This is a genomic window from Sphingobacteriaceae bacterium, assembly GCA_016715905.1.
Lineage (GTDB): Bacteria > Bacteroidota > Bacteroidia > B-17B0 > Aurantibacillaceae > Aurantibacillus.
On the sequence record JADJXI010000004.1, the window covers coordinates 634,387 to 692,057 of the forward strand.

The 57,671-nt window shown below is 33.5% G+C and carries 52 protein-coding genes, 1 pseudogene and 1 riboswitch (1 of these 54 running past the window's edge); of the genes and pseudogenes, 18 read left to right on the forward strand and 35 right to left on the reverse strand.

Annotation, left to right across the window (positions count from 1 at the left end; all coding sequences use genetic code 11):
- Nucleotides 1-553: 553 nt before the first annotated feature.
- The 6 genes from IPM51_07090 to IPM51_07115 all read right to left on the reverse strand — a co-directional run bounded on the left by IPM51_07090 (nucleotide 554) and on the right by IPM51_07115 (nucleotide 8,107).
- A complete protein-coding gene (locus IPM51_07090) occupies nucleotides 554-1,810 on the reverse strand; it encodes a T9SS type A sorting domain-containing protein (GenBank protein ID MBK9284072.1) in 1,257 nt (418 codons plus the stop codon).
- A 433-nt stretch (nucleotides 1,811-2,243) separates the two neighbouring features.
- On the reverse strand, nucleotides 2,244-2,663 hold the full coding sequence (locus IPM51_07095; GenBank protein ID MBK9284073.1) for a hypothetical protein: 420 nt from the start codon (nucleotides 2,661-2,663) through the stop codon (nucleotides 2,244-2,246).
- A gap of 12 nt (nucleotides 2,664-2,675) precedes the next feature.
- Nucleotides 2,676-3,965: a T9SS type A sorting domain-containing protein gene (locus IPM51_07100; GenBank protein ID MBK9284074.1), complete on the reverse strand. Its 1,290-nt coding sequence runs from the start codon at nucleotides 3,963-3,965 to the stop codon at nucleotides 2,676-2,678.
- Between the two features lie 157 nt (nucleotides 3,966-4,122).
- On the reverse strand, nucleotides 4,123-5,835 hold the full coding sequence (locus IPM51_07105; protein ID MBK9284075.1) for a tetratricopeptide repeat protein: 1,713 nt from the start codon (nucleotides 5,833-5,835) through the stop codon (nucleotides 4,123-4,125).
- A gap of 83 nt (nucleotides 5,836-5,918) precedes the next feature.
- A complete protein-coding gene (locus tag IPM51_07110; GenBank protein ID MBK9284076.1) occupies nucleotides 5,919-6,608 on the reverse strand; it encodes a response regulator transcription factor in 690 nt (229 codons plus the stop codon).
- A complete protein-coding gene (locus IPM51_07115; GenBank protein ID MBK9284077.1) occupies nucleotides 6,605-8,107 on the reverse strand; it encodes a HAMP domain-containing histidine kinase in 1,503 nt (500 codons plus the stop codon). Before IPM51_07115 ends, IPM51_07110 begins: the two co-directional genes overlap by 4 nt.
- A 192-nt stretch (nucleotides 8,108-8,299) precedes the next feature.
- Here IPM51_07115 and IPM51_07120 point away from each other — a divergent pair, with 192 nt between their 5' ends.
- From IPM51_07120 to IPM51_07130, 3 genes are all read left to right on the forward strand, one after another.
- Nucleotides 8,300-9,073 (forward strand): T9SS type A sorting domain-containing protein, encoded by a 774-nt coding sequence (locus IPM51_07120; GenBank protein ID MBK9284078.1) that lies wholly within the window; start codon nucleotides 8,300-8,302, stop codon nucleotides 9,071-9,073.
- Between the two features lie 232 nt (nucleotides 9,074-9,305).
- Nucleotides 9,306-9,707, forward strand: a complete 402-nt coding sequence (locus IPM51_07125; GenBank protein ID MBK9284079.1) for a TerB family tellurite resistance protein — start codon at nucleotides 9,306-9,308, stop codon at nucleotides 9,705-9,707.
- Between the two features lie 121 nt (nucleotides 9,708-9,828).
- Nucleotides 9,829-10,365 (forward strand): rhodanese-like domain-containing protein, encoded by a 537-nt coding sequence (locus IPM51_07130; GenBank protein ID MBK9284080.1) that lies wholly within the window; start codon nucleotides 9,829-9,831, stop codon nucleotides 10,363-10,365.
- Nucleotides 10,366-10,367: 2 nt separating this feature from the next.
- Here IPM51_07130 and IPM51_07135 read toward each other — a convergent pair whose 3' ends face one another.
- Both IPM51_07135 and cphA read right to left on the reverse strand, forming a co-directional pair.
- Nucleotides 10,368-11,690: a DEAD/DEAH box helicase gene (locus IPM51_07135; protein ID MBK9284081.1), complete on the reverse strand. Its 1,323-nt coding sequence runs from the start codon at nucleotides 11,688-11,690 to the stop codon at nucleotides 10,368-10,370.
- A 15-nt stretch (nucleotides 11,691-11,705) separates the two neighbouring features.
- Nucleotides 11,706-14,325 (reverse strand): annotated as a pseudogene (gene cphA / locus IPM51_07140) (cyanophycin synthetase).
- A gap of 139 nt (nucleotides 14,326-14,464) precedes the next feature.
- Between cphA and IPM51_07145 the strand changes: the two are divergent.
- Nucleotides 14,465-15,340: a cyanophycinase gene (locus IPM51_07145; GenBank protein ID MBK9284082.1), complete on the forward strand. Its 876-nt coding sequence runs from the start codon at nucleotides 14,465-14,467 to the stop codon at nucleotides 15,338-15,340.
- Between the two features lie 2 nt (nucleotides 15,341-15,342).
- Here IPM51_07145 and IPM51_07150 read toward each other — a convergent pair whose 3' ends face one another.
- From IPM51_07150 to IPM51_07185, 8 genes are all read right to left on the reverse strand, one after another.
- Entirely contained in the window at nucleotides 15,343-16,275 is a 933-nt protein-coding gene (locus IPM51_07150; protein ID MBK9284083.1) for an isoaspartyl peptidase/L-asparaginase, read from the reverse strand.
- Between the two features lie 11 nt (nucleotides 16,276-16,286).
- A complete protein-coding gene (locus tag IPM51_07155) occupies nucleotides 16,287-17,024 on the reverse strand; it encodes an RluA family pseudouridine synthase (GenBank protein ID MBK9284084.1) in 738 nt (245 codons plus the stop codon).
- A 21-nt stretch (nucleotides 17,025-17,045) separates the two neighbouring features.
- A complete protein-coding gene (locus IPM51_07160) occupies nucleotides 17,046-18,473 on the reverse strand; it encodes an L-serine ammonia-lyase (protein ID MBK9284085.1) in 1,428 nt (475 codons plus the stop codon).
- Nucleotides 18,474-18,633: 160 nt separating this feature from the next.
- Entirely contained in the window at nucleotides 18,634-20,103 is a 1,470-nt protein-coding gene (locus IPM51_07165; protein ID MBK9284086.1) for a tetratricopeptide repeat protein, read from the reverse strand.
- Between the two features lie 76 nt (nucleotides 20,104-20,179).
- Nucleotides 20,180-21,544 carry a tetratricopeptide repeat protein gene (locus IPM51_07170; protein MBK9284087.1) on the reverse strand — a complete coding sequence of 455 codons (1,365 nt, stop codon included), beginning with the start codon at nucleotides 21,542-21,544 and terminating at the stop codon, nucleotides 20,180-20,182.
- A gap of 17 nt (nucleotides 21,545-21,561) precedes the next feature.
- Nucleotides 21,562-22,401 (reverse strand): prolyl oligopeptidase family serine peptidase, encoded by an 840-nt coding sequence (locus tag IPM51_07175; GenBank protein ID MBK9284088.1) that lies wholly within the window; start codon nucleotides 22,399-22,401, stop codon nucleotides 21,562-21,564.
- Between the two features lie 27 nt (nucleotides 22,402-22,428).
- A complete protein-coding gene (locus IPM51_07180; GenBank protein MBK9284089.1) occupies nucleotides 22,429-23,925 on the reverse strand; it encodes a tetratricopeptide repeat protein in 1,497 nt (498 codons plus the stop codon).
- Between the two features lie 187 nt (nucleotides 23,926-24,112).
- Nucleotides 24,113-25,714 (reverse strand): tetratricopeptide repeat protein, encoded by a 1,602-nt coding sequence (locus IPM51_07185; protein MBK9284090.1) that lies wholly within the window; start codon nucleotides 25,712-25,714, stop codon nucleotides 24,113-24,115.
- A 510-nt stretch (nucleotides 25,715-26,224) separates the two neighbouring features.
- Here IPM51_07185 and IPM51_07190 point away from each other — a divergent pair.
- From IPM51_07190 to IPM51_07220, 7 genes are all read left to right on the forward strand, one after another.
- Nucleotides 26,225-26,590, forward strand: coding sequence for a helix-turn-helix domain-containing protein (locus tag IPM51_07190; protein ID MBK9284091.1), 366 nt, complete (start codon nucleotides 26,225-26,227; stop codon nucleotides 26,588-26,590).
- 95 nt (nucleotides 26,591-26,685) lie between these two features.
- On the forward strand, nucleotides 26,686-29,241 hold the full coding sequence (locus tag IPM51_07195) for a DEAD/DEAH box helicase family protein (protein ID MBK9284092.1): 2,556 nt from the start codon (nucleotides 26,686-26,688) through the stop codon (nucleotides 29,239-29,241).
- 5 nt (nucleotides 29,242-29,246) lie between these two features.
- Entirely contained in the window at nucleotides 29,247-31,700 is a 2,454-nt protein-coding gene (locus IPM51_07200; GenBank protein MBK9284093.1) for an N-6 DNA methylase, read from the forward strand.
- Nucleotides 31,701-31,708: 8 nt separating this feature from the next.
- Nucleotides 31,709-32,194: a hypothetical protein gene (locus tag IPM51_07205; GenBank protein ID MBK9284094.1), complete on the forward strand. Its 486-nt coding sequence runs from the start codon at nucleotides 31,709-31,711 to the stop codon at nucleotides 32,192-32,194.
- A 49-nt stretch (nucleotides 32,195-32,243) separates the two neighbouring features.
- Nucleotides 32,244-32,972, forward strand: a complete 729-nt coding sequence (locus IPM51_07210) for a hypothetical protein (GenBank protein ID MBK9284095.1) — start codon at nucleotides 32,244-32,246, stop codon at nucleotides 32,970-32,972.
- 158 nt (nucleotides 32,973-33,130) lie between these two features.
- Nucleotides 33,131-33,544, forward strand: coding sequence for a hypothetical protein (locus IPM51_07215; protein ID MBK9284096.1), 414 nt, complete (start codon nucleotides 33,131-33,133; stop codon nucleotides 33,542-33,544).
- An 11-nt stretch (nucleotides 33,545-33,555) separates the two neighbouring features.
- The gene (locus tag IPM51_07220) at nucleotides 33,556-34,392 is read left to right on the forward strand and encodes a hypothetical protein (protein ID MBK9284097.1); all 837 of its coding nucleotides are present in this window, start codon (nucleotides 33,556-33,558) and stop codon (nucleotides 34,390-34,392) included.
- Nucleotides 34,393-34,487: 95 nt separating this feature from the next.
- Here IPM51_07220 and IPM51_07225 read toward each other — a convergent pair whose 3' ends face one another.
- The 13 genes from IPM51_07225 to IPM51_07285 all read right to left on the reverse strand — a co-directional run bounded on the left by IPM51_07225 (nucleotide 34,488) and on the right by IPM51_07285 (nucleotide 45,149).
- A complete protein-coding gene (locus tag IPM51_07225; protein ID MBK9284098.1) occupies nucleotides 34,488-35,099 on the reverse strand; it encodes a recombinase family protein in 612 nt (203 codons plus the stop codon).
- Nucleotides 35,100-35,221: 122 nt separating this feature from the next.
- Nucleotides 35,222-35,455, reverse strand: coding sequence for a hypothetical protein (locus IPM51_07230; protein MBK9284099.1), 234 nt, complete (start codon nucleotides 35,453-35,455; stop codon nucleotides 35,222-35,224).
- On the reverse strand, nucleotides 35,448-35,798 hold the full coding sequence (locus tag IPM51_07235; protein MBK9284100.1) for a hypothetical protein: 351 nt from the start codon (nucleotides 35,796-35,798) through the stop codon (nucleotides 35,448-35,450). Before IPM51_07235 ends, IPM51_07230 begins: the two co-directional genes overlap by 8 nt.
- Before the next feature lie 194 nt (nucleotides 35,799-35,992).
- On the reverse strand, nucleotides 35,993-36,886 hold the full coding sequence (locus IPM51_07240; protein MBK9284101.1) for a hypothetical protein: 894 nt from the start codon (nucleotides 36,884-36,886) through the stop codon (nucleotides 35,993-35,995).
- Between the two features lie 113 nt (nucleotides 36,887-36,999).
- Nucleotides 37,000-38,241 (reverse strand): hypothetical protein, encoded by a 1,242-nt coding sequence (locus tag IPM51_07245; GenBank protein MBK9284102.1) that lies wholly within the window; start codon nucleotides 38,239-38,241, stop codon nucleotides 37,000-37,002.
- Complete coding sequence (locus IPM51_07250) at nucleotides 38,241-38,597, reverse strand: helix-turn-helix domain-containing protein (GenBank protein ID MBK9284103.1); 357 nt, start codon at nucleotides 38,595-38,597, stop codon at nucleotides 38,241-38,243. Before IPM51_07250 ends, IPM51_07245 begins: the two co-directional genes overlap by 1 nt.
- A gap of 121 nt (nucleotides 38,598-38,718) precedes the next feature.
- Nucleotides 38,719-39,702, reverse strand: coding sequence for a hypothetical protein (locus tag IPM51_07255; protein MBK9284104.1), 984 nt, complete (start codon nucleotides 39,700-39,702; stop codon nucleotides 38,719-38,721).
- Nucleotides 39,699-40,142: an integrase catalytic domain-containing protein gene (locus IPM51_07260; GenBank protein ID MBK9284105.1), complete on the reverse strand. Its 444-nt coding sequence runs from the start codon at nucleotides 40,140-40,142 to the stop codon at nucleotides 39,699-39,701. Before IPM51_07260 ends, IPM51_07255 begins: the two co-directional genes overlap by 4 nt.
- Nucleotides 40,127-40,816 (reverse strand): phage integrase SAM-like domain-containing protein, encoded by a 690-nt coding sequence (locus tag IPM51_07265; GenBank protein MBK9284106.1) that lies wholly within the window; start codon nucleotides 40,814-40,816, stop codon nucleotides 40,127-40,129. The genes IPM51_07260 and IPM51_07265 overlap by 16 nt, the downstream gene beginning before the upstream one ends.
- A 3-nt stretch (nucleotides 40,817-40,819) precedes the next feature.
- Entirely contained in the window at nucleotides 40,820-41,173 is a 354-nt protein-coding gene (locus tag IPM51_07270) for a helix-turn-helix domain-containing protein (protein MBK9284107.1), read from the reverse strand.
- Nucleotides 41,174-41,407: 234 nt separating this feature from the next.
- Nucleotides 41,408-42,802 carry a tRNA uridine-5-carboxymethylaminomethyl(34) synthesis GTPase MnmE gene (gene mnmE, locus IPM51_07275; protein ID MBK9284108.1) on the reverse strand — a complete coding sequence of 465 codons (1,395 nt, stop codon included), beginning with the start codon at nucleotides 42,800-42,802 and terminating at the stop codon, nucleotides 41,408-41,410.
- 36 nt (nucleotides 42,803-42,838) lie between these two features.
- Nucleotides 42,839-44,350 carry a tetratricopeptide repeat protein gene (locus tag IPM51_07280; GenBank protein ID MBK9284109.1) on the reverse strand — a complete coding sequence of 504 codons (1,512 nt, stop codon included), beginning with the start codon at nucleotides 44,348-44,350 and terminating at the stop codon, nucleotides 42,839-42,841.
- Nucleotides 44,351-44,462: 112 nt separating this feature from the next.
- On the reverse strand, nucleotides 44,463-45,149 hold the full coding sequence (locus IPM51_07285) for an RNA methyltransferase (GenBank protein MBK9284110.1): 687 nt from the start codon (nucleotides 45,147-45,149) through the stop codon (nucleotides 44,463-44,465).
- Between the two features lie 48 nt (nucleotides 45,150-45,197).
- Nucleotides 45,198-45,394: riboswitch (cobalamin riboswitch) on the forward strand.
- Nucleotides 45,395-45,422: 28 nt separating this feature from the next.
- Between IPM51_07285 and IPM51_07290 the strand changes: the two genes are divergently transcribed.
- The 6 genes from IPM51_07290 (at nucleotide 45,423) to IPM51_07315 (ending at nucleotide 52,190) form a co-directional block, all read left to right on the forward strand.
- Nucleotides 45,423-47,366, forward strand: coding sequence for a TonB-dependent receptor (locus tag IPM51_07290; protein ID MBK9284111.1), 1,944 nt, complete (start codon nucleotides 45,423-45,425; stop codon nucleotides 47,364-47,366).
- 4 nt (nucleotides 47,367-47,370) lie between these two features.
- A complete protein-coding gene (locus IPM51_07295) occupies nucleotides 47,371-48,330 on the forward strand; it encodes a DUF4465 domain-containing protein (GenBank protein MBK9284112.1) in 960 nt (319 codons plus the stop codon).
- Complete coding sequence (locus IPM51_07300; protein MBK9284113.1) at nucleotides 48,330-49,361, forward strand: hypothetical protein; 1,032 nt, start codon at nucleotides 48,330-48,332, stop codon at nucleotides 49,359-49,361. Before IPM51_07295 ends, IPM51_07300 begins: the two co-directional genes overlap by 1 nt.
- A 51-nt stretch (nucleotides 49,362-49,412) precedes the next feature.
- Nucleotides 49,413-50,534 carry a glycosyltransferase family 1 protein gene (locus IPM51_07305; GenBank protein MBK9284114.1) on the forward strand — a complete coding sequence of 374 codons (1,122 nt, stop codon included), beginning with the start codon at nucleotides 49,413-49,415 and terminating at the stop codon, nucleotides 50,532-50,534.
- On the forward strand, nucleotides 50,527-51,450 hold the full coding sequence (locus tag IPM51_07310; protein MBK9284115.1) for a pyrroloquinoline quinone biosynthesis protein PqqB: 924 nt from the start codon (nucleotides 50,527-50,529) through the stop codon (nucleotides 51,448-51,450). Before IPM51_07305 ends, IPM51_07310 begins: the two co-directional genes overlap by 8 nt.
- A gap of 164 nt (nucleotides 51,451-51,614) precedes the next feature.
- Entirely contained in the window at nucleotides 51,615-52,190 is a 576-nt protein-coding gene (locus tag IPM51_07315) for a transposase (protein MBK9284116.1), read from the forward strand.
- A gap of 495 nt (nucleotides 52,191-52,685) precedes the next feature.
- Here IPM51_07315 and IPM51_07320 read toward each other — a convergent pair whose 3' ends face one another.
- The 6 genes from IPM51_07320 to IPM51_07345 form a co-directional block, all read right to left on the reverse strand.
- Nucleotides 52,686-53,450 (reverse strand): TatD family hydrolase, encoded by a 765-nt coding sequence (locus tag IPM51_07320; protein MBK9284117.1) that lies wholly within the window; start codon nucleotides 53,448-53,450, stop codon nucleotides 52,686-52,688.
- Nucleotides 53,451-53,456: 6 nt separating this feature from the next.
- A complete protein-coding gene (locus IPM51_07325) occupies nucleotides 53,457-54,038 on the reverse strand; it encodes a TetR/AcrR family transcriptional regulator (GenBank protein MBK9284118.1) in 582 nt (193 codons plus the stop codon).
- A gap of 69 nt (nucleotides 54,039-54,107) precedes the next feature.
- Nucleotides 54,108-54,914, reverse strand: coding sequence for a 3'-5' exonuclease (locus tag IPM51_07330; protein ID MBK9284119.1), 807 nt, complete (start codon nucleotides 54,912-54,914; stop codon nucleotides 54,108-54,110).
- A 3-nt stretch (nucleotides 54,915-54,917) separates the two neighbouring features.
- On the reverse strand, nucleotides 54,918-56,153 hold the full coding sequence (locus tag IPM51_07335; GenBank protein ID MBK9284120.1) for a 4-hydroxy-3-methylbut-2-enyl diphosphate reductase: 1,236 nt from the start codon (nucleotides 56,151-56,153) through the stop codon (nucleotides 54,918-54,920).
- The gene (fbp, locus tag IPM51_07340; GenBank protein MBK9284121.1) at nucleotides 56,153-57,172 is read right to left on the reverse strand and encodes a class 1 fructose-bisphosphatase; all 1,020 of its coding nucleotides are present in this window, start codon (nucleotides 57,170-57,172) and stop codon (nucleotides 56,153-56,155) included. The genes IPM51_07335 and fbp overlap by 1 nt, the downstream gene beginning before the upstream one ends.
- Before the next feature lie 50 nt (nucleotides 57,173-57,222).
- Complete coding sequence (locus IPM51_07345; GenBank protein MBK9284122.1) at nucleotides 57,223-57,483, reverse strand: hypothetical protein; 261 nt, start codon at nucleotides 57,481-57,483, stop codon at nucleotides 57,223-57,225.
- Nucleotides 57,484-57,585: 102 nt separating this feature from the next.
- Between IPM51_07345 and IPM51_07350 the strand changes: the two genes are divergently transcribed.
- Nucleotides 57,586-57,671, forward strand: the start of a protein-coding gene (locus tag IPM51_07350; GenBank protein MBK9284123.1) for a hypothetical protein. The gene runs 514 nt beyond the window's last position; 86 of the gene's 600 nt are visible here — the first part of the coding sequence; the start codon lies at nucleotides 57,586-57,588; its stop codon lies beyond the right edge, outside the window.

A 57,671-nucleotide genomic window follows, 5' to 3' on the forward strand; every position in this document is an offset into this window, starting at 1 on the left:
AGTTTAAATATTACTTAGCATTTGAATTCGCATTTTGTGCCTATTAATTATTGAAAGTAACAAAATTTACAAATTAAAACTACTACTATTTTTTTCGAATGGTTATTGATTTTTTTATGCAGTATTAAAGATTGAAGGCTTGGTCATTTTCATTTATCGGTTGGTATGCACTGAGCCTAAACATATATAAATTCATTTAATTTAAAATCACTTTATTAATTTTAAAATAATTTAAAGTATTAAAATTTCAAATTAAAACAGGTGGAAAAACAGGTGGATATTTAGATCGTTTTTAATCGCTCTTTGTCAAAATAAATACTTTTTTGAAATTCCCTGAAACGCTTGATATCATTGCTTTTCAAGGATTAAAGACGATTGAATAGACACGAGTTATTAACTGCCGTACGGGCTACTTAATCAAAGTAAAAACCCTTGTAAATAATAATTACAAGGGTTTTTTAATATAAAACTTGCTCTCTTTTCTAAAATTTAACCGAATTTTTTATTAGACCGTTTCAAATTAAGAGTTAAGCAGAATATTAGGGCAATAACATTAATCTTTAATTACTTTATACGTGTAACCTTTAACGTTTAAAAAATATAATCCATTTGATAGAGCTTCAAGATTAATACTGTTTTTGACAGTATTAAAATTTCCTTGCAGCACTTTTTTTCCAACAATGTCCATCAAATAGTAGTTCAAAGATTCAGTTGTTAGATCCGGTATAACAATAAATAACTCATGATGTGCAGGATTTGGAAAAATATTAATTAAAGTTTCAACCTTTTGTTCTTTTATTCCTATTGTTGAATTAACGGTAAGCGTAGCGTTATTACTTGTGGCCATGCACGGATTAGTACTGATATTACATCGATAAACAGTAGCGTTGTTAGACAAGGTTAAAGCCGAAACTTGCAAAGTAGGTGTAGTAACCCCGCTGTATTGTCCGGCATTGGACAAATTATTGAATCCCATACCGGAATCTGCTTGCCATTGATAGGTTGCATTAGTGGCAGAAGACACCGCGGTAAATGTTGCATTAAAGCCGGCTGTTAATGTTTGACTCATTGGTTGAGTTTGAAAAGAAGGTGAACCTGCGCAATACAATTGCATAGCTTCAGTGGCATTTAACGGTCTACCCCAAATTCCAATATCATCAATTTTCCCCGGAAACCACCATTGTAAAGATCCAACATCGTATTGATTTCCGATGGTCCATATTGATGCATCATATTGTATTGATCCATTCACTGTTCCTGTACTGCTTAATACACCATTAAGATAAAGTGATTGTATATTATTAACATCATCAAAAACATATACCAAATGCACCCACTGATTGAGGACGTTAGACTGACTAGGAGTTGCAATATAGGGATTTTGTATTCCGATACTACCCGTGTTAGCTGCCCAACCATTGGCCGCATTATACCAAAAAACAAGCATAGATTCGGATCCACCGCTTCCATTACTTGAATTTTTGGAGATAGGAACATAATAACTTGCAGACGGTGTAATAGAAAAACTCACCCATAATGAAACCGACATGTTTTGCGGACGAAAATTAAGTGTATTATCCGGTACAGAAATATACATATTGGTTCCGAAATTATATGCACTGGCAGCATTTCCAAACCGGTCAGTTGTAGGAGTTGCTCCATTCACAGTTCCGTTATGAGAGTTTCCACTAAGATCATTGGCATTACCTGTAAAAGGATACCAAGCCAATAAACTATTAGTAGGTACGTAAGATGGAACTTGCGCCAAACAAATAAAAGGGATAAAAATGAATAGGTATAAGTGTTTCATGATATTTAGTTTTAGTTATTATAAATGTATGAAAAAAACAAATCACTTTCATCAGCTTTTTAATTCAAAATCTAAATTAATTAGATGTTACTGAGATTATTAAATCAAAGCCTGAACTTTCAATTTGAAAAACAGGGCTTTTTGTTTTAATCTTTTAATATATCAGGAAATTGGAAATAAGTATTCTATCGCTTTGACAATTAAAAGAAATATTATGTGAACCCGAAGTGCAGATTTACACACCCTTCGAATCAAATTTTAATAAATTTAGTTTAATTGTTGATACAGCCGATTACCCCTAAGTCAAAGAATAAACACAACAAATTTTGAAAGTTTAGTTGTGACATATTCCTCAGGATTACAAAGCCTATGGAGCATGGAGACAAATACAATAGCCCTTTTAATACATCTACTTAATTATAATAAATAAAACTTAACACCCTTTGTTATATATTAAGTTTACTCGATCTGACTTACTTAGTATATCTTTGGATTCTTTTATAAAAGTTTGTTTTTTGCTTAATTCTACTTCTTTTAAATCAAAACAATAATTCACTTCTCCTTCTCTGCCCCATTTTTTTATTTGTCTACCTTTTAAAATCGGATTTCCTTCTTCCAACTTTAGTAAATAAGCGTCGTATTCTGTTTTAATTTTTCTATCTATACCAGAGCCCGGGCTAAAAAACGAAACGGTAAAACTTTTTAAGGTATCAGCAACATTTGTTTTATTGCCTCTTTTTTCAACGTCTTTGGTTTCATTTTTAGAAGCTGTTTCCCCTGAATCACTTTGCTTGTTTTTAACTTTACAGGAAAGAGCAAGCAAAATTGTAAGTGAGTAAATTAAATATTTCATCTATACAGTAGTTTATTTTATTACAATAACTTTTTTTACTCCAGAATTAATTCCGGATTCGAATTTAATTAAATAGGAACCACTTGAAATATCCGAAAGATTAATATTTAATTCAGATTGAAAGTTAGTGGTTGTTGAATAAACTATTCTTCCAATTTGATCGATTAAACTTACGTGAACATCGTTTTCTAATGATTTATCACTTTTTAAAACAAACATATCCGCTGCAGGATTTGGATATATACTGAAATTATTAAGGAAAGCATTTTCTGCTAGTCCAACAAGCACGCAAGCATTAGAAGTAAGAATGGCAGACCTGGCACCATTTAAAGCAGCTTTCATTCTGGTAGACTGACCAAAAGTGAACATTTTCATGCAATTGTCATCTACATAATCCATATAATTCATATACATTTCACCATTAGAACCTGAACCACAAGTGCTATTTGCATTGTGAGGAAAGGATGGGCAATTATAATTTGCATCTTCCGCTATTTCAGTATCACTAACAAAATCACTGGCACAAGTACCATCTCCCCAAATATGTCTTAAATTTAACCAATGTCCAACTTCATGTGTAGCTGTTCTACCTAAAGCGTTGGCCGAAAAACCACCGGTGCCCGCAGTACCTGTAGTACCAAAAGCCTCATATCTGATTACTACACCATCTTCCGCAGGATAAGTATTTAAATCGCTGGGAAAGGCGGCATATCCCAAAGTTCCGCCGCTATTTCCTAAATTACATACCCATAAGTTTAAATATTTTGTTGGATCCCAATTATTTTTCCCACCACTTGCAGTAAATTTTTCACTACCATTGGCTGAAAAGGCCAAGGAGTCGGTGTAAGTTCTAGTAATTCCGGAGCTGGCATTTCCTTGTGGATCCTTAGTAGCTAAACAAAATTGAATTTCACAATCAGCTGTGTACGTCCAAAACGGATGAGAAGGTTGCAATGAATCTGAATTTAATAGCCGAAAGTCTTCATTTAAAGCGTCAATTTGAGAAATGATTTGTGAAGTAGAAATATTTTCAGTTGTTGTATGATACACTACATGCACAACCACAGGAATAGTGATAACAGCCGCGCCCTTATGCTTTGTATTGTTTTTGGTATTTTGATTTTTTATCCAATCATTAGTGAAAGCTTCCAGTTTATTCATTCTGGATTCAGTTTGTGGATCCATAACTTTTCGCTTTTCATATAATTTCATGGTAGCGCATTTGCTGGATTGAGCAAATAGATTTGAAACGAAAATGTTGCCTGTAAAAAGAACTAAGGTTGCAAGTAAATTTATTTTCATACTAGTTTTTTAATTAAAATTATTCGCGCTCAAAATACTTATATAATGTATTTATTGAAATGATTTATTTAATAAATTATCAACAATAAAGAATTCCGCAGGATTACAAATCCTGCGGAGCATGAGCTCATTTTAAAACGAATATTTTAAAATTCGCCTACTTAGGTAATTTAGATTTACTAATTCTGTTTCGAACTAATTCATTCGAAGGAATTAAGGCCATTTGAATTCTTCTGGCATAATGAATCGAATCTAAAATTTCTTTTTGTTTTTCTTCAACCAATTGTTTTTGGTGCTCAACTAATCTTTTTTGATCTTCAATAATTAATTTTTGTTTTTGTGTAACCTTTAAGCGATTATACATAAAACCGGCAAAAATCATTACCAATCCCAGTCCGCCAAATAAGGCATACTGCTGATTTCTTTTCGCTTTAATTTCAGCCCCTTGTTTAGCCAATTCTGCATTTTTAATTTCCGATTCTTTGGCATGAGCTACAGAATCAGCTGCAGCTTGTTTTTCATACTCATACTTTAATTGAGATTTAATTGAAGCTTTTCGGTTAGATTCATTGTTCAAACTATCCAATACTTTTATTTTTAACTCATACATTTCTAAAGCTTCTTTATAATTTCCGTTTTTTCTGTAAGCTAGATACAAAACATTAGCGGCAAACCAAACCCGACCGGGTATGCCTATCTCTTTTCCTATTTCCAATCCTTTTTTAGCAAAAACTATTGCATTTAAATAGTCTTTAAGATAGATGTAGTTATTCCCAATACTATTATACGAATTGGAAAGTTCAGGCTTATTATCCATCTGTTTTCTAATTTCAAAAGCTTTAAAATAATAATCCTTTGCCTTGCGGTAATCCTTTTTACGCTGATAAACACTGGCTAAATTATTATAACATGCGGCCATACCTTGTTTGCTGCCCATTTTTTCCTGCATAATAAATAACTTAAAATAAATTTCTTCAGCCTTATCCAATTCACCCATTTCGTCATAAAGACCTGCTATATTATTTAGGCTTGATGCTGCTTCCCGTTCATCTCCCGAGGTATTAAATAATTCCAAAGAACGATTTAAATAATTAAGTGCTAATTTAAAATCTCGCTGAATTCTATAAATATATCCCAAACTGTTTAACGTATTTGCAATTGAACGTTTATCTCCTATTTTTTCTGCAATTTTTAAGCTTCGAAATAAATACTCTACTGCCTTATCAATATCTCCTACGTCATAATAGGTAAAACCTAAATTACTTAGTGCATAGGAAAGGTCATTCAATTCATTTGTTTTTTCCAGAATTTCAAGCGCCTCAGTATGATAGCGAATTCCCTTATGAGGGGCTCCCATATACCTATAAATATTTCCTACATATTGAAGAGATACGCCAGTCATTTTATCATTTTTAGCCGCACGGTGCATTTTTAAAGATCGTTCATAATAAGCCAGTGCTTGAGGATAATTTCCTAAGGATTGAAAATTAGACCCTATGTTTCCAAAATTAATAGCCACTGATTCGCTATCGCCATATTGGCGACTTACTTCAACTGCAGATAAAAAATAGTTTGTGGATATATCAACACTTCCTTTTAATTGATGATGATAGCCTAAATTACTTAATGATTCAATTTTTCCCTTAACAAAAACTTTTCTTATTAAATCATGATCAAGTTTTCCCTTTAACTTTAATTCGATTAATTCTAAACATGGGTTTGCAAATTCAGGAATTTGAGCCGGGTTACAAACTGAAGATGCGTACACATAGGTGTTCACAAGAACAGTATCATTTTTAGAAGTTCGTAAAATCTGATTTAAAGAGTCTAAATTTTGTGAAAACAAGAATTGGCTCCAAAATAAACCCATTACAGGTAAAATATATTTACATCTAATAATAGAATAAATATATATAAATTAAGGCAAATAATCGTATTAAAAAATAAATCGAATTATTTCTTTTTCACCAACAAGCTAAATCCGTTTCCGTGTAAATTTACCAGTTCAACTGAAGTATCTTCCATCAAATGTTTTCTTAATTTAACCAAATAAACATCCATGCTTCTACTGGTAAAATAAGTATCGCTTTTCCAAATTTGAAGTAATGCTTTTTCGCGTGGCAATAAATTATTTTTATGTTCACACAATAACTTCAGTAGATCATTTTCTTTGGGTGACAAACGAGTTTCCTGTTCACTGTTTTTTAATAAACGAAGTTTACTGTCGAAAGTGAATTTTCCGATTTCGAAGAAAGTAGGTAATGTTTCCGTTGATAAAGTATTTCTTTTTAAAATTGCATTTAATTTTAATAATAAAAGTTCCGAGTCGAATGGCTTGGTGAGATAATCGTCTGCTCCTAAATGATATCCTTTTTTAATATCTTCTTTAAAAGTGCGGGCAGTTAAATATATGATTGGGGTATTGGGAGCTATTGATTTTATTTCTCTTCCCAAAGTAAATCCATCCATTTCGGGCATCATCACATCCAAAATGCAAATTTTAAAATTTTGTTCTTTAAACATACTTAATGCCAGAGCGCCATTTTCACACCAGGTCGTATCATAACCATTCATGTTTAAGTAATCACGCATAACCGTACCGAAATTTTTCTCATCTTCTGCTAACAATACTTTTACCTTCATGCCTTTAGTAGAATAAATTGAATTCGCGTACCCTTACCAACTTCGCTAAATAGCTTTACTTCTCCTCCATGTAATTGAATAATTGATTTCACATAACTGAGTCCTAATCCAAAACCCTTTACATCATGCAAATCACCTTTGGTAACGCGGAAAAAACTTTCAAATATGTGTAATTGATCTTCCTTTGAAATTCCGATTCCAAAATCTTCCACCTCCAAAATTAGCTGATCATTGCGATTAAAAATCCGTACTTCTATTTTACTTTTTGTGGCGGAATATTTTATTGCATTATCAATTACATTATTCACCGCATTTTCTAAATGATGTTTATCGCCCTGAATATAATAATGCTCATCTTTTACCGCCAATTGGATTTGAATTTCCTTTTTCTCCGCCGCCAACTGACTTGTCACTAAAACCTTTGAAACGATTTGTTTGATATCCAGTTTTTCTTTGTTTAATACCAAAGCGTTTTTCTCTAATACGGCTTGCTGCAAAATTTTCTCTACATGAACCTGCAGTTTTTCATTTTCTTCTTTAATAATAGTTTTATAAAAGTTTATTTTTTCTTCATCTTTTGAAACCTGCTTATTATTCATGGCATCTAAAGCTAAACCAATTGTGGCAATGGGCGTTTTTAATTCGTGCGTCATATTATTTACAAAATTAGTCTTTAACAACATCAATCGATTTTGATTTAAAAGGTGACGTATTAAATAAACAATCAGAAAAATAATTATTAAGGTTAAACTTAACGAAACAAGGGTTAAACCCATCATCTTTTTTAAGATTGCACCAATCAAACTTTGATAGCCTAGCTTAATAAATAGACTATGATCTAATACATTACCCGGAAATAATTCCATTTCTGCTATAAAAACAGATCGCGCATCACTATTGCTAAATAATACAATATTAGTATTACCACGTTTTTCGATGCGAATAACCGGATTAAGCGTTATTCCTTTTTCTGATAATTCTTTAGTAAAAACATTTTGGATATGTTCAAAATTTAAACCTTTAATTAACTTATCTACATCTTCGGCACCTTCTTTTGCTATTTTTACAAATATCGATTCTAATTTCTTTGCTTTATTTTTCACTAAACTATCTAAATCCGAACTATTAAATGATTGCTTGTTTATTCGTATTTTTTTAATTCCTCCTTTTACATTGACCTCCGTTTCCTGAATATAGGTTTTAGCCTGTGTTGAAAAACTATCCGATTTTAATTCTACACTCACTTCATCTTCTTCGTGCACATCGCCAATCCAGTTTATTATTTTTTTACCTTTGGATATAATCACATTCACCGCTGCACCCGCTTTTTCATGGATAAGCGTATCCAAATGTTTTAAATCGGGAATTTCATTTTTAAGTTCATTCACGTGCCATTCATTCTCCAATTTTTGAATTCCCTGCTCCAAAGCTTTTCTAGTATCATCCGCCAATTGTTTTTTACTGTTTTCGAAAGCGTAAAAAAGCCAGAGTCCTTGCATAAAAAGCAAAGCGCTTAATGCAAATATGGCCAAAAGGATTATGGAACGAGAAGCTTTCACTCAGTAAAAATAAGCGCCTTTAACACTTAAAACTGAACTTTAACGTTTCTTTAACTTGCTTTAACTTGCCCTTAACCCTCTGTAGCTTTAACAAACCACAACTTTGTAGCATAAAACTTAAAAACATAAACCATGAAAAAATTAGTATTACTGATAAGCGTTTTAAGCCTGGGATGCTTACAAGCGCAAGAAAACTCCAAAAAAGCAACCGTACGTATTAAAAAAGTTGAAAAAATAAACGGAGTTGAAAAAATAACCGATACCACCTATACGGTTGATGAAAACGATAAAATGATTTGGACAGATGAAGAGCAAGGTAATGTTGACATTGAAATTAATGAAGATGGAAAACCGTGTGAGAAAAAAATAATTATCAGAAAAAATGCGGAAGACGGCTCACTAACTGAATTACATGAGGAAATTACGGATGAAAAAATGAAGGAAGAATTAGAAAAGGTAATGAAGGAAATGAACCTGAAATCTGATGAAAACGGCAAACATAAAGTGGTTATTGTGAAATCCACCGTTGATAGTGATGGAAAATCAGAAAAACGCGATGTGAAAATTATCATGCATAAGGTAAATATTAGCGATGCAGATGAAAAAGAAGCGGGAAAAGCCGGCATTACTCAATTAAAAGATAGTCAATTGGAAGTTGATCAATTGAGTTTTTATCCAAATCCGAATAATGGGAAATTTCAATTGAAGTTTAACTTAAAGTCGAAGGGAGATTTAAATGTTCAAGTAGTAGATACCCAAGGAAAGGAAATGTATAAAGAAACATTGAAACAATTTACAGGTGATTATAATAAAACCATTGATTTGGGTAATGATGCCAAAGGAGTTTATTTCATAAAAGTGCAACAAGGCAAGCAAGCACAATTGAAAAAGATAGTAGTAGAGTAATTTGGTTGAATTACTTGATTGAAAGACAGGTCCGGGTACAAAAGTATCCCGGATTTGTTTTTTATCACGAATTCATTTTTACAAATAATTTGAAGTCAGACTTAAGTAACGAAACTGCATAAACTAACAAATAAAATGATTAATGTCAGTCCGGCGCATAACTTTAGTAAGTTATTTTTAGCTTAAATTGTTAGAACTTTGATTTAAACAAATAATATAAAGACATACAATTATGGATACAAAAAAGTTTTATATCGCGACCGGAAAGTTGGTTTATGCCATTGCCAAAGCCGATGGGATTATTCAAAACAAAGAAAGTCGCAAATTCAATAATATAATTGAAGATGAAGTTCAGTTGTTAAGCAAGGCTATAGGGCATCATCAAACGGATGTACATGCCGATACCGCCTTAGAGTTTGAATTGATGAAGTCTAAAAATGCTTCGGCTGAAGAGGCTTTTAACTCATTTATGGATTTTTATCATGCACATAAACCGGCCATTAATAATGATATGAAAACGGAAATTGTATCCTTTGTGACCAGAATTGCAAAATCATCCAGCGGTGTAAGTGAAAAAGAAAGTAAAATGATTAATCAATTAAAAGATGAGTTTAAGGATTTAAAAAATTCTTAATTCTTTTTGAAACTATTGGCTTTTCACAAAAAACGATAAATTGAGGAGTTTATCCAACGTTTAACATTCTTTTCATTTCGGATTTGGTTGGCATGAATTAATTTAAAGTAAAATTAATCTCATGAAAAAAATCCTAGCTATTTTAACCCTTTGTTTCTTTCAAACAAAGCACTATGCGCAATCACCTTCCAAAGTGGATTATGATGCCTATGAAAAATTAGTTGCGGAAGTAAAAAGTCATCGCGCAAAGCGATTGGTGAATCTGGTGGAATTCAATAAACTGAGTAAAGAAAAAAACACCATTATATTGGATACCCGATCGGATGCCATGTATAAAAGCAAACATATTAAAGGAGCCATACACCTTAATTTTTCGGATTTCACCCAGGAAAATCTCAGTTTATTAATACCGGATAACCAAACCAGAATACTGATTTATTGCAATAATAATTTTGATAAGGATGATAAATATTTTGCCACTAAAGCTTATGTTCCCCCGGTAAAATCTTCAGAAAGTAAAGCAATAACCATGGCCTTAAATATTCCAACGTTTATCAATTTATATGGCTATGGATATAAAAATGTGTATGAGCTTTCTGAGTTGATTGATGTTTTTGATGCAAGAGTTGAATTTGAAGGAACTGCTGTAAAAAAATAAGATTACCTGCCCCTGCTCTTCTTACTTTTTGCTAAGGCTCTTCGTTTATTTTCTTGATAACGTTTGCCCCCCATTTGCACTTTCTTGTTTTTGGCCTTTTTTTCATGGAAGGCACCGGAAGGAGTTTCAATCTTTTTAGCCTTGGCCAAATTTTTATCCCGTTTTGCCGGTAATTCTTCTTTGGTTAACTCTTCGCTAAGCTCAACTTCATCGGGAATGGCTAAAATTTCAATTTTTTTATTCATTAAACTTTCGATTGACTTTAAGTTTGTCTCATCCTTAAGGGTAACAAAACTTATGGCCTCTCCATTTTTATCCGCTCTTCCTGTTCTTCCAATTCGGTGAATATAAGCACCCGGGTCTTTGGGCAAATCAAAATTAATAACATGAGAAATATTAGAAATATCTACTCCCCTGGCCACCACATCTGTGGCAAATAATAATGGTACACTTCCCTGTTCAAAATCCTGTATAGCTTTAAACCTTTGGTTTTGTGATTTGTTGGAATGAATCACCCCAAATTGTAAACCGGAATTTTCCAATTCCTTTTCTATACTTAAAGCCACATTTTTATTCTTCACAAAAATCAAAACTTTTGCATATTCCTCTTTTTGATTAGCAATATGTGTAATGAAATTTATTTTGGTATAAAAGTTGGGGATTTTAAATGCATACTGTTTTATTTGGGCCAAAGGAGTTCCTCTTGAAATTAACTCGATGTATTGCGGATTTAAAAAGTATTGATCTAATATTGTTTCCACTTCATCATTCAGTGTAGCTGAAAATAAAATGTTTTGACGTTTCTCCGGCAAAGTGGCTAAAATTTTTAAAAGCTGTCCCCGAAAACCCAAATTGAGCATTTCTTCAGCTTCATCAATAATTAATTTTTTAATGGAGTTGTATTTTAAAATTCCGGTTAAGGTTAAATCATTCAATCTTCCCGGTGTACCCACTAAAATATCCAAACCATCGTGCACCATTTGTTTTTGTGTATTGATATTGGAGGCTCCATATACGCCACCCACGCGAATGGACATGAATTGAGTCAGTTTCTTTATTTCATCTACCACTTGCACCACCAATTCGCGGGTAGGAACAATAATTAATATACGAGGTTGCTTTTGTTCGGAATATGTCAATTGATTTAATACGGGAATTAAATAGGCAAATGTTTTACCGGTTCCGGTTTGCGCTATGCCAATCACATCTTGTCCCGACATGATTACCGGAAAAGATTTTTCCTGAATAGGGGTTGCGTTTTGGAAGCCAATCTCTTCTAATGCTCTATTGAGCGCTTTGCTTAATTTCAACTCCTTAAAACTTATCATTTCTTCTTTAATTTATTGCAAAGCTAACTCTTTATCTAAATAAGATTGCACTAAATCTATGGCATTATCAATTACATCGCTTAATGCGGTAATGTAAGTTCCGGGTTTAGCCATTGAAAGCGCATGTTTTAAGGCTTCAATTTCAACCGGTACATATTCGTATGATTGATTAGGATTTACCTCAAGTATTCCTTCAACTAAAAGTTTAACAATGTCTTCTGCTTTTCTTCCTCGAAGAAATTTATCCTGACGTATGATGATGTGATCAAACATTTCGGCCGAAATTCTGCCCATATCTCTGATATCATCATCTCTTCTGTCACCTGTTCCGGTTATAATACCAATTTTATTTGTTGCATCTATGGTACTTAAAAATTCTTTAATCCCCCTGAATCCATCTGCATTGTGTGCAAAATCAATCAACACTTTATAATCTTTAAAATCAAAAATATTCATGCGGCCCGGGGTTTGAGCGGCTGAAGGAATAAAAGTTCCCAAACTCATTTGAATATCTGCTATCGTAAAACCATACACATAAGAAGCCAGTGTTGCCGAAAGCACATTATAAATCATGAAGGTTACTTTTCCTCCGAAGGTGAGTGGAATTAGTGTTGTTTTTTCTACTCTGAATTTCCATTCTCCTTTTTTTATAGTGATAAATCCGTTTTCATAAATTGCGGCAATTCCTCCTTTTTTACAATGTTCGCGTATAATCGGATTGTTTTCATCTATACTGAAATAAGCAATATTACAATCCACTGTTTTAGCGATGGACACACAATATTTATTATCGGCATTTAAAATCACATAACCATCTCTTTTTACGGCTCTGGCTACAACACCTTTAACATTAGCCATATCTTCCAGTGTATTGATATCGCTTAAGCCCATGTGGTCTTCTTGAATATTAGTAACAACTGCAACATCGCATTTACCAAATCCCAATCCCGAACGGAGTATACCACCACGAGCGGTTTCAAGCACGGCAAACTCAACGGTTGGATCTTTTAAAATAAATTCGGCACTTATGGGTCCGGTTGTATCGCCTTTGGTTACCATTGAATTCTGTACATAAATACCATCGGAAGTGGTAAAGCCAACCCGGTAACCGTTATTTTTTACAATATGTGCAATTAAACGAGTGGTTGTAGTTTTTCCGTTTGTTCCGGTTACAGCAATAATAGGAATTCGACAGGATTTACCGGCGGGATACAACATATCAATTACAGGCGCGGCCACATTTCTTGGAAGTCCGTTGGCCGGAGCCAAGTGCATTCGGAAACCCGGTGCAGCATTTACTTCAAGCACTACTCCTCCATTCTCAGTTAAAGGTTCACTCAAATTTTGTGCCATAATATCAATTCCGCAAATATCCAATCCAATTATTCGTGAGATTCGTTCGCACATGATAATATTATTGGGGTGAACAATATCGGTTACATCTGTTGATGTGCCTCCTGTACTTAAATTAGCAGTACCTTTCAAATAACACACTTCTCCTTTCTTTAATACGGTATCTAAGGTGTAATTGTATTTTAAAAGTTGGTCCTGTGTTTCTTTATTGATTGTTATTTCCGTTAATACGTTTTCATGTCCATAACCCCTTCTCGGGTCTGCATTTTCTTTATCTATTAATTTTTGAATAGATGATTTTCCGTCGCCGGTTACATGTGCAGGTTCGCGCAAAGCGGCTGCAATAAAACGATGGTTAATAACCAAAACCCGGAAATCAAATCCGGAAATAAATTTTTCGATAATGATACGACGTGAATACTTTTTAGCATGTTCAAAGGCGATATAAGCATCCTCTAAACTGTTCACATTAATAGATGCTCCTTTGCCATGATTACCATCCAAAGGTTTAAGCACCAAAAGGAAAACCAATTCGTTCTATGGTTTTTTCCAAATCATCTCTATCGCTTATACAATCTCCTTTGGCTACGGGAATAGCAGCTTCCTGTAGCATATGTTTAGTTGCATTTTTATCGCTGGCTAAATCTACGGCTATAGAACTGGTTTTGTCGGTCATGGTAGCTCTAAATCGTACTTGATTTTTACCATATCCTAATTGCACTAAAGATTCGTTATTCAAGCGAATGTAAGGTATATCTCTGGCAACTGCCTCGTCAATAATGCTTCCTGTACTTGGGCCAAACCTTTCCTTTTCGCGCATTTCGCGCATGGTTTTTATATCCGCCTCTAAATCATAATCAGTTCCATCAATTAATGCCTGCGCAATAGCAACCGATTTTTTAGCAGCATAAACGCCCACATTTTCTTCCATATATGAAAACACCACGTTGTACACGCCCGGTTTTCCGGTTCCTCTTGTTCTGCCATAACCACAATCCATTCCGGCTAAAGTTTGTATTTCAAGGGCAATGTGTTCAATTACGTGTCCCATCCAGGTCCCCTCTTTTACCCGTTCAAAAAAACCACCTTCATGGTCTTTAGAACATCGATGTTTAAGCATGGTTGGAAACATTTTTTCAATGCGTTTATCGAATCCTTTGATTTTATGGGTTGGTTTTTCTTCCATTTCCTCCAAATCAAGCTTCATTACTATTAATTTCTTTCTGTAATTAGACCAGTAATTTGGACCTCTTAAAATTTTTATTTCAACAATATTCATAATTCGCCTGTAATTTTCATCAATATAATTGTAGTTTTTTAGATAAACAATAATCTGTTCAAAATAATCTAAAATTAAGCCATGAATCCCTGTATTTACTATTTCCTATCCATTACCTTCGCATAACTTTAAATTTAACATGGCGCATCCTAGAGGTAAATTAGTAATTATTGGTGGTTCGGTAGATAAAGGAAGTTTTTCAGAAAACACCGAAGATTTAAAAAGATCAATTAATTTTTTTGAGAAAGGTATTCTTAAAAGAATAACCGATGAATCATTCCGGGGGGATAAATCCAGAATTGAAATAATAACCACAGCCTCCAGTATTCCTGAAATTGTAGGGGAAGAATACATTAAAGCCTTTGAGCATTTAAATGTAAAAAATGTAGGGATTTTGGATATTCGAAAACGAGAAGAAGCTTTGTTGGAAGAAAATATTGCCAGAATAAGAAATGCTGATACGGTAATGTTTACCGGTGGCGACCAATTAAGATTAACGCATATTTTTGGAGGTACTCCTTTTCATCAATTATTACTTGAAAAATATCAAAATGATAATTTCTTAATTTCGGGCACATCAGCCGGCGCAGCTGCCAGTTCAAATAATATGATTTATCAAGGCAAAAGCAGCGAAGCCTTGTTTAAAGGTGAAGTAAAAATTACCGGCGGACTTGGATTTATCAACAACGTAATTATTGACACGCATTTTGTTCAACGCGGAAGAACGGGTAGACTATTATATGCTTGTACTACAAACCCCATTAATATTGGTATAGGTTTAGGTGAAGATGCGGGATTACTCATCAGCAACGGTCATGTTATGGAAGCAATCGGATCCGGTTTAATTATTATTGTGGATGCTACGCACATGAAAGATACTAACGTGAGTGATGTGGAAATGGGTCAACCCGTTTCGGTTGAAAATTTAATTGTTCATGTAATGGCTATTGGCGACCGTTATGATTTAAAAGAAAGGAAAATGACTATTTTCCATCCTAAAAAAGAAAACGTTTGACTTTATTTATAAATTGCGCCCAGCAAATTGGTGTTGTGTGATTTGCTTGCCCTGTACATACCTTCCGAATTAAACGGCAGAGCCATATTTCCGTTAACATCAACGGCAACTAAGCCGCCTTCTCCGCCAAATTTCACGAGTTTGTCATTTACAACATATTCACAAGCTTGCTGTAAAGTCATTCCTTTGTATTCCATTAAGCAGGAAATATCATAAGCCACAACCGCTCTTAAGAAATATTCACCATGACCGGTACAACTAATAGCGCAGGTTTTATCATTTGCATAAGTACCGGCGCCAATTATAGGAGCATCTCCTACTCTGCCATATTTTTTATTGGTCATTCCCCCTGTGCTGGTTGCTGCCGCCAAATGACCGTTAATATCTAAGGCAACCGCGCCCACAGTTCCAAACTTTTTTTCGTTTGATTGTCCGGTATGGTCCAATATTATCTTATCCGATTCTTTTGCTTGTTTTAATTGTTGAAAGCGAGACTCCACATAAAAATATTCATCATTTTCAAAAGGGATATTAATTTGTTTGGCAAAATCTATTGCGCCGGCACCTGTTAACAACACATGTTCTGTTTTTTGCATCACGGCTTTAGCCAGGGATACGGGATTTTTAACCTGAGAAACGCCGGCAATTGCCCCGCTGTTCAAATCCTTTCCGTACATGATACAGGCATCCATTTCATGTTTTCCATCATGCGTAAAAACCGAACCCTTACCTGCATTAAATAATGGACAATCTTCCAAAGAAATTACCGCACTTTCTACAGCGTCTAAAGAACTTCCGCCGGATTTTAACACCGTTTCCCCCGCATGAATCGCATCTGCTAAAGCCTTTAAATAAGCTTTTTCAAGTTCAGGTGTTAAACTACTTTTAAGTATAGTTCCAGCTCCTCCGTGAATGGCTATGGCATATTTTCCCATGATACGTAAAATTAAGGCTTTTTAAATGAAATTGTATTTAACAAATCTATCGCGTTTGCAAAGAACTCCTGTTGTTTCTTTTTTACCGGATGCTCTATTTTTAAGTAATGAGCATGTAAGGCGATGGCGTTGTTTTTGTATTTTTTATCAGATCCGTATAACTCATCACCAAGTACGGGACATTTTAGAGAAGCCAATTGAGCACGGATTTGATGAAATTTGCCGGTAATTAATTTAATGTCCCATAAAAAATAATTCCCTAAATTTTTTACGCGATAAAACATTTTAACTTGTTCAGCGTATTCAGTTCCTTCCGGAACTAATACTGCCTTTTTCTTTTCTTTCCGATGCCAATGTTCCAATGCATGGTATTCACCGGAGAAATCCAAAGCAAATTTACTTTGTTCGCTCAATGCTAAGGTGTTTACTTCTACATTTTTCTCAGGAGCTTTTGAAGAAAGGGCCAAATATCTTTTCTCCACCTTTCGTTCAGCAAATTGCTCACTCAAATTTCTTAAGTGATTTTTATCTTTCGTAAAAAGTACAATGCCACTCACCGGTCGGTCTATTCTATGTAAGTGTTGTGCATAAGGATTCGTATTTCCGCTCTCATGGGCTAAATACTTTTTTACCATATCCTGTAAATTGGGATGATTATTTCTGTCGGGTTCAACCATTAAACCCGCAGGTTTATTACAAACCAACAACACATCATCTTCAAAAATTATATTTAACGAACTATTTTTCATAACTAAAATTTCTAATATTGGTTAGCAATCCGGTAAGTTAACGGAAATGGCTAAACCACCTTCCGATGTTTCTTTGTATTTTGAATTCATGTCTTTTGCGGTTTCCCACATGGTATTAATCACCTTATCCAACGAAACTTTTGCATGCGAACCATCAGAGGCCAATGCCAATTCCGCTGCATTAATAGCTTTAATTGCACCCATGGTATTTCTTTCTATACAAGGTATTTGTACTAAGCCGTTAATAGGATCACAAGTTAAACCCAAATGATGTTCCATGGCAATTTCAGCTGCATTTAGTACTTGTATTGGAGTTCCACCCATTAATTCACACAAAGCGCCTGCCGCCATGGCCGAAGATACACCAATTTCGGCCTGACAACCACCCATAGCTGCGGAAATGGTAGAACCTTTTTTAAATATGCTACCTAATTCGCCGGCCACTAATAAAAATCTATGGATATCGTTATCATTGGCTTGGTGATTTTCAATCGTTAAATAATATAAAAGAACTGCTGGAATGACACCGGCGCTTCCGTTTGTTGGCGCTGTTACTACTCTACCCAAAGAAGCATTTACTTCATTCACAGCTAAGGCAAAACAACTCACCCACTTTAATATTTGTCTGAATTTTACTTCTGTTTTCCGAATTGCCATTAACCATTCCTCCTGATTTGAATACGCTGCGTTTCCGATTAAACTTTTATGCATTTCATAAGCCCGCCTCTTTATTTCCAAACCTCCGGGTAAAATTCCTTCCGTATGACATCCAGTATAAATACTGTTCAGCATTACCTTCCAAATTTTATCTAATTCATTTTTTATTTCTGAATCCGTTCTTAATGCTTTTTCATTTTCTAAAACTATATCAGAAATATTCTTATTGTGATTAACAGCATAGTTCAACAATTCACTTGCTTTAGTGATGGGATATGGAAAGAAATCGGAATTTAATTTTAATGTTTTACTGAAATTATCATTTTCCTTCACCACAAATCCACCACCTATGGAATAAAAGGTAGAACTTAACTTCTCCTTGCCATAACTAACAGTAAATGTTAAACCATTGGCATGAAAAGGGAGAAACTCTCTATTAAACACAATATTTTTTTGAGGATTGAAATTCACTTTCTTTTTTCCGTTAAGCAATAAACTATTTGTTTTTTGAACAAGACGAACAACTTCATGAATTTGATTGGTTGGAATGCTTACCGGATCAAAACCACTTAATCCAAGGATTATGGCTAAATCAGTTGCATGTCCTTTTCCGGTTAAAGAAAGAGAACCATACAAATTTACTTGTATCTCCAACTCTGCTTTAGCATTTAAAAATACATCAACTTCCGATAAAAAAAATTGAGCAGCTCGCCATGGCCCTAAAGTGTGGGAGCTAGAAGGACCAATACCAATTTTTAGCATATCAAAAACAGAAATAAAATCGTATTCCATAAGCACTGAAAAGTGTAATCAAAGGTAGACTTGCAATTCAATGAAAAGCATATGGAAGATGCTAATTAATGACATTGATTTGTTAATAGTTAATTTGAATAAAAAAGAAAAAAATTAGAATAGCTAAAATAGGATTTATCGTGAGTTATTTGCCGTATTTTCATTTGTCAAACTTATTAACCCTCAACATCCATTTCCAAATCATAGATTCTGAAACCAAATGTGCTTTTTGAATTTTTTGCGCGTATCGGATCGAATCCAAAATCTCTTTCTGCTTACCTTCCACTAAAAACTTTTGTTGTTCTACAATTAACTTTTGACTTTCGATAATGTCCTTTTGTTTCTGAGTTACCTTAAAACGATTATACATAAAACCGGTAAACACCAAAACCAGAGCCAAGCCTCCAAACAAACCGTATTGCTGATTTTTCTTCGCTTTTATTTCGGCACTTTGTTTAGCCAATTCGGCATTCTTAATTTCAGTTGATTTTGCATGAGTCACCGAATCGGCTGCCGCCCGCTTTTCATATTCGTATTTAAGTTGCGAACGAATAGCTGATTTGTGATTTTCTTCACTTTTTAAACTATCATTTAGCAATATGTATTTTTCGAAATACTTTAATGATTGCTTACTATCACCATTGTACTTATATACTGTATAAAGTAAAAAATACACCTTAGAAGTTTCAAATAAATTACCTTGTTGTTGCAAAAATTGCTCCGCTTTTTTTGCTTTTACCAGGGCATTTAGATAGTCCTTTTTTAATACATATAGTTCAGAAAAATCTATCAGTAAAATGGGGTAATTATGCCTATCAGGCAGGGTTTTATAAATTTCTTCTCCTTTTAGGTAATGTTCTTCTGCTTTTTTATAATCACCACGCAACTTATAAGTAATGCCAATATTAGAAAGTATATTCGCTAAACCATCCCTATCGTTATTATCTTCAAAAATTTTTAAAACAATTTTCCAATAACGGGAAGCTGAATCGGTTAAATTAAGGTTATAATAATAAACTCCTATATTATTTAAAATTTCTGCTTTCCTTCTAAAATCATTTGTTTCTGAGATTTTGTTTAGTGCAATTTTACAATTCTCAATGGCTTTAAGATCATCACCCATTTCGCTATAAATAATAGCTATATGATTTAAAGCATTCGCTTCTCCTAATACATCATGGTAATGCTTACTGATCTTTAAACTTTTATAGATGACCTCCAAAGCCTTTTTGACTTGACCGGTAGATTTATAATTAACAGCTATACTCATTAAAGAATTTTGTATTGAAAGAGTATCGTGCAAATCCTTTTCTTTAATCAGAATACTTTTTTGATAATAATCGATTGAGCGATTATAGTCGCCCATTAACGAATACCATACGCCATAATTATTATACACGGCTGCTAAATTTTTTGTATAATAATTCTTCAAAGTGGGACTTAAGCCAAGCTCTTGCTTACTTAAAGCAATAGCTTCCCTATTTTTATTATAATCGAATCTTAATACAGGATCACTTTCTATGCTAAATAACAGTTTTAATAATTGACATTTTATAGAATCATTTTGTGTTTGATTTAATGAATTTAGCAAAACTTTAGTATCCAGTTCCTGCGCCTTCAAGTTTATCACATGAAAAAGTAATAATGATATGAAAGAAATAATATATTTTTTTGCCTTATCCAATTAAATCTTCTTAAAATAATATCTACTTTTTTAAGTTATTCAACATCATTTCAACACGTTTTTCATTGGGTATATGAGCTAATTGTATACGTTTTGCATAACGGATAGAATCCAAAATTTCTTTTTGTTTTTCTTCAATCAATTTGTTTTTTGCTTCAACTTCCTCTTTTTGTTTTTCAATAATTGTTTTTTGTTTTTTGGTAATTGTTAATCGTTGATAAATAAAAAAGGACAATATCAATACTAATAAGAGGCCAACGGCAATAAATGAACTTATTATTTTTTGTTTACTTTCTTTTTCCTTGGCAATAAGCAATTCTTTGTCAGATATAGCCTGATCAATAGCCTTTTGTTGCTCATACTTATTTTGTTCGGCAAGTTGAATAGCCGATTTGGCGTTTTCAATACTGTTAATACTATCCTTCATATCTTTACCTAGCATGTAATATTTTAACGCCGATTGCCAGTTTTTTAAATTAGATTCGCAATGATAAAGGCTCATACTATGCATGCTTATTAATTCCACAAATCCAAGTTCTTGCGCTATTTCAATCCCTTTTTCGCTAAAATTCTTAGCCGTACTATAATTTTCCCTCATAATATAAATTTCCGACAAGGAATAATAAATTGAACAAATTCCTCGTTTGTTATTTTGTACTTTATATATTTCAAATGCCTTGTTTATATATTTTTCAGCGAGTTGCAAATTCCGTTTTTTAATGAGATGAATACCTCCTAAATCCTGATAAATTACCGCCATTCTTTCCGGGAAATTATGAATTGAACTATCAGCTAAAGCTTCTTCAAACAAAGCAATAGCTTCGTCCTCCCGATCAATTGCATTTAAAGCAGTTGCTAAATTAGAAATTGATTGAAATTCACCATTCTTATCTTTTATAATTTTCCTCAACTCTAAACTTTTTCGGGAGTAAATAATACTTTCTTCGTAATTCTTTTGAAAAGACATTATGCCGGCTAAATTATTATATACTAATGCCAATAATTCCTGATGTTCAATTTCTTTAGCAATATCCAGCGCTTTATTATAATATGCTAATGCCACTTTCAAATCTCCTTTTTGATGAGCTATCAAACCCTTATTACTATAAGCGTAACCCAACATTTGCTTGAAAAAAACGGAGCGATTTGTGGCCTCGCCTTTGGCTATTTTTGAAAAAGCAAGATTTAATAATTGATCATTATACTTTGGCCAAACATTATCGTCATATTCAGCTTCAATTATTAAATCGAGTAAAACACATTTAACAGAATCATCTTTTTCTGACTTAAAAAGTGATTGAAGAGAGTCAACACCTTGAGGATAAAATTTATTTCCTATAAAAATAATTACCAGTACAAATAATATTTTTAAATGGTTAAATTTCATTGATTGAAAATAGTAAATTAATTCTGTAAAAAACGTATTGTTTCTTGAATCACATTATCAGCATCTTTATGGAGTATGCCGTTAAATGGATGTTTTACGCCAAAAGTATGATCGGCGTCTTCTATTACTAGGTGTCTCCCGCATTTAGCACTCATTCTTAATTCTTCCGATTCGTGAAAGGGAACCGCTTCATCATTTGTACCATGTACAATCAAAAATGGAATTTCTAATTTTTTTACCGCATGATTGATGTTTAATCTTTCCTTATTATTCAATATTGTTTCATAAAACTGATAATACATAGGCATACTTTGCTTTGTTCGGCCATTAATGGCATAAACTACTCCATCCTTTTTCCATGTTTCTATCGTTTTTTGTTTATGGCGACCAATAAATGAACTTACCGAAGCCCAGGTAATTAATTTTTTTACTCTTTGATCTTCGGCGGCTTTTAAAATGCAGATCCCCCCTCCTCTACTATGGCCAATTAAAGATAATTGTTCAGTATTTAGTTCTCCCTTTAACTCAGTACAAGAAAGCGTCCAATCAATTACACTTTGTAAATCTTCTAATTCTTTAATAAAATTGTTTTGTCCAAAAGCTTCTAAATCCGTAAAGTTTTCCGGGTCACTTTGCGTTGTGCCGTTATGTGAAAAATTAAATTTTACAAAAACAAAATCGGCTTCAGCAAAAATTTCTCCCATTTTATTAAAATGTCCCCAATCTTTAAATCCCTTAAAGCCGTGAGCGAAAACCACAATTGGTTTTGGTTTTGAATTATTCTTGTAAAAAAGATCAACGGTAATTGGTTTACCGTGTTTTGAATTAAGAATAATATTGGATTTCATTTGAATCATTTTTATCAATTAAAAAATGTAAAAGAATTATGAATTAAGTCTTTTCAAATTTTTGGCTATGAAATTATCATTAGGCAATTGTGCTTTTTGAATGCGTTGCGCATAGGTGATAGAATCGATAATTTCTTTTTGTTTTTCTTCTACTATTTTTTTCTGCACTTCAACCAATTCCTTTTGGGTTTCTATAATCAATTTCTGCTTTTGAGTTATTTTAAAACGATTATACATAAATCCGGCAAAAATCATAACTAATGCCAATCCGCCAAATAAAGCGTACTGTTGATTTTTTTTGGCTTTAATTTCTGCGCTTTGTTTAGCTAGCTCAGCATTTTTTACTTCACTTTCTTTGGCATGGGCTACCGAATCGGCTGCGGCTTGTTTTTCATATTCGTAGTTTAGTTGAGACTTGATAGAAGCTTTTCTTGTACCTTCATTCTGTATACTATCTTTCATCTTAATATAAGTTTCATAAGCATCCGCTGCCTTTTTAAAATCACCTTTACCCTTATAGGACTCATACAAAGAGAAAGAAGCGTTTCGCAAAAGTAAAGGGACATGAATTGCCCTTCCAATTTCTAAAACTTCTGAATTCAAATTTATTACTTTATTGAATTCTCGCCTTTTTAAATAGATCTTACCCATGTTGTTCTTACAAACTGCAATTCCGTTTCTATCATTCATTTCTTCCCTTATCTTTAAGGATTGATTCAAGTAATCCAGAGCTTTGTCATGTTCTTGCATGTTGATCATTAAAACACCTATATTGTTCAAGGTTCCGGCAATGCTTTCTTTAATCTTCAATCTTTTGGCTATTTCTAAGGACTTATTATAGTAAAGTAAGGCATCTTCGTAATTTGAATTTTTCTTAAATACATAGCCTAAATTATTATAACCTATAACAATAGCTGACGAATCTTTCATATCTAATGCAATTTTTAAACTTTTTTTCAAATATTTCAGTGCCGTTTCTGTTTCGCCCTGTTCCTGATAAATCAATCCTATATTGCCTAAGGTGGATGAAATTCCAATCTTGTTTCCCAATGCTTCCTCATATTTGAGTGATCTTTCATAATATTCTATTGCCTTTGAAATATTACCCATATTAGAATAAATTACAGCCATGTTATTCATACATCCGGCGGTGAATGTAGGTTCGTTGGTCTTTGTTAAATATTCCAATGCTAAAACATACATTTTCAAAGCAGTTACATTGTTCTTCATTTTATCATAACAATTGGCTATATTGAAATAAGAAAGTCCGATTTCTACATCCAACTTCAACTCTAATCTTATCTTTAAACTCTGCTCAAATATTGGAATGGCATTTTCGTAATCTCCTACTTCAAAAAGTGAATAAGCCAGGTTGTGTAATCCCAAAGCATGTCCGCTTCTATATAAAAACAATTCACGGCCAATTACTTTAACACTTTTCTCCTCAGAAAATCGTATAAGTTCTTTAGAAAATTCCTGCCATTCACCATCCGGCGCATTTTCACTCAATAGGCCGAGAGAATATAATTTCAAAGTATCATGTTTATTACTTTTAAGAATTGTTTTAAGTGAATCAATTTTATAAGTTTGGGCCGCTAGATTAAATGAACAAAATAAAATAAGAAAGAGAATAACAAAACCGAAACAGATCTTCTTCATCGCGTTTTTATTTATCCTATTATAAAAATATATAAACAGAGATACTGACATTTCAATATTTTCACATTTTTGTTCTTTGAATAAATCTTAAAATCATTCTATCTGAAGGTATGTGAGCTTGTTGAATCCTTTGGGCATAACGTATGGAATCCAATACTTCCTTTTGTTTTTCTTCAACCAACAACTTTTGATCTTCCACCTCTAATTTTTGCATTTCTATAATCAATTTCTGCTTTTGAGTTATTTTAAATCGATTATACATAAATCCGGCAAAAATCATCACTAATGCCAATCCGCCAAATAAAGCGTACTGTTGATTTTTTTTGGCTTTTATTTCTGCGCTTTGTTTAGCTAGCTCAGCATTTTTTACTTCACTTTCTTTGGCATGGGCTACCGAATCGGCTGCGGCTTGTTTTTCGTATTCGTATTTTAGTTGAGATTTAATGGATGCCCTTTTTGTAATTTCGTTTGAAACGGAATCACTCATTCTCACATACTGCTCATAATGTTCTAATGCCTTTTTAGGTTGTCCCATCATTTTTTCAATTAAATAAAGTTGATGTGCTGCATTAGCAATTCGTTCCGGCTGTCCAAGCTCTTTACCTAATTCTAAACTTTTGGTACAATAATATTTTGCTTTGGAATAAGACTTTAAAATGTAATATAAAGCGCCAATTTTATTATTGGTAATTGCTATTACTTGCTTATTTCCTAAACGCTCCATAATATTTAAACACTTTTCAAAATCTAGCAGTGCTTCATCGTAACGTTTTTCGTCACTCTTCATCGTAGCGGAAATATCATAAGAAAGCGCAATTCCTTCTTCATCATTTAATTCAAGTTTAAGTTTCAAACTTTTATCGGCATATTCTTTCGCCTTATCCATTTGTTTCAAACCATAATAAACAGATCCTATATTGGCATAAGTCCAGGCTACGCCTCGTTTATCTTTAATTTTTGTTCGGATTGCTACACATTTTTCAAAACAATCTAAGGCTTTGTTTAATTGATCTTGTCCTTTGTGCATCGCGCCCAAATTATTTAATACACGCGCTGTACCCGGTAAGTCATTAAGACTTTCATAAATCTTTAATGATTGATCAAGCATTTCTATAGCTTTGGGAATTTGACCTAAATCATCATATATAGATGCCAAATTTAAAAGAGAATTTGCCATCCCTTTCAAGTCGCCAATTTCTTTTTTAATGGCTATACTTTTTTCTAAAAAAGCCATAGCCTTCATATTTTCTCCGTTGGTGAGAAGTATACTGGCTATATTATTGTAATTAGCGGCAATACCTTTTTTGTCCTGAATTTCAAATTGAATTTTTATGCTTTTCTGAAAATAATCCTTGGCTAACTTCAAATCACCTTTGGTTCGATAATAGAATCCTTTATTATTTAATGCATTGGCAAAATAACCCTTGTATAATTTCTCCTGAACTTTATCGTTTTTAATAGTCTTTAGTTTATTCGCTGCTATTTCAAATAAAATTTCGTTATTCATCACCCACTTTTCTTCATCTTCATCTAATTCCACTAATAAAGATAATAAACGACATTTATCCGAATCATGTACAGCTTTTTTCAGTTCAATATTTAAGCTATCGCAAACTTGATTTTGACCATTAATTTGGTTTACCAACACGAAAACAAATAGCATAAATATTTTATAATGGAATTTCAGTGCTTGAGTTTGTTTAGATTTGATGATTCCGTCACCTTGAAAATACAATAATAAATCTTTGTAATAAAATCTTGTTTAAATAAGTTAATATCACATACCTAACATTTCATCTAATTCCTTTTCTGCCTCCTTAGAATAGGGCGATGGGGAATCCAAGTCCAAATTCATTCCCGCTCACACGGATTTGCAATCTGTGTTACTAATAATTTAAGAAATTGGAGATGATTTTTAGTATTTATAAAAAGGATAGAAAATATCCTTGTTCGAGTATTACTTCCCGATACATTAAATAACATCCTTTGTTTATCAGTGCTTTCAGAGGATTGAGGTACAATTTAGATACAAAAACCATATAATCCCCCCATACTACATCATACTTAATCACACTTCAATTTTGATGTAAAATTAGTATCGCATTATTGTTGTATAAAAATACAATTTGTTTTCTGATTTATTGTTTATTCGTATTAAAAAACATTAAATACTATGGAACAAAAATATCTAATGCACTTAACAGTTGAAGAATTTAAAACACTTTGTAAAGGAATTTTAGAAGAAACTATTTCTAAAGTTTTGAAAGAAATAGAGGACGATAAAATTACTCCTTATGAAAAGATAAAGACCGACACAATAAACGTACACGAAGCAGCAGAACTTACGGGATTTAAAGTTGCAAGTATTTATTCTAAAGTAAGTCGTAATGAAATTCCAACACTTGGACGTGGTCGCCCTTTAGTATTCAGCCGCAAAGCGTTAGAAAAATGGTTAAAGGAAGGAAAGCCTACTGTTATTGATATGATGTATGAAGATTGGAAAGAAAAACGAGAACAAAAAGGCAAAAAAACATTCTAACATTCCACTATATCAGCCTATTGAATACTATTGCGAAGTATATCACTTTTTTGCTTATATTTCGTCATATTTAATCCGATTTATTTAGCAAAAAGATGTCCAATGATTTAGAGGCTAAAGCCCGTATAAAAATAAATAAACTGCTTGAAGAAGCGGGTTGGCGATTTTTTGATACTAATGATGGTAAAGCCAACATACACTTAGAAAGCCATATAAAGTTTGATGATTTAGGAGAAGATTTTGAGAAAATAAAAGGTGGTTTCATTGACTTCCTATTGCTTGACGAATTTCAAAACCCTTTGGTGGTGTTGGAAGCCAAGAGCGAAAAAATAGAGCCATTATTTGCAAAGGAACAAGCCCGAAAATATGCAATCGCTCAAAAAGCACAGTACATCATTCTTTCAAATGGTAATGTACATTACTTGTGGAACTTGGAACAAGGCAATCCCGAACGCATTACAGCCTTTCCTACGCTTACTTCTTTACAGTCCTATAAATCATATCAGCCCGATAGCGAAAAACTCGTTAACGAGCCTATAAACGAGGATTTCGTTGCCTTAACACAGTTACCAAACTATAACGATTTTCCCGAATACCATAATGAAGCAAAAAAAGGGGAGTTTATTAAAACTCACAAACTTCGTTTTTTACGCTACTATCAAATCAATGCAGTTAAGAGTATTCAAGCAAAAGTTAAGGAAGGTAAAAAGCGTTTCTTATTGGAAATGGCAACGGGTACGGGTAAGACCCTAACGGCTGCTGCTGCCATTAAATTATTTTACAAAACGGGCAATGCTCGTAGGGTATTGTTTTTGGTGGATAGGCTTGAATTAGAAGAACAAGCCCGTAAAGATTTTAATACATATTTGAAAAACGATATTTCAACCGTTGTATATAAAGAAAACAAAAGTGATTGGCGAAAGGCTGAAATTGTAGTTACAACAATACAATCATTGTTAGTAAACAATAAATACAAAAAGTATTTTTCGCCTACCGATTTTGATTTACTGATTTCAGACGAAGCACATCGCTTATTAGGCGGTGGTAATAGCAGAGCCTTGTTTGAATACTTCTTGGGTTATAAATTGGGTTTAACGGCTACTCCAAAGGACTATCTTAAAAACTTAGATACCGAAAATTATGACGACCCAAGAGAGTTAGAACGCAGAATGTTGTTAGATACCTACACCACTTTTGGTTGTGAACAAGGTACACCTACATTCCGCTATACGCTTGTTGATGGTGCAAAGGATAAAATTCTTGTTCAACCAACAGTTGTTGATGCAAGAACAGACGTTACTACCAAACTTCTTTCAGAGGAAGGTTATAGTGTGTTGGTAAACCTTACCAATAACGAGGGCGAAGAAGTATCAGAAGAAGTTGTTTACAAGCAACGCAATTTTGAACGCAAGTTTTTTTCTGACGAAACCAACCGTGTGTTTGTTCAATCGTTTTTAGATAATGGTTTGTTAGACCCCATTAGCAAAGAGTTTGGAAAGAGTTTAGTTTTTGCAGTTAGCCAAAAACACGCTGCAAAAATTACACAGTTATTGAATGAGTATGCCGATAAAAAATGGTCGGGTAAATACAAAAGCGATTTTGCGGTTCAAGTTACATCAGTAATACCCGATAGTCAGCAAATGACAGTTGATTTTAGTAATGATAAATTACTTGGTTTTAGCCAATGGGGTAGCAACGATGATATATTAAGCAATTACAAAACAAGTAAAGCAAGAATTTGTGTTACTGTTGGTATGATGACAACGGGTTGGGATTGTCCTAACATTTTAAACCTTGCCTTAATGCGTCCAATCTTTTCTCCTACCGAATTTATTCAGATAAAAGGACGTGGAACACGAATACACACTTTTGAGTGCAAGGCAAAGAACGATATGGGCGAAGATGATGTGATTGCAGCGAAAAAAGAAACTTTTAAGTTGTTTGACTTCTTTGCAGTGTGTGAATTTTTTGAAGAAAAATATAAATACGACCAAGTATTAAAACTTCCTAATCCTAAAGAACCATCTGCCGAACCACCGCCTTATGTAGAGCCTACTCCTAAAAAAGATGGCTTTGATTACAAGGAAAATGATTTTATTTCAACCTTTCAAGAAACACACATTGGCTTTGAAGGAATGAAAGTAGATAGAATGTTCTTCCAACAGTTTGAAGATACAGTTAAGCAAGATGTTGATATTTTAAAGGCTATTGATGCGGGTAACATTGAGTCTGCAATGGGCTTAACGCTTGATAAATACTTAAACAAACCTTCTGAATTTTTTACCGTTGATAAACTGCGTAAGGCTTTGAAGATTGATAGAAAAGTATCATTGAGAGAAATTTTAGAACAAATTTTTTATGGCAACACCATTAAAGGCAAAGAGGAAACTATAACCGAAGAATTTGATAAATTCATTTCTACTGTTGATGTTGGCGATATAAAAGACATTGAAGCCCTACGTTATTTCTTTTTCGCTTATCTAACCGACCCAACCGTCAGAACAATTATTGATACGCAAGATTACACCGAGTTATATCATAACGCTACTTTGCCTATTGAGGACTTTAGTAGGGTTGATGATAAAATGCGTGAAACAATACCCTATTACATAAAAACATATTTACCATTAGACAAATTTGCTAACGCTTAGAAACTATGCTTGACGATAAAACAAAGAAGGATATAAATGATTGCCGTGATGTATTAGTTGGTAAAGTACCCGACCCTAAAAGCCAAATAGAACAAATTACTCTTGCCCTTATCTATAAATTTATGGATGATATGGATAGAGAGGCAGTTGAAAAATTTAAAGGTAAAGCCAAATTCTTTACGGGCGATTTTGCAAAGTTTGGTTGGAGAAAACTCTTTGACCCATCTTTGAGTGGTAAGGATATGCAAGAGTTGTATAGCGAAGCGTTAGAGAAACTACAAACCAATCCTAACATACCCGAATTTTTCCGCAACATTTTTAAAAATGCGTATTTACCATACAAAGACCCCGCTACTTTAAAAATGTTTTTAAAGCATATTAACGAGTTTGAGTATAGCCATAGCGAAAAATTAGGCGATGCGTTTGAATACTTGTTAAGCGTAATGGGCAGTCAAGGCGATGCGGGGCAGTTTAGAACACCTCGCCATATCATTGATTTTATTGCTGCGTGTTTAAACCCACAAAAAAACGAAACTGTAGCAGACCCCGCTTGTGGTACTGCGGGTTTTTTATTGAGTGCATACAAACATATTTTAAAACAGAATACTGATAAGCGTTTGGGAGATAAACTAACACCCGACCAACGCAAAAAATTAGCAGAGAATTTTGTAGGTTATGATATTAGCCCCGATATGGTGCGATTGAGTTTGGTAAATATGTATTTACACGGCTTTACCACACCCAAAATTTTTGAATACGATACATTGAGCAGTGAAGATAGGTGGGAAGAAACATTTGATGTGATATTGGCGAACCCGCCATTTATGACACCAAAGGGAGGAATACGCCCGCACAAAAAATTTGGAGTACAAGCCAACAAAGCCGAAGTTTTGTTTACCGATTACATTGCCGAACACTTAAATAAAAACGGACGAGCGGGTATTGTTGTGCCAAATGGTATTGTAGCAACATCCCAAACTGCTTATAAGCAATTACGTAAGTTGTTAGTTGATGATAGTTTAATTGCAGTTGTTTCTTTGCCCGCAGGTTGTTTTCAGCCTTACAGTGGTGTTAAAACAAGTATATTGATGTTGGATAAAGGTTTGATTAAAAAAAGCAATCATATCCTTTTTATTAAAGTAAGTAACGATGGCTTTGATTTAGGGGCGCAGCGCAGAGAACACGATAAAAACGATTTGCCGTTAGCATTAGAAGCCTTTAATGTTTATAAAGCAAGCATTAGTTCGGGCAAAGCATTTGATGAAGAAAAATATAGTAGTATTTGTACTTTAGTTGAAAAAGAAAAAGTATTAATAAATAATGATATCGTTCTAAGTGGGGATAGGTATATAGAAGGAAAAGCAACACTAACAGAATTTGAAATTGTTAAAATAAGTGAAGTAGTAGATTTTAAAAGAGGCACATCTATTACAAAAAAAGATGTTACCGAAGGAGATGTTCCCGTAATTGCGGGAGGTCAGCAGCCCGCTTATTATCACAATAAAATAAATAGAGAAGCGGGCGCAATAACTATTAGTTCTTCGGGTGCTTATTCGGGATTTGTGGCATATCATAACTATCCAATATTTGCTTCCGATTGCTTCACCATCGCATCTAAAAACAAAGAAATATTAAGTGATAAATATTTGTTTCATATTTTAAAAAGCAAGCAACTTGAAATATATGAAATGCAAGAAGGAGGTGGACAGCCACATATTTATCCTAAGAACTTTGATAATTGGGAAATCCCACTCCCACCTCTTGAAATACAAGATCAGATAGTTAAAGAAATTGAAGGCTATAAAAAAATTATTGAAGGCGCAAAAATGGTGCTTGATAATTACAAACCTACCATTACAATCAAACCCGAATGGGAAATGGTGGAGTTGGGGGATGTTTGCGAAAAAATAACTGACGGTACACATCACACTCCAACTTATTTTGATAAGGGAGTTGTTTTTCTTTCATCAAAAAATGTTACAAGTGGTAAAATTGATTGGGATAAAATAAAATACATTGATGAAAAGCAGCATATTCAAATGCAAAAACGAGTTTCACCTAAATTAAACGATGTCTTGCTTGCTAAAAACGGAACAACGGGTGTTGCTGCTTTAGTTGATAGAGATATTACCTTTGATATTTACGTCAGTTTAGCATTACTAAGACCATCACACAAATTATTACCAAAATATCTTTTACATTGCATTAACTCAACACAGTGTAAAAAGCAATTTAATGAAAGACTAAAGGGTGTTGGTGTTCCAAATTTGCATTTAAAAGAAATCAAAGAAGTTCTAATCCCACTTCCAAGCAAAGAAGAACAGAAACAAGTTGTTGAAATAATTGAGTCAGAACAACAATTAGTTTTAGCAAACAAACAACTCATTACCATTTTTGAGCAAAAGATAAAGGATAAAATAAATGAGGTTTGGGGTGTAAAGGAGGAAGTGGAGGCGTAAAAAATAATATGAATAAAATAATAAGAATATTAAGTTATAATTTGAACTTAAGCCGAGATGGTGGGGTATTAAGATATAAAATTATTTATTTAAGGGATTACTACCCGAATTACAACATTGATGACGGAGATGAAATTGATACAGAAATATTCAATTATTTTTCGCAGAAAGGATATACGCAATTATTTTGGGAATACGCATCTTTATATAATGGACAAGACATCAGCTCAAGTATAAATGGATATTGCCCCAAAAACATACCGTTAACAATAGCGGCTAAAATAGAAGTTAGTTCCTTAACAACGTATGAGTTAGATAATTTACAAAACAGTGGACAATCTTTTCCCGACCAAAATAAATTAGTTACATTATACTATAGATGTAATGTAAATGAACAGCATCCAAATTGGGTTCTTCTTCCTACGAGTATAAGAATTTCAATAGATTACAAAATTTATATTCACTTGGCGAAAACTATTTATCCATTCGTTTAACATACTTCATAAAATAGGCTTTTGATTAAAAAAGCCCAATAAATAATAAATGAGCGAATTTAAAGTCACAGCAAAAGAAATTGAAGATGCTACCATTGAAGCAATTTATTGGTGGAATAGAACGGAGTTCCATTATAACAAGTATTTTACTAAAATTGACATAATCTGCAAGGATAAAGAATTAAAAAACTTTTTTAACCGAACCATTTTTGAAGTTTTTTTAAAAGAGTATTCAATACGAAGAAATCTAAACTCAAAATATCAAACCGTTGATAAATTTTTAGATGATTTGGTTAAAATGGGTTTTTTTGCAGAAGTTAAACGTAGCAATGCGGATATTACAATCATTGATAACACAAGTGCTAAACTCAAAAGTAAAGGAAGCGTTACAGTAAAAGAAACAAAATCGCTTTTAAGTAAAATAGCCTTTTTAGTGAACCCAAGTGTTTTTGCACTATATGATACCCTTGCTAAGGCTTCACTTTGGAAAATTGTTGCTGAAAGCAAGTTGGTTCAAAGAAAAGATTTAGAAAGTTACAATGGCTATTATCGCTGTTTTGAAGAATTGTTAAGCCAAGTAAAAAAACAAAAGCATTTTGCTAAAGCCAATAATATATTAGAGAAATTTGATGGAACAGAGGCACATTATTATTTTACAAATAATAAAAAAGCGTTTGAGTTAAGAGTTGTAGATAAACTTTTGTGGATTAAGGGGCAAGTTGCGAGTGCAAGAGAAATAAATAATGAGCAATATATTAAACTGTTAAAATTAAAATGACAGTTAAAGATGCAAGGGATGTTTTAGAGCAAGACGCAATTGGTTTAACAGATGCAGAAGTTCAAGAGATAATTGATTGGCTTAATATGATGGCTGATATAGCGATTGAGGCGGTTGAGAAAAAGTAATTAAATGTAAATGGTAAAAGATATAATTTTATGGAATTAGAAAATGACACTATTAGGTTATTATTAGGATATGAGAATTTTTATCATACAACATCATTGGAAAATTCTGTTAAAATTGATTTAGAAGGATTACTGCCAAATAAATACCCCGATTTTCAATATCTATCTTTTGCTCCTCGCAAAGACGCTTTTATATGCCTTTGTCCTTATGCCAAATTGGAAGGATGGAAAAGTACACTTAGAGATATGCATAATGATATAGTAGTTTACTCAATAAAAGCTGAAGATATTGTAAAAATGGACATAGGCTTTGATTGGACAATGCAAGGTATTCATACAATAATAGATAAGCCGCAACCAATTCAATTTGAACAATCTTTAAAAAAACTTGGAACAATCGTAAGTTTCCAACACATACCACCCAATCTTTTAAATAAATTATAATAAATCCTTCAATGCCAATAATTGAATATAATGAAATAGAAACATTCGTTGGTGAAAATTCGCCAATTTGGAAAGACTTGTTGTTGTCTTTAGGCGGTGTCGTTGTTGGTTTTACCTTATCAGAATCAGCATCGTGGATTCGTGAGTGGAAGAAAAAGCAAAAAATTGGAACATCATTTGATTTTGAAATTACAGCATTAAGAGAGCCGTTAAAGAATCAAATTGGCGATATAAAAGATTTGAAGTCTGTCGTTGTAAAATACGAAAATGTTTCTCCTTCCCTTTTTATATTTAAAAACCTTGAGTTTGTTAAATCATTAGATAGGAATATAGTGTCAGAATACTTCAAGTCTAAACACGGTGAAAATAATCTTAAACGTACACGAGAAATATACAATACTTTGTCTGTGGTAGAAGCAGAAATGGAACGTTATAATAAGTTTTATGAGGAGTTTAATATAAAGTTGAGTGCCAATTATCATTCTTATAGAATGATTCTCACAGAATACTCTCGTAATTTAGTGGATTATGATTTATTAAATTCAAGTCAACAAAATAACGACACTTATATAATTTCAATAACAACTTTGTTTCAACAAACAGTTTTCAGCGGGGGTGCTATTTCCAACATTATGCCATTTGAAAAGTCATTTCATATGCCGATTTTAAATCTTAATATAAAAGCACACGGGCATCCTTTCTGCGAAATAAGTTCACGTCATAATCAGTCAGCACTTGATGTAATTATGAATGTTAAAATAGATACTGAATCATTTTTGAGCAAACTTGATAATATTGAAAAGTCGCTTAAAAATTGCTATGAAAGAATTTATCAAGAAAAACTTTAATAAACATTTAATTTAATAACCAAACTATCGTTCGGTTTTTTGATACTGTATTTCGGGGGGAGGTTGAGTGGGTTTATAGGGTATTTTGATGCATCCTATTTATTTGGGGGAGTATTTTTGATATACGACTCTAGCGATTGAAAAACACCATTACCTTCGGCTAACTTTTTTCGTTTGTTAGCCTCACGCATAACATAACCACTTGTAGGTCTTGGATTACTATCCTTTCTTCCTTTCGGTCTGCCAAGCAATTTACCTTTAGCCTTAGCCCTTGCAATTCCCTCTATTGTTCTATCTCTAATAATACTTCGTTCAAATTGTGAAAATGCAGATAAGATGTGAAATTGCAATTCTCCCGCAGCAGTTGAGAAATCTAAATTTTCACTTATGGAAACAAATCCAACTTTCCTTTTTACTAATTCCTCAACATCATTTATCAATTCAGACATTGAACGAGCAAAGCGATCAAGTTTAAATACCACAATGGCAGAGTATTCTCCTTTTCTAACCCTATTCAACAAGTCTTGCTTGATTGGTCTTGTTTTACGTGTGCTTTCAACTTCTTCAAATAAGTCAAATTTGTACAGTTTATCTGTCGCATATTGCAACAGTTTTGTTAATTGATTTTCGTTCGTTTGCTTATTGGAAGATACTCTGCAATATATTGCTACCTTTTTTGCTTGTGTTACTGTTTCATTATTTTCCATTGATTGCTGATTTTAATTCGTTAAACCCTCTTACTGTTGATGCCAAACCTTTAAATGCTTTTCCAAGCAGATATAGTGATAATACGCCTATCCCAACGTAAACTGCCGTTTTGAGTGCTTTATTACTCTCTACTACTTGCTTGAACTCTTGGAAATTTGTTTTTATTTTTTCGTTCATTTTCTTCTTTTATGTATGTTATAACTTTATCTGCAATAAACATCCCTAACAAAACACCACCTACAATAAGTATTGCATTTAGCGCCTTGTTTTTGCCTTGAAGCGCAGAATTTGCGGCTTGTAATTCAATTATTGGTGGTGGAATTGGGTTCGCTTGTATGGTTGTAAAATCAATCATTTTTAATAATTTTTATTTGTTCGTTACCTAAATAAACTACCGTATATTGATATATGGCGTAATGATTTTTACCATCGTGTACGTTAACGTGATTATGAACGGTGAAATTAAAACCTTTGCCCAAAAGAAACTGCTTGTGAAATACCGCTTCTTTTTTTCCTATCATAATTTCATTGCATATTCTATGGTTAATATGTAACGGCTTATTTATAAAAGCCGAACTATGCCTTAATTCATTTGCCTTTTTATTGTGATACGTAATTCGGTTAGCAGAATTGGCAAAAACTTGATTGATTCTTTTTGGAGAAAATGTTTCGCCCGTCAGTAAATCTTTTCTTATCATTATTTGTTTTTTATACAAATATAGTTTGTGTTGTAATGCTTGTCAATGAAGCAAATTAGCGAAATATGAAAAATGTGAGTTAATGTGTTTTAATACAATTTAAATGCACTTAAATGTTTTTAACATACGATTAACATTCGTATTTATACGCTTTACATATGTAATAAAACGCATTTATATTTTTGAAATATGCATTACGTTGTATCATCAATACCGAAAAAACGGTTTTTATCAAGTGAAAGAAGATAATCGGCAAGGTCATACTTTTGTTCTTTGTCTTGTGCCGAAGCATTTTTTTCTAAATAATCTGAAACCGTAATATTGAAAATAGAGTTAAAATACTTCGCTTTATCAAACCATAAATTATATGCACCTAAGTCGGGAAATAAAACTACACCTCGTCCTTTTAATGCTTTAATTTTATCATAAGTAAGATTACTGATACCACCCGTTGCCATCCAAATAAAGTTTGGAAAAAATATGCTTGCGATAATTGCGGTTTTTTCGCTTTCAACAAGTGCAATCGGCTTGTTGGGGTATAGATTAAGCAAATGCTCTCCAAACAAACATTTACTAATGTTCTCGTTAGGTATGTTTAATTTGTTATGTACCCAAGTGATGTGATTGTACGGTTCTTTAATACGCTTGCCATTATGTTTGTTATAAAGCATTATTTTGCCCGTTCTTACATTATTGATGTAATCAATATACCAAAACACGTTAGCACCATACCATTGCTTAGAACTGCCAATTTTGTATAAATCAATCAGCCCATCTGTAACTTCATTTCCGAATTGCTGCTTTAGGAAACTTACTAAATTGTTTGCTCGGTTCTTTTTAAGACTTTGTGGTAGATAGTGAGAAGGTATGAATTGAATTTTTACTTCCTTCCGTTCGGGTACGTTATAAATAAAATCTGATTTTGATTGAAGGTTTGGTAGAAATGTTTCTGAACACGAATGGCAATAGCCAAATTTGACACAATTCTCAAACGGTACGAATTTCCCATCTTTATTACTCTTGCCGCACGGACAAGTTTCAACCTTAAAACGGTTTTTGCTATTTAGTTTTAATTTTATGTCAGTCATATGTTATGAATTGAATGGTTGTAATTGTAGCCGCCTATATAAGGGGTTGCAATGATGCAACGTTTGTAAATTCACTTACAAAGGTTTTTACAGTTACAAAGATTTTATTAAAATTATTTATCCGATTCTTCTTGCTCATCAGTCTGATTATCCGTAGGAGCAATAAAATACTTTATTGCCTTACTGCTCTTATCTTTTTCCAAGTAGCAGTCTTTACCGTTATGGTCTTGCAGTGTCATTTTGGTTTGGCAAATTTCTTTAAGCCTATCTTCTAAAGTCTTTTCCGAAGCCCCCAATTCCTCCATCAATTTATCCAACAGTTCACGTCTTAACACTTGTGAGCCATCACCTAAATACATTTCTAAATGCTCACGGACTACATTTAGGTCAGCCTTTTGTTTTTTTCCATTCATAACCACTTGTATGTCGTCAGCATCTGCTAAAATCAATCCTTTCTGTTCTTCAGAATATTTGGCATAGAAGGGAATGTGTCGGGCGGTACTGCGGCATTTCAAATACCTTATTTTTATTAAGTCAGTATCATTGTTGTTAGAATCCTTTTCATAGGAAACTTGCATTACTGTACTTGCCTTATTCATTAACTCAGTTCCAAAATGACCTCTTGCTTTTTCACTCTTAGGATTTTCGTGAATGAGGCAAAGGAATACAACATCGTGTTCATTTATCGCCACGTTCATTAGGTCAATTAACTCCATACTTTTATCAGTCTTATTAAAATCCTCAATACAATCAGTTGATACGTCTAATACAATAAAGAGAGGGTTTTTCGTTTCTTGCTTCAGTAGTTTTAAATACTCGTCCAATACGCCAAAACGCTCCTTTCTTGGTATCTCTAAAAGTGAAATATATTTAAAGTTGTATGGGTGGTCGTGTTTTTCATATCCCGCCTTCATTTGAATAGACTGCAAAGCAAAAGGAAACTGTTCAGATTGATTCCTTTCAGTATCAACATAAACTACGGTATTGTTTGCATCAAAATTCTCACGTTTGTAACCTAATAATTCATTATTGCAGCCGTTTATTTTCAACATTGCAGCACAAATAAATTCTGCTAATCGGCTTTTATGTACTCCCGCTTGACCTTGTATAACATTGATGGTATGAGGAAATATAATTGCGTTACCGTTTTGCCTTAGAATAGGGTTTGAAAACTGTATATCCCGTTCTTTTATTTTTTTAATTTTTTCAGCGGTCATAATTATTTTTTTTAAAAAGTCAGAAGGTTTATTCAATGTGTTGGTTACACGTTCAACTTCTTTTTGCAATCCTTCGGTAGTAATACCATTTTCTTTAATAGCATCGTTCGTAACGAGCCCGTTTTGTTTTTCGCTCATTATTTCTTGCTTTTATAGGTTTCTACTTCCTCGTTTATTTCGTCAAGGCTTTTTACTTTTCTTTTAGCAACATACTGCTCCAATTCCTTTTTTGAAAAAAGGAGTTTACGTTTACCGCTTCGGTAAAAAGGTAAATCCCCCTTTTCTGCCTTAGAGTAAATTGTGTTCAGTTTGAGTTTAAGAAAAGATGCTGTTTGTTCAGCGGATAGGAAATCCTCGTCCATATTAGGCTCATTAGAGGATTTGCCTTTTAATAATTGTTCCATTGCTTCTTTGGCAGCGGAACGGACTACCACGTTTATGTGGTGGTAGATTTGCGGTAGCAACTCGGCTACTGTGACTTCTTGTTTGTTCATTTGTCTTGATTTTAATTGTTATTATTAAATACAAGGCAAATGAACTCAATAGTAAAAACCCAATTATGTTCCCTTTTATAAAGGGGACATAATGGGGACATACTTTTTATTCTATGGGGTATTATTTTCTATCTTGTGGCAAAATATATTTGGCAAGTTCAATCAAAATTCGCTTAGATTTAGGTGGCTCCCTATCACTATTCTTCATTACTCCGTGAATAGTGCTAAAAACTAATGATTCAGCCTTCCCATTATCTCCAATAGTAACATAACAATCTGTTATCCATTGAGCCAACACCTTATAAGAAGCAACATCAATTAAAGCATTATAACGTAACCTTTTAAATAATTCTGCTAATTGATTATCTTGACCATTAAAAACAAGTGGGACGGTAAATTCATTCTTGAAAATCAAATTATATAATAGTTGTTCTTGACCTTCAAAAAAACAATTCAATTTTTCAGAAAGAATTTTGGCAAACTGAGCATCCATTTTTACTACTCGCACTTTTGTTTCCATTGGTTGAATTGCAATCTCAACTTCTGAATTTTGTGATTCACTAACTTCTTTTTCTTCAGTTTCATTAGTTATAGGCACTTCAGATGCATCATAAGCCTTGTTTATCATAAACACTCTATTTCTTTCAAGCCAATTAACAATTTTTTCCAATCTTTTTCTCTCAAAAGGAAGGAGTCTTGCTTTAACAAAATCATATGTAACAAATTCTATCAGTCCGATAAAATTATCCCTTTCAGCATAATAATTACCCATAAACAACACAGATTGATAGGATAGTAAAGGTTCTATTTTGTAGATATCAATAGTCAATATTTTATATCCCAAGTAACTGCAGTAAATGTTATAATTGGAAGGAATAATAAAATTCCTATGTTTTTGGTGTTCAGTTAAATCAAAATCATCTTCTTTAAATTGTTTTATAAGAAGTTCTTCTTCTAATTTAATAAACTCTAAATCCTTTAATTGTTCGGGGACGAAATCAATATTTTTTAGATATTTTTCCTTTAGTTTGTCAAGTGTTTCAAAGGCATCAACATCGTAAACGTGTCTTACAACTGTTGGAAAATTATATTCTGTTGGCTTCATAATTCAATATCAATTAAGTTAGCAGCATTTATTTTTGTTTCTGTTAATACTTTGGCGTAAATCATTGTTGTTTTAATGTTTTTATGCCCTAACATCTTAGAAACAGTAAAGATGTCTGCCCCTTTATTTAAAAGCAAGGTCGCGTAGGAATGCCTAAAGTTATGTAGGCTCGCTTTTTTGCTAATACCCGCTTTCAAAATCCATCTTTTCAATTTATCATTATTGCTATCAGAATACTTTAACCCTTCAAACACTCTTTCTGAATGTTTACCTCTTTCACCAAGAAGTGTAACTGCGGTTTCACTTATTGGGTGCATTATAACGTCAACGGTCTTCTTTTGAATAATGTGAAGAAAATGACCACTTGCTGTTTTTTGTATATCACCCCACGTTAAGCGTTCAATATCAGACCACCTTAGCCCCGTTAAGGCTGAAAAAATTGCGACTTTTTTAAGGCTTCTAAATCACATTCTGTCTTTACCAAAAGTTGCAACTCTTCTTGAGTGAAAAATTCACGCTTAGTTTCTTTTTGTGGAATTGCCTTAATATGACGTAAAGGATTTTCATTAAGCAAACGGGCATCAAATGCTTCGTTAATGGCACAACGAAATTTATTGAAGTAACTAAGTGCAGAGTTTTGTGATAAACGCAATCCTTTCACTGTATTCAATCGGTTTGCTTGTAAAAGGTATTCTTTGAACTTATTACAAAAGTCCTCTGTTAAATCGCCCATTTTACACTTGCCGCTCGTAAATGATTTTAAGTAATGTAATGCACTCAACCAATTACCATAATTGCCATCACTTTCTTTACGCTTTTCACACAAGCCTTGAAAGAAGTCTATAAAATCTCGTTTTTTATTTTGCGAGTTAAAAATACCATCTTGTTCATTAAGTATATCTTTTTCTCTTCTGTTTTTTAAACCTTCTGCAAAAACAAGATTCTCCTTGTTGTGCAGTTTCTCCTCTTGGGTTTTTGGTTTTTCATAAACATATCGGTTAAGATATTCTCTGCGGGTAAACTTTCCATCACCTCCTTTAATTGGAGGATAAAAATCCAAGTACAAACTTTGTTTGCCATTGGCTATTTTCTTTTTTCTTAAATGCACTCCCATTTTCTATTTTATTAAATTATTTATTACTTGTTTCTTTATTATCACTTTCCCTCCAAGTTTTGAAGGCTTAATGGTTTTGTTTTTAATGTATCTGTACAAACTCATTCTGCTAATACCGAGCAGCAAACACGTTTCTTTTATACTTAAAAAATCCTTTGATTGAATTAACTGCATATCAATCCCTACTGACTTTTGATATTCTTGTACTTGTGCTTTCTCAACCTTCTCATTTTTCTTATTTAACTTGTATGCTTTACTTGCACATTTATGTGAGCAAAATTTTGTAACCGTAGTTTTTGCAATAAAACCTTTATTGCATTGTAAACAGATTTTAGGTATTGTTATGTTGCTGCTCATTTAGTATTATGTTGTATAATTTTGTAACATAATGTAACAAACTGTAAATGTTTTGAATTAAAATAACCAAAAAATTGTACCCCGTTACATCAAGGTACAACAAAGATACAATAGTTTAATTGGTTAATGCAAATAGATAGGAGTAAAAAGAAATCAACAAACACTCTGAAAGTGTTGATAATAAAGAGCTTAGTGTGATTAAGTGTTGTTTATTCGTATAGACTAATACGGTGGCTACTTTCCGATACAAAACTTAGTAAAAATAGAATCAAGCAGGTCTTCGTTAGTAACCTCTCCGGTAATTAAGCCCAGTTCATTGAGGGCATAACGTATTTCTAGGGCCAGTAAATCGCCGGATAATTGATTATCCATGCCTTCTTTTACTTTTAATAAAGCATTTAAAGCATTTTTTAAGCTGTTGGCATGGCGGGCGTTGGTTACAATCGTATCGCCGGTATTTACTGTTCGGCTATCGAATAATTCTATCAATCGGGTTTTGAGCAATTCAATATTTTTATTCTCTTTGGCTGAGATATAAAGGAGCTCGGGATAATCGCTAAATTCTTCTCTCAACTCCTTCTCCCCTTCTACATCAATTTTATTGGCCACCAAAACTAATTGGGAATTTCCTATATGTTCTTTTAATAGTTCTATTTCATTTTTTAAATCGCCGCTGCTTATTTCATGCGAGTCAAACAAATAAATAATAATGGCCGATTTGCGTATGGCTTCAAAAGCCTTGTTCACTCCTATTTGTTCAATTACATCCGTAGTGGTTCTAATGCCTGCTGTATCAATAAATCTAAATAAAACGCCATCAATGGTTATTTCGTCTTCAATGGCATCACGCGTAGTGCCGGGTATTTCGCTTACTATGGCTCTTTCGTCTTCCAGTAACAAATTCAGTAAGGTAGATTTGCCGGCATTGGGTTTTCCTACAATGGCTACCGGTATTCCGTTTTTAATCACATTGCCCACTTCAAAGCTTTCAATTAATTTTTGAAGCACTTTTAAAATATCCTGTATGAGCTTATACAAATCTTTTCTGCTGGCAAATTCTACATCTTCTTCGCTAAAATCCAATTCCAATTCAATTAAAGAAGCAAATGAAATTAAATGATCGCGCAGTATTTTTATTTTGGAAGAAAATCCTCCCCGCATTTGCTGCATGGCCACCTGATGCGACAAGGCCGAATTACTATTCACCAAATCTGCTACGGCTTCAGCCTGACTCAAATCCACTTTTCCATTTAAGAAGGCACGCAAGGTAAATTCGCCGGGCTCCGCTAATCGAGCGCCGGCGTCTAAAAATATTTGTAAAAGTTGTTGTTGAATAAAAGTAGAACCATGGCAGGAAATTTCTACACTATCTTGTCCGGTATAGGAAAAAGGATTTTTAAAAACACTCACCAATACTTCATCCAAAATAATATCTCCATGTTTGAGGATTCCAAAATGCAGGGTGTGCGTTTTTTGAGTTTGGAGATTAATGGCTTTGCCCTTTTTATTAAATAAAAATTTTTGAACCAGCTGGAATGAATCGGGTCCGCTAATCCGCAGTACGGCAATAGCGGCACTACCATGCGCGGTAGCCAAAGCAATAATAGTATCGTGTGGATTGAAATTCACTACTTAAATGTAACAACAATTTTCTTGTTTAAACAATTATTTGGATGATTTTAACTTGCCCAGCATTTTTTCGATGTACTTTTCGCTGGCCATTAAAGAGCGTTGTATTCGCGTGGCGTACACAATGGATTCTGTTACTTCCTTTTGTTTTTGTTCAACCAGGGCTTTTTGTTTTAAGATGATCAGATTCGCTTTTCTTTTTTCCTGCAAACCCCGATAGATGAAAAAAGTAAACACTAATACAGCCAATAGAATAATAGAAAAAGAAACAAAAATAATTTTATTTCTGGCTCTTTCATTTTCTTGTTTTTGCAGAAATAATTTTTTTTCATTTGAAGCAATCAATTTTAATTCACGTTCACGGGCTTCCATTTCAATCTGATGCTTTTTCTTCATGGTTAATTGCTTAGTTTCATCATTTGAAATACTATCGCGCATGGTTATGAAATTTTTATACATTTCGTGTGCTTTTTTATAATCGCCTTTACGAACATATAACTCATTCAACTCTTGGTAGGAATCTTTTAAATGAGTTGGACTTTGCAGTTTTAAAGCCGCCTCAAAAGCCGCTTTAGCATACTTTTCAAAAAGGGGAATGTTATTAATTCCTTTATAAAGTTGTGTAAGTGCATTAAAATTATTAAAAATATATTCAATATCACCTAATTTTTCAGAAATCTCCAAGGATTTTAAAAAATTTTCTTTTGCTTTCTCGATTTGTTGAGTACCCATATAAACATTTCCGAAATTATAATATGACATAGCAATTCCCGCCATTTCTTTTAAATCCAAACGAATGGCTAAACTTTGCTTGTTTAATTTCAAAGCTTCTTCAAATTCGTTTTTTCCACTTGCGATTATTGCTAAATTGTTGTATGCTAAAGCTTCCAGACTTTTATCACCGGCCTTGCGCGCGGTGGTTAAACACTTTTCAAAATACAGTTTAGCATCTTCTTTTAGATTTTGCTGATGGTAAATGATAGCTATATTGTTATACGACTGTGCCATACCTTTTACATCACCAAACTCTTCTCTGATTTTTAAACTTTTTTGATGGTAATACAAACATTTGTCTACTATACCTTGATGAATATAAGAAATAGCCAAGTTGTTATAGGTTTCGGCAAGTCCGTTCCTATTATTTTCAGTTATTAGAATTTTTTCGCATTGATTAAAAATATGAATAGCAGAATCAACCTGGCCTATACCTAAAAAAGACGCTCCTAAAGCATTTAAAGAGCCTAATTTCTTTTCATTTTTTAAAGAATCCAAAATGGTGAACGCTTTTCTGAAATAAGGAATAGATTCTTTTATACCAAAATACCGATAATATAAATTTCCGATTCTATGATTAACTAATCCTTTATAATAGAATAATTTGTTTTTAATGGGCGAAGGTGCCTTTAATTTACTTGCAATTACATTTAAACTTTGATTATAACTCAATAAAGCTGAATCAGGTTGATTTTTGGTCTGTAAATTAGCTATTTGAATGAGTTTTTTTACATAAGAAGTATCGTTGGTTTCTTTTAGTAATACTGTCCGCAAACTATCAATTTTACTTTGCTGTGCATGTATAAGCGATGAAAATAAAAACACAAGGAATAGATATTTTAATTTTGAATTTGCCGTTAACATGATGTTTCTTGTTTCTTGTTTCTTATTTTTTATTTTCTTTTATCCATCTTTCCACTAACAACTCCCCCGTTTCAACACTTTGTATACACCAGTTTAAATACACATCCTTCATTTCTTCTGCTTCTAATCCATAAGCAGGCACGTGTTTTCTTATCTTATTACTTAATTCGTACATACACAAGGCAGCACTCACACTTATATTAAAACTTTCGGTAAAACCATACATGGGAATTTTAACAAACTCATCCGCTTCTTCTTTAACCGCATCACTAATTCCTTCTAATTCTGTACCGAAAACTAAAACAAATTTCGAATCTACATTTAAGTCGGTAATCACCTGCTCATTTTCATGTGGTGTGGTGGCAATTATTCGAAATCCATCGGTTTTTAATTTCCTTAAAATTGCTTTCACATCGTAATCCGGTTGAATAATGTGTTTATGCAGGGTTAACCAATTGCTGCTTCCTAAGGCAATTTCATCGCTTATTTTTACTTGATTTCTGTCTTGTATAAAATGTACATGTTGTACGCCAAAACAATCGCAACTTCTTAACACAGCGGCGGCATTGTGCCCCTGAAAAACATCTTCCAATAGCACATGCATATGCCCCATTCTGGCAGTCAACACTTCTTTAAACCTGGATAGTCTTTTTTCGGTAATAAATTGTTCCAGGTATGTAATTAACGCGTTACGATCTTCCGGTTTCATTTGCAATGGCAAAGTAAACAAATTTGTTTGAGAGTATAAACTTATATGTATATTTGCAGTGCATTTGGTTTACGGTTGTATTAAATAGCCGGAATTAAAAGGGAATAAGGTGAAAATCCTTAACAGACCCGCTGCTGTAAGTTCTGTAAAAGTTTAACATTCACAAGCCACTGTTTGCCTGAGGCAGACGGGAAGGCGTTAAACAAGAACGAGTCAGAAGACCTGCCAATGCATTAAATACTGAAGTTCCCGGGGACATGGAACAAAAGTAAAATGAAGAAAAAACGTAAACATATTACTTCTTATTTAGGCTTAGGTTTAGTGATTGGCCATTTCACTACCGTTCAGGCACAGGATACTATACAACTGCGGACCGTAGAAATAACCAATGAAAAAACGGAGCTATTTACCCAAACCAAGAAAATTGAAAAGTATGACTCCATAACCAAAAGCAATTTTGTTTTTCAGTCGCTGGGCGAAATGTTGGCTCTCAATTCCTCTATTTATATTAAATCATATGGGCCGGGTGCCCTTTCAGGAACCAGCATGCGCGGAGGTAACGCTTCGCAAACAGCAGTACTTTGGAATGGAATAAACATTGTAAATCCTTTAGTAGGTCAAAGTGATTTAAATTTATTACCGGTTTTATTGTTTGAAGACTTAAAAACAGAATATGGTGGAAGCTCCGCGGTATGGGGAAACGGTGCAGTAGCCGGTAGTATACTATTAGATAATTCTTTTGATTATAATCGGGGATTAAAAACCGAGGTTAATCTTTCTAAAGCTAGTTATAACACGGTAAAAATGTCGAGTAAAATCAATTATAGCACGCAAAGGTTTTCCACTTCCACTAAATTTTATCTCACTAATTCGCACAATAACTATTTATTTAAACCGGCCTTAACAGAAAAAGACAGTTTAATAGAATTAAATAATGCGGCATTTAGTATAAAAGGAATTATGCAAGAGCTGCGTTTTTTCATTAAAGAGAATCAGCTGTTAGAAATACATTGTTGGGCAGATGAAGCGTACCGACAATTACCCACATATAATGAAATACAAACGGCTAATGCTTTTCAAAAAGATGAGAATTTCAGAACCAACATTCACTGGAAAAAAAAGAAAAACAAATGGACCAATCAGGTAAAAGGCGGATTTTTACATAATGTGTTTATTTACGACAATGCCAATTCCCGCACACACACGTATAGCAAAGCCCTAAGTGGAATTTTAGAATCGGAAAATTACCTGGCGTACAAGCCAAATTCAAAATTACTTTTCGGGACTAATATTAATTTTTGCGAAGGAATAAGTGATGCCTATTTAAAAAGAGAACAATTGAATAAAATTTCATTGTTAATGGGCAATCATAGTGTTTTTTTTAATTCTAAATTAATAGTAGATGGGAATATAAGACAGGAATTTTTTAATACCGGCAACAAACCACTAACGGGGAATATTGCTTTGAGTTATTTACCAACAAATAATATTAAGCTCAGTGTAAACAGTGCTAAAATTTACCGACAACCTACATTAAATGAATTATACTGGTACCCCGGTGGACAAATAAATTTAAAACCCGAAGAAGGTTGGTCGCAGGAAGGGAATATAAACTACATTTTTAAATCACAAAATTTTATGGCAGAAATCAATGGGGCCATTTATAGTCGAAATATTAATAACTGGATACTTTGGTTACCCGGCACTAACGGTTCGCCTACTCCATTTAATATACAAAGTGTTTGGAGTCGAGGAACAGAAAGTAAATTAAAATTGGTTCACCAGAAAAATAAATGGCTATTTTCCACGCAATTGACCACTGCTTACACCCTTTCTACGGTTTTAAAAAACGAACAGGAAAACAGTGAAAATGAAGGTGCACAGTTAATTTATACCCCAAGATATACCGGAAATGCAAACGTAATTTTAGCATACGGAACTTTATCGTTTAACTATAACCAAAATTATACCGGATACAGATTTACGCTAAGTGATAATAGTCAATGGCTAATGCCCTACTCTTATTCTGACATTCGCATTTCCAAATCCGGACAACTCGGGGAACAAACCGGGTTTAGCTTTTTTCTGGCCGTTCTTAATTTATTTAATGAAGAATACGCTATTATTGCCGGGAGACCCATGCCACTTCGCACTTATGAAATAGGAATTAAATTGAATACACAATCAAAAAACAATAATAAAATAACTAATAATTAAGCCTATGAAAAAAACACTACTCACCATGGCCGTTGCTTTAATAACCGGCACTTTTTCAGCTCAATCCATTTTAGCTGATTTTGAAAGTTTCAGTTTACCGGCCAACTCTGCTTATAGCAGCACTGCAAGCATTTCGTTTAGCACGTCAAACGCCATTTTCCCCCATACCTATGATGTTGGATTCAGTTATTGGTCGGGAGGATTTGCTTACACCAATAAAACCGATTCGTCCACGGCCGGATCCGGAAATTTATACGGTGTTAAAGCGTACAAAGGGTATAATGCCTCCGATAAATATGTTGTGGGTCAAAACAATGGAATTATTAAGCTAACAGGAAATACCAATTCAGTTGATGGATTTTATATTACCAATACTACCTATACCTATAAGTCTATGAAAAACGGCGATATGTTTGCCAAAAAATTTGGAGGCGTGAGCGGAAACGATCCGGATTATTTTAAAGTAACCGTTAAGGGATATTTAAATGGAACCATGAAAAACGATAGTTCAGAATTTTATTTAGCCAATTTCACCTTTACGAATAATGCGCAGGATTATATTGTGTCTACCTGGCAATATGTGGTTACCTCCAATTTAGGACAAGTAGATAGCATTAAATTTTTTATGTACTCGAGTGATATGTCGGGTGGTTTTATGAATACTCCGGCATTTTTTGCCATAGATAATTTCAGTACATCACAAGTCGTTGGAATTGCTGAACACAAACAACAACTAAACTCCAATATTTATCCGAATCCCTTTCAAGATAAATTACAAATTGAGATTTCCGAAGTTGAAGAATTTGCACTTTGCATATCTGATTGTTATGGAAAAACGATTTACGTTGCTGACAAAATTTCAAAACAAACTTCGGTTGATTTAAGTACTTGGCACGAAGGCGTATATTTTGTAAAAATTACTGCTGACAATAAAACTGTGACCAAAAAACTAATTAAACAATAATGTTTAAGCATACATGTTATAGTATCCTGTTTGGAATCATCCTGAGTGCTTGTATAAAAGACAAGCCTCAGGTTGTTTCTTCACAAGCAGTAAACCTTAGCAATGCCTCTAAAATTCTAATTGTGAATGAAGGGAATTTTATGAGTAGTAATGCTTCGGTAAGCTTATATGATCCCGGAAGCGGAAGTGTGATTGAAGATTACTATAAAAATCAAAATGGAACTAGCCTTGGTGATGTAGCGCAAAGCATGTATTATTTCAACGGAAATTATTATACCGTGGTGAATAATTCCGGTAAAATTATGGTATGTAATCGTGATTTTAAGTTAACATCAACCATAAACGGATTTACATCACCCCGATATATATTACCCGTTTCAAACGGAAAAGCTTATGTAAGTGAACTGTACGGTAACCAAATTAAAATAGTTAACCTCAATACCAATCAAATAACAGGAGGTATTATATGTCCGGGTTGGACAGAAAAAATGGTAAAGGCTTATCACAAAGTTTTTATTACAAATCCGCAAAAAAACTATTGTTATGTAATAAACAGCATTAGCGATGAAAAAACCGACAGTGTTTTTGTGGGGATAAACGCAGCATCAATTGTGGTAGACGCCAATGATAAAATATGGGTATTAAGTTCCGGTGATTTGGCCAACTCCATTGCCCCTTTAATTTCGAGAATAAATCCCATAAGCCTTGAAATAGAATTAGCATATGCGATGGCTATGAGCGACCGTCCCACTGAACTTTGTTTAAATAAAAATAAAGACACTTTATATTATCTCAATAAGGGTATTTGTAAAATGTCTATACAATCCAACAGCACCCCTTCTTCCCCATTTATATCCGGTGGAAATAGAAATTACTATGGATTAAATATAGATCCACACAGCAATGTTATTTATGTAAGTGATGTGCTAGATTATATTCAGAAATCAAACGTGTATTTATTTGATGTAAACGGGAATGAGAAAAAGTTCTTCAAGGCCGGTATAATCGCGAATAGCTTTTATTTTGAATAGCGAGGATTAAAAGTATACGCTAATTCAGGTTTTTTGTAGATATTTGATATTGTGGTAAAGGCTATTAATATCATTTCCTTCGATATTCCATTCCCCGCTAATTATGGCGGAGTAATTGATGTTTATCATAAATTGAGATGGTTACATAAAAAAGGTGTAGAAATACATTTGCATTGTTTTGAATATGGCCGCAAACACAGTGAAGAGTTGGAGAAAATTTGTAAAACTATTCACTACTATAAAAGAAAAACAGGAATTGTTTCACAACTATCAGCACTTCCATACACTGTAAAATCGAGGCAATCCGAAGAATTAGCCCAGAATCTCTTAAAAAATAATTATCCCATTTTATTTGAAGTATTGCACACTTGCTACCTTTTGCGGGATGTACGTTTTATTAAACGAAAAAAAATATACAGACATAGTAATATAGAACATGAATACTACAAACATTTAGCTTCTGTAGAGCCTAACATGCTCAAAAAATATTACCTCACCAAAGAAGCCCTTAAGCTTGAAAAATTTGAACCGATTATTGATTTGAGTGATATCATTTTAGCAGTAAATGCCGATGATGCGAATTACTTTAGCCTAAAATATCAAAAACCCAAAGTGGTGTATTTACCCAGTTTTCATGCTAATGATGGCGTAGATATTAAATCGGGGAAAGGAGATTACGTGCTGTACCACGGCAATTTAAGTGTTTCAGAAAACGCAGACGCTGCTCTATGGCTGGCCGAACATGTTTTTTCTAAAATAAATCAGCCATGCATTATCGCCGGATTAAATCCTTCAGAAAGTTTAATCAATCGGCTCATGATGTTTAAAAACATTAAAGTAATTGCCAATCCGGATGAAACGGAAATGAATGGCTTAATTCAAAACGCACAAGTACATTGTTTATACACCTCACAAGATACAGGCTTGAAATTGAAATTATTGAATTGTTTATACAAAGGCAGATTTATAGTTAGCAATGCCAAAATGTTGCGGGGTACCGGAATTCAACAAAATTCAGGTTTATTTATAGACGAACAATTTATCCAAGCCATTCAAACTTGTTTTAATTCTGAGTTTAATGAACAATTAATTCACGAGAGAAAAGAACAACTCAAAGTTTTTGATAATTCAAACAATGCCGATAAATTAATTGAAACCGTTTTTGATGCTTAGGTATTTTACAATATTTATTTTCTTATTTAGTAAAGGGATATCACAGAACGACACGGTGCCTTTTATTATGGTGTTAGGCGTAGCGCAAGATGCCGGTTATCCACAAATAGGTTGCAATAAGGCCTGTTGCGAAAAAGCATGGAAAAATGATAGTTTGAAACAAGAAATCACTTGTTTAGCCTTGGTTTCACCTCAAGATAAAAAATGGTGGTTGATTGAAGCAACACCCGATATCAGCAAACAATTGAGAAGATTTTCAGAACTAACTCAAGGTGCTTATTCCTTTTTACCTGATGGAATTTTTATCACGCACGCCCATATCGGACATTATACCGGACTGATGCAGTTAGGCAGAGAGGCTATGAATACTTCTAAGGTGCCTGTTTATGTTTTACCAAAAATGAAAAAATTTCTGGAAACCAATGGTCCATGGAATCAATTAGTGAGTCTTAAGAATATTGAACTTAAAGATTTAAATACTAAATCAAGTGAAAAACTAAATAATTCGATTAGTGTTGAAACTTTTACGGTGCCTCACCGAGATGAATATTCAGAAACGGCCGGATTTATTTTTCGATTAAAAAGCAAAAAATATTTATTTATACCTGATATAGATAGATGGACTCAATTTAATGGCGACATTGTAAAAAAGGTGAATGAAATGGATTATGCTTTTTTAGATGCCACATTTTATTCGGAACATGAATTGCCGGGAAGAAATATTAAGGAAATACCACACCCTTTAGTTAAAGAAAGCATGCAGTATTTTGGTGGCAATTTTGAAATCAATCAAAAGAAAAAAATAATTTTCATTCATTTTAATCACACCAATCCATTATTAACAGATGAAAAACTGATACGGGAGTTAGAGGGGAATGGATATCAGGTGGCAAAAACAGGAATGAAAGTGTATTAATTTTCTTTTACTCCGACGCAGGATTTGTAATCATGGGGAAAAACAACATTCATTTGAATTTGTAATTCTGCTTAAATTACCTTGGCTCCGCAGGATTTGTAATCCTGCGGGAAGTCGCCAATCAATTGAATTTGTAATTCTGCGTAAATTATTTAATTTTAATTATGAGAAAATCCACGAAACAAACCATAAAAATTGATGGAGCAGCTTACTTTCTCACTTTAACCGTAGTGAATTGGGTGGATGTTTTTACAAGGCCAATGTACAAAGACGCAATTATTGATTCTTTGAAATACTGCAGGAAAGAAAAAGGATTGAATATTTATGCTTACGTAATTATGACCAATCACATCCATTTATTAGTGAATACACGTGATCCGTTTTTATTAAAAGATACTATAAGGGATTTCAAAAAATTCACTTCTAAAAAAATCTCTGCACTCATTCATGAATCACCTGAGAGTAGAAAAGAATGGATGATGCCCATTTTTGCAATGAATGCCGCTTTAAGTAAAAAACACCAAGAAATTAAGTTTTGGAAGGCCGGAAATCATGCTATAGAAACGTTTAGCGAAAAGTTTATTTGGGATAAGATTGATTATATTCATCATAATCCGGTTAAGGCCGGATTTGTGAGAGAACCTCAGGACTGGATTTATTCTTCCGCAACAAATTACTATGGGATGGACAGTGTTTTGGAAGTTGATTGTTTACCTCAAAGGTTGGTAACAGTCAGGTGAGGATCGCAGATCTTAGGTTTTTACTTGTTCCGCAGGATTTTAAATCCTGCGGAGCGTTTGCATACAAATCCTGCGGAGTGTTTAGTTTATTATTCATCAAAAAATTATTATTGAAAGCAAAGTGATTTGAAAGTTGATTGTTTACCTCAAAGGTTGGTAACAGTCAGGTGAGGATCGCAGATCTTAAGTTTTTACGCTTGTTCCGCAGGATTTTAAATCCTGCGGAGCGTTTGGCTAAAAATCCTGCGGAGTGTTTAGTTTATTATTCATCAAAAAATTATTATAGAAAGCAAAGTGTTTTGGAAGTTGATTGTTTACCTCAAAGGTTGGTAACAGCCAGTTGTGGATCGCAGATCTTAAGTTTTTACGCTTGTTCCGCAGGATTTAAAATCCTGCGGAGCGTTGAGGATCACAGATTTTACATTTTGATTTGTTCTGCAGGATCTAAAATCCTGCAGAGCGTTTGGTTACAAATTCTGCGGAGTGTTTTAATTCCTATCCAAAAATGAAAGCAGCATTTTGAGTAGTTATTTCAGCTACTTTATCAATTGAAACATTTTTTAGTTGTGCTATTTTTTTTGCTACTTCCAATATATACGAAGGCTCATTTCTTTTCCCTCTGAAAGGTACCGGAGCCAAATAAGGCGCATCTGTTTCTAAAACCAAATGTTCCAAATTTATTTGTTCTACCACTTTATCTAAACCCGAATTTTTGAAAGTAACCACACCACCTATACCCAATTTAAAATTACCCAAATCAATTATTTTATTGGCCTGTTCTATATTACCGGAGAAACAATGAAAAATACCTTTTGGTAATTTATCAAAGGCTTTTAATACAGTATAAATTTCATCAAAAGCATCTCTGCAATGAATAACAATTGGCAAATCAAATTCTAATGCCCAATTTATTTGTGTTTGAAAAGCATCAATCTGTTGTTTTAAAAAAGTTTTGTCCCAATATAAATCAATTCCAATTTCACCAATCGCAATAAATTTTCTTTTATCTAAAAACGATTTGGCTAAATTTAATTCTTCTAAATAATTTTCCTTTATACTGCAGGGATGAACACCCATCATGCTGATGCAATTTTCGGGAAACTTGGTTTCCAAATCAAACATAGCCTGATGCGATTCTGAATCAATGGCCGGCAAATAAAATTTTTCGATGTTATTTTTTAAGGCCTTGTGAATTAAACTTTCTCTATCGCCTTTAAATTCATCCAGGTATAAATGCGTGTGTGTGTCAACAAACATAATACCAATTTAGTTCAACGAATCTAAAGTGATTTTCACAATGTTGTTTAATTCATTTTTGCCTGCCCCACTCTGACTCATCACCCTTAAACCACAAAGCGTATTGTATAAAAACTGGGCGTATGAACGAGCCGGCTTAGATAAGGTTAAAACTTTTTTCTCCACAGCATCGTTTAACCAGGCGCTTAATAATTCCTGAACCTCTTCTTTATTATTACAAACCACTTGATTGGTTTTATAACACTGTTTACTCATTTCTGCTGCGGCATTAACTAACAAACAACCATTATCGTTTGGATTGGCAATTAAATGATTTACTACTTCTTTAAAAGTTACTTCTAATTTCTGTAAACCGTTTAAAGGCTTTTCATTAATTTTTTCGTAAGCGGCATCGCCTGCACTTTTGTAAAACTCTAAGGATTGCAGATATAAACTGTGTTTATCCTGAAAGGAATCGTATAAACTACTACGGCTTAATCCGGTTGCAGTTAATACATCGTCAATAGAGGTGCCATTATATCCTTTTTGTTGAAAAATATTGGCAGCAGCTTCTAAGACCTTCTCTTTATTAAATGATTTTGTTTTTGGCATGATTTGGAATGTTTAGTACGGTAAAACTATACAAACGGAATAGTTATTCCAAATAAAAAAATGTTAAAATTATTTGTTTTTCATGCGTAGTCTGATTTGGGTAACTACGCGTTTAGTATAGAGTGAAAAATCTCCATTCATTATCCAGGAATAATAGGAAGGATCTTTGGTGAACACTTCTTCTACTGTTTTATCTTTATACTTTCCGAAAGAAAATACTTCTTCATTTTTAACGTTGTAAATAATTCTGCCGGCTAAATCAACATTTTTAGTTCGAGCGCTAAGTTCGCTTAATGTACCTACTTCGTTTTTTATAGGAATAATTGAATTTCCTTTCTCATCTTCAATACTTAGCCCCTCATATTTTTTAAGTTGTGCTTTAAAAATTTCATAGGTAGCGGTTACATCTGCTTCTGCAGAATGTGCATTCTCAATCTTGGAATCGCAATAAAATTTATAAGCAGCTGCTAAATTACGGGGTTCCATATAATGGAAAATATTCTGCACATCAATTAATCGTCTTCCTTTCATATCAAAATCAAGTCCCACCCGTAAAAACTCTTCGGCTAATAAAGGAACATCAAATTTATTTGAATTGAATCCCGCTAAATCAGCATTCCCAATAAATTTCAATAAATCCGGCGCAACCTGTTTAAACACCGGTAAATCAATCACGTCTTTATCATAAATGCCGTGTATTTGTGACACCAATTCAGGAATTGGAATTTCAGGATTTACCTTTACTGTTTTAATTTCGGTTTCATTATTTACATTTACTTTTAATAAAGAAATCTCAACAATTCTGTCCAAACCTATAATTAATCCGGTGGCTTCAATATCTAAAAATACCAACGGTTTGGTTAAATGAATTTTCATAAATTAATTGCTATAGAGCTTAATGTTTTGTATGGCTTCATCAACACTTTGCTGCACTTTTAATAATTCATTAATTCGTAGAATAACTTCTTCTAAAAGTGAATCCGGACAAGAAGCTCCGCTGCTGATGACTATATTTAAATTCGGTTTTTGAGGTAAAAAATCTTTGGTCACCTTCATTTCCTTAGTTAAATAATTAAAGTGGTTGATTTCATTTAAGCTTGTGATTTCCTTTGCCGATGAAATAAAGTAAGTGGGAAATTTTCGCTCACACAATTCCACTAAATGAGAAGTGTTGCTGCTATTATAACCTCCAACAACTATAGCTAAATCAGCATCAGTTTCCAACAATCCTAATGTGGCGTTTTGATTTTCGTTGGTGGCATAACACAAAGTATCTCTTGTATCGGCAAAGTGTTCTTTAATTTTATCACTGCCGAACTTTTGCTCCATCACTCCTTTCAGATAATTGGCAATCTCTTCGGTTTCTGTTGCCAACATGGTAGTTTGATTTATTACACCAATTTTATTAAAGTGCTTTTGAATATCAAATTCCAATGAACATTTATTTTTAAAATCAGATTCAAAATCTTGTTGTTTGCCATTTCCTAATATATATTGAGCTAACACCTGAGCTTCTTTCAAATCTTTAACAACAACAACTGCTTTGCTATGATTGGCGCTTCGTGAAAAAGTAGATCTAGTTTCTTCATGATTATACTTTCCGTGTATAATTATAGTGTGATTGTTTTGGCCAATTTGCTCCGACTTTTTCCAAACCCGCTCTACAAATGGACAAGTGGTATTGTAAGCTTCAGTTCTAATGCCCTTCTTTTCCAACAATTCAATTAAGGGTAATGGTGCTCCAAACGCCGGAATTATCACTACATCATCGCTTTTTAAAACATCAAAAGAAATTAAATTTTTACCCAATGTATCTTGTAAAAATTGAACGCCTCTTTCCGTTAAGTCATTATTCACATCCGGATTATGAATCATTTGACTCAATAAAAAAATATTTTTACCCGGATTTTCATCCAAAGCTTTAAAAGCAATTTCAATTGCATTTTCAACTCCATAACAAAAACCAAAATGCCGGGCTATAAAATAATTTACTTTTCCAAAATTAAGGTGAGCAGGACGCATGTCTTTTTTGCGGGGGTCCTGATTTTTAAAAAACTGTTTTACGGCTGTAATAACCGGACTTCGATAAAATTCGGGTACATTAAATGTTTTCATCAGCTTTTAACTGCCCCGGTTGTGTATTTGGCCATAAATTCCATTGCCTTGTCAACCATATCAGCACTGCCCAAAAATAAGGGAGTTCTCTGATGCAACTCACGTATATCAATTTCCATTATTCTTTTAGTTCCGTTGGTTGCTTTTCCGCCGGCCTGTTCAATAATAAAAGCTAAAGGGTTACACTCATATAATAAGCGTAATTTTCCATTTGGTGATTTTGTAGTGGTAGGGTAAATATACACGCCACCGGTAATTAAATTTCTGTGAATATCAGCTACTCCGGAACCAATATAACGTGAAGAATAGGGACGATTAGTAACTTTATCTTCTTCCTGGCAATATTTAATGTATTTTTTTACTCCTTCCGGAAAATGGAGATAATTCCCTTCATTAATTGAATAAACATTTCCTTCTTTTTTAGTTTGCATTGCCGGATGCGACAAACAAAACTCTCCAATACTAGGATCTAGTGTAAAACCGTTAACGCCTTTACCGGTGGTATAAACCAACATACAACTTGAACCATAAATAATATATCCGGCGGCCACTTGCTCGGTTCCTCTTTGCATAAAATCTTCAAAAGTTCCGGCTCCACTTAAAGAGGTGCGTCTATATATTGAAAAGATGGTACCTACTGAAACGTTTACGTCGATATTTGAAGAACCATCGAGTGGATCCATGGCTACCACATATTTTGCATTTTTTGAAATTTCGGAATCTACCGGAATAATATCGTCGTTTTCCTCACTTGCAATAGCACAAACCTCTCCTCCTGCTTTAAGTGCGGCAATAAATTGTTCATTTGCAAAAACATCCAGCTTCTTTACTCGCTCTCCTTGAATATTTGTATCGCCTGTTTCTCCTAAAATTTCAACCAAACCCGCTTTGTTTACTTCACGGTTCACAATTTTAGCAGCAATACCAATATCCCGCAATAAACGTGATAACTCCCCTTTTGCATATGGAAAATCAGCCTGCTTTTCAATAATAAATTGACCTAACGTCTTTGAATTCATAAAATGAAATTTAGAAGGCTAAAGATACGAAAAATAAGGGAATAAGGCTTCTATTTGGAAAAATCTTCCTTGAGGAATTCTTTCCAATCACTCAGATTAGCAATAACTTGTAACTGGCGATAATGATAATGAAACTTTTCTTCGTCTTCTTGCGCATTAAGCAGATTAATTCTGTATCTATCAAAATTGGAAAGGGCAAAACGCTCTTCAGAATTCAACTTAACTCCGCTAAATTCTTTTTCGCGTAAATCATTAATGCTGGTAACTAAACCGGTTGTCTTCTTCTTGAGTAACTTTGATATAAGATCCATAAATACTAATTGCAAATTTAAGCTTGAAACGGATAGTAAATAAATAATTTCGATGTATATACTAACACACTCGTGTTAATTATATTTAACTTAGACGAAGTCATGCGTGTTGCTTTAATCTTCAATTTCATTCTTTTATTAGTTACCACTAGTAATTCACAAAAACTTCACAAGAGCAGATTTGAGTA

What these genes read in the sequence shown, in the direction of transcription:
- IPM51_07090 (MBK9284072.1), bottom strand. Translation starts at nt 1,810, where the DNA reads ATGAAACACTTATACCTATTCATTTTTATCCCTTTTATTTGTTTGGCG.
- IPM51_07095 (MBK9284073.1), bottom strand. Translation starts at nt 2,663, where the DNA reads ATGAAATATTTAATTTACTCACTTACAATTTTGCTTGCTCTTTCCTGT.
- IPM51_07100 (MBK9284074.1), bottom strand. Translation starts at nt 3,965, where the DNA reads ATGAAAATAAATTTACTTGCAACCTTAGTTCTTTTTACAGGCAACATT.
- IPM51_07105 (MBK9284075.1), bottom strand. Translation starts at nt 5,835, where the DNA reads ATGGGTTTATTTTGGAGCCAATTCTTGTTTTCACAAAATTTAGACTCT.
- IPM51_07110 (MBK9284076.1), bottom strand. Translation starts at nt 6,608, where the DNA reads ATGAAGGTAAAAGTATTGTTAGCAGAAGATGAGAAAAATTTCGGTACG.
- IPM51_07115 (MBK9284077.1), bottom strand. Translation starts at nt 8,107, where the DNA reads ATGCAAGGACTCTGGCTTTTTTACGCTTTCGAAAACAGTAAAAAACAA.
- IPM51_07120 (MBK9284078.1), top strand. Translation starts at nt 8,300, where the DNA reads ATGAAAAAATTAGTATTACTGATAAGCGTTTTAAGCCTGGGATGCTTA.
- IPM51_07125 (MBK9284079.1), top strand. Translation starts at nt 9,306, where the DNA reads ATGGATACAAAAAAGTTTTATATCGCGACCGGAAAGTTGGTTTATGCC.
- IPM51_07130 (MBK9284080.1), top strand. Translation starts at nt 9,829, where the DNA reads ATGAAAAAAATCCTAGCTATTTTAACCCTTTGTTTCTTTCAAACAAAG.
- IPM51_07145 (MBK9284082.1), top strand. Translation starts at nt 14,465, where the DNA reads ATGGCGCATCCTAGAGGTAAATTAGTAATTATTGGTGGTTCGGTAGAT.
- IPM51_07150 (MBK9284083.1), bottom strand. Translation starts at nt 16,275, where the DNA reads ATGGGAAAATATGCCATAGCCATTCACGGAGGAGCTGGAACTATACTT.
- IPM51_07155 (MBK9284084.1), bottom strand. Translation starts at nt 17,024, where the DNA reads ATGAAAAATAGTTCGTTAAATATAATTTTTGAAGATGATGTGTTGTTG.
- IPM51_07160 (MBK9284085.1), bottom strand. Translation starts at nt 18,473, where the DNA reads ATGGAATACGATTTTATTTCTGTTTTTGATATGCTAAAAATTGGTATT.
- IPM51_07170 (MBK9284087.1), bottom strand. Translation starts at nt 21,544, where the DNA reads ATGAAATTTAACCATTTAAAAATATTATTTGTACTGGTAATTATTTTT.
- IPM51_07175 (MBK9284088.1), bottom strand. Translation starts at nt 22,401, where the DNA reads ATGATTCAAATGAAATCCAATATTATTCTTAATTCAAAACACGGTAAA.
- IPM51_07185 (MBK9284090.1), bottom strand. Translation starts at nt 25,714, where the DNA reads ATGCTATTTGTTTTCGTGTTGGTAAACCAAATTAATGGTCAAAATCAA.
- IPM51_07190 (MBK9284091.1), top strand. Translation starts at nt 26,225, where the DNA reads ATGGAACAAAAATATCTAATGCACTTAACAGTTGAAGAATTTAAAACA.
- IPM51_07195 (MBK9284092.1), top strand. Translation starts at nt 26,686, where the DNA reads ATGTCCAATGATTTAGAGGCTAAAGCCCGTATAAAAATAAATAAACTG.
- IPM51_07200 (MBK9284093.1), top strand. Translation starts at nt 29,247, where the DNA reads ATGCTTGACGATAAAACAAAGAAGGATATAAATGATTGCCGTGATGTA.
- IPM51_07205 (MBK9284094.1), top strand. Translation starts at nt 31,709, where the DNA reads ATGAATAAAATAATAAGAATATTAAGTTATAATTTGAACTTAAGCCGA.
- IPM51_07210 (MBK9284095.1), top strand. Translation starts at nt 32,244, where the DNA reads ATGAGCGAATTTAAAGTCACAGCAAAAGAAATTGAAGATGCTACCATT.
- IPM51_07215 (MBK9284096.1), top strand. Translation starts at nt 33,131, where the DNA reads ATGGAATTAGAAAATGACACTATTAGGTTATTATTAGGATATGAGAAT.
- IPM51_07220 (MBK9284097.1), top strand. Translation starts at nt 33,556, where the DNA reads ATGCCAATAATTGAATATAATGAAATAGAAACATTCGTTGGTGAAAAT.
- IPM51_07225 (MBK9284098.1), bottom strand. Translation starts at nt 35,099, where the DNA reads ATGGAAAATAATGAAACAGTAACACAAGCAAAAAAGGTAGCAATATAT.
- IPM51_07230 (MBK9284099.1), bottom strand. Translation starts at nt 35,455, where the DNA reads ATGATTGATTTTACAACCATACAAGCGAACCCAATTCCACCACCAATA.
- IPM51_07235 (MBK9284100.1), bottom strand. Translation starts at nt 35,798, where the DNA reads ATGATAAGAAAAGATTTACTGACGGGCGAAACATTTTCTCCAAAAAGA.
- IPM51_07240 (MBK9284101.1), bottom strand. Translation starts at nt 36,886, where the DNA reads ATGACTGACATAAAATTAAAACTAAATAGCAAAAACCGTTTTAAGGTT.
- IPM51_07245 (MBK9284102.1), bottom strand. Translation starts at nt 38,241, where the DNA reads ATGAGCGAAAAACAAAACGGGCTCGTTACGAACGATGCTATTAAAGAA.
- IPM51_07250 (MBK9284103.1), bottom strand. Translation starts at nt 38,597, where the DNA reads ATGAACAAACAAGAAGTCACAGTAGCCGAGTTGCTACCGCAAATCTAC.
- IPM51_07255 (MBK9284104.1), bottom strand. Translation starts at nt 39,702, where the DNA reads ATGAAGCCAACAGAATATAATTTTCCAACAGTTGTAAGACACGTTTAC.
- IPM51_07265 (MBK9284106.1), bottom strand. Translation starts at nt 40,816, where the DNA reads ATGGGAGTGCATTTAAGAAAAAAGAAAATAGCCAATGGCAAACAAAGT.
- IPM51_07270 (MBK9284107.1), bottom strand. Translation starts at nt 41,173, where the DNA reads ATGAGCAGCAACATAACAATACCTAAAATCTGTTTACAATGCAATAAA.
- IPM51_07285 (MBK9284110.1), bottom strand. Translation starts at nt 45,149, where the DNA reads ATGAAACCGGAAGATCGTAACGCGTTAATTACATACCTGGAACAATTT.
- IPM51_07290 (MBK9284111.1), top strand. Translation starts at nt 45,423, where the DNA reads ATGAAGAAAAAACGTAAACATATTACTTCTTATTTAGGCTTAGGTTTA.
- IPM51_07295 (MBK9284112.1), top strand. Translation starts at nt 47,371, where the DNA reads ATGAAAAAAACACTACTCACCATGGCCGTTGCTTTAATAACCGGCACT.
- IPM51_07300 (MBK9284113.1), top strand. Translation starts at nt 48,330, where the DNA reads ATGTTTAAGCATACATGTTATAGTATCCTGTTTGGAATCATCCTGAGT.
- IPM51_07310 (MBK9284115.1), top strand. Translation starts at nt 50,527, where the DNA reads ATGCTTAGGTATTTTACAATATTTATTTTCTTATTTAGTAAAGGGATA.
- IPM51_07315 (MBK9284116.1), top strand. Translation starts at nt 51,615, where the DNA reads ATGAGAAAATCCACGAAACAAACCATAAAAATTGATGGAGCAGCTTAC.
- IPM51_07325 (MBK9284118.1), bottom strand. Translation starts at nt 54,038, where the DNA reads ATGCCAAAAACAAAATCATTTAATAAAGAGAAGGTCTTAGAAGCTGCT.
- IPM51_07330 (MBK9284119.1), bottom strand. Translation starts at nt 54,914, where the DNA reads ATGAAAATTCATTTAACCAAACCGTTGGTATTTTTAGATATTGAAGCC.
- IPM51_07335 (MBK9284120.1), bottom strand. Translation starts at nt 56,153, where the DNA reads ATGAAAACATTTAATGTACCCGAATTTTATCGAAGTCCGGTTATTACA.
- fbp (MBK9284121.1), bottom strand. Translation starts at nt 57,172, where the DNA reads ATGAATTCAAAGACGTTAGGTCAATTTATTATTGAAAAGCAGGCTGAT.
- IPM51_07345 (MBK9284122.1), bottom strand. Translation starts at nt 57,483, where the DNA reads ATGGATCTTATATCAAAGTTACTCAAGAAGAAGACAACCGGTTTAGTT.